Source organism: Embleya scabrispora DSM 41855, assembly GCF_000372745.1.
GTDB lineage: Bacteria > Actinomycetota > Actinomycetes > Streptomycetales > Streptomycetaceae > Embleya > Embleya scabrispora.
In genome coordinates this window covers 112,486-168,407 of sequence record NZ_KB889686.1, presented here as the reverse complement: position 1 = coordinate 168,407, position 55,922 = coordinate 112,486, and the positions used below count along the sequence as shown (strand labels likewise).

Annotated in this window: 52 protein-coding genes and 1 pseudogene (2 of these 53 only partly in view); 28 read left to right on the top strand and 25 right to left on the bottom strand. The window is 71.0% G+C overall.

The genetic code is table 11. The features are described from left to right. Positions 1 to 71: the end of an MFS transporter gene (locus tag A3IC_RS0132715; protein ID WP_020554299.1), read on the top strand. It extends 1,468 nt beyond the left edge of the window; 71 of the gene's 1,539 nt are visible here — the last part of the coding sequence; its start codon lies beyond the left edge, outside the window; the stop codon is at positions 69 to 71. A gap of 79 nt (positions 72 to 150) precedes the next feature. After that, positions 151 to 554: pseudogene (locus A3IC_RS57820) on the top strand (RidA family protein). Positions 555 to 721: 167 nt separating this feature from the next. Here the strand turns inward: A3IC_RS57820 and A3IC_RS0132705 are convergent. From A3IC_RS0132705 to A3IC_RS0132690, 4 genes are all read right to left on the bottom strand, one after another. Then, positions 722 to 1,867, bottom strand: a complete 1,146-nt coding sequence (locus A3IC_RS0132705; RefSeq protein WP_026219017.1) for an RNA polymerase sigma factor — start codon at positions 1,865 to 1,867, stop codon at positions 722 to 724. Between the two features lie 6 nt (positions 1,868 to 1,873). Further along, positions 1,874 to 2,281, bottom strand: a complete 408-nt coding sequence (locus A3IC_RS0132700; protein WP_026219016.1) for a YciI family protein — start codon at positions 2,279 to 2,281, stop codon at positions 1,874 to 1,876. A gap of 159 nt (positions 2,282 to 2,440) precedes the next feature. Continuing rightward, positions 2,441 to 2,977, bottom strand: a complete 537-nt coding sequence (locus tag A3IC_RS0132695) for a pyridoxamine 5'-phosphate oxidase family protein (RefSeq protein WP_020554296.1) — start codon at positions 2,975 to 2,977, stop codon at positions 2,441 to 2,443. A 381-nt stretch (positions 2,978 to 3,358) separates the two neighbouring features. Continuing rightward, complete coding sequence (locus A3IC_RS0132690; protein WP_026219014.1) at positions 3,359 to 3,895, bottom strand: YbhB/YbcL family Raf kinase inhibitor-like protein; 537 nt, start codon at positions 3,893 to 3,895, stop codon at positions 3,359 to 3,361. A gap of 144 nt (positions 3,896 to 4,039) precedes the next feature. Here A3IC_RS0132690 and A3IC_RS0132685 point away from each other — a divergent pair, with 144 nt between their 5' ends. Next, entirely contained in the window at positions 4,040 to 4,720 is a 681-nt protein-coding gene (locus A3IC_RS0132685; RefSeq protein WP_020554294.1) for a GntR family transcriptional regulator, read from the top strand. A 402-nt stretch (positions 4,721 to 5,122) separates the two neighbouring features. Beyond that, a complete protein-coding gene (rox, locus tag A3IC_RS0132680) occupies positions 5,123 to 6,571 on the top strand; it encodes a rifampin monooxygenase (protein ID WP_020554293.1) in 1,449 nt (482 codons plus the stop codon). Between the two features lie 148 nt (positions 6,572 to 6,719). On the opposite strand, the gene A3IC_RS65560 is transcribed toward rox, so the two are convergent. After that, positions 6,720 to 6,923, bottom strand: a complete 204-nt coding sequence (locus tag A3IC_RS65560; protein ID WP_020554292.1) for a hypothetical protein — start codon at positions 6,921 to 6,923, stop codon at positions 6,720 to 6,722. A 1,706-nt stretch (positions 6,924 to 8,629) separates the two neighbouring features. Here A3IC_RS65560 and A3IC_RS69055 point away from each other — a divergent pair. The 3 genes from A3IC_RS69055 to A3IC_RS0132660 all read left to right on the top strand — a co-directional run bounded on the left by A3IC_RS69055 (position 8,630) and on the right by A3IC_RS0132660 (position 12,758). Beyond that, a complete protein-coding gene (locus A3IC_RS69055; RefSeq protein WP_020554291.1) occupies positions 8,630 to 8,776 on the top strand; it encodes a hypothetical protein in 147 nt (48 codons plus the stop codon). Between the two features lie 1,844 nt (positions 8,777 to 10,620). After that, positions 10,621 to 11,448 carry a ParA family protein gene (locus A3IC_RS57815; RefSeq protein ID WP_079026817.1) on the top strand — a complete coding sequence of 276 codons (828 nt, stop codon included), beginning with the start codon at positions 10,621 to 10,623 and terminating at the stop codon, positions 11,446 to 11,448. After that, positions 11,448 to 12,758, top strand: coding sequence for a hypothetical protein (locus A3IC_RS0132660; protein WP_026219013.1), 1,311 nt, complete (start codon positions 11,448 to 11,450; stop codon positions 12,756 to 12,758). The genes A3IC_RS57815 and A3IC_RS0132660 overlap by 1 nt, the downstream gene beginning before the upstream one ends. Before the next feature lie 318 nt (positions 12,759 to 13,076). Here A3IC_RS0132660 and A3IC_RS0132655 read toward each other — a convergent pair whose 3' ends face one another. From A3IC_RS0132655 to A3IC_RS69050, 3 genes are all read right to left on the bottom strand, one after another. Then, the gene (locus A3IC_RS0132655) at positions 13,077 to 15,023 is read right to left on the bottom strand and encodes a hypothetical protein (protein WP_158696189.1); all 1,947 of its coding nucleotides are present in this window, start codon (positions 15,021 to 15,023) and stop codon (positions 13,077 to 13,079) included. Between the two features lie 387 nt (positions 15,024 to 15,410). Beyond that, positions 15,411 to 15,878 carry a hypothetical protein gene (locus A3IC_RS0132650; RefSeq protein WP_020554288.1) on the bottom strand — a complete coding sequence of 156 codons (468 nt, stop codon included), beginning with the start codon at positions 15,876 to 15,878 and terminating at the stop codon, positions 15,411 to 15,413. Positions 15,879 to 15,893: 15 nt separating this feature from the next. Further along, complete coding sequence (locus A3IC_RS69050; RefSeq protein ID WP_158696188.1) at positions 15,894 to 16,034, bottom strand: hypothetical protein; 141 nt, start codon at positions 16,032 to 16,034, stop codon at positions 15,894 to 15,896. An 834-nt stretch (positions 16,035 to 16,868) separates the two neighbouring features. Between A3IC_RS69050 and A3IC_RS0132645 the strand changes: the two genes are divergently transcribed. After that, positions 16,869 to 17,582 (top strand): HAD family hydrolase, encoded by a 714-nt coding sequence (locus tag A3IC_RS0132645; protein ID WP_040877544.1) that lies wholly within the window; start codon positions 16,869 to 16,871, stop codon positions 17,580 to 17,582. 80 nt (positions 17,583 to 17,662) lie between these two features. On the opposite strand, the gene dnaN is transcribed toward A3IC_RS0132645, so the two are convergent. Both dnaN and A3IC_RS0132635 read right to left on the bottom strand, forming a co-directional pair. Then, positions 17,663 to 18,841, bottom strand: coding sequence for a DNA polymerase III subunit beta (gene dnaN, locus A3IC_RS0132640; protein WP_020554286.1), 1,179 nt, complete (start codon positions 18,839 to 18,841; stop codon positions 17,663 to 17,665). 937 nt (positions 18,842 to 19,778) lie between these two features. After that, entirely contained in the window at positions 19,779 to 21,101 is a 1,323-nt protein-coding gene (locus tag A3IC_RS0132635) for an amidohydrolase family protein (RefSeq protein WP_020554284.1), read from the bottom strand. Positions 21,102 to 21,230: 129 nt separating this feature from the next. Between A3IC_RS0132635 and A3IC_RS57805 the strand changes: the two genes are divergently transcribed. Next, positions 21,231 to 21,764, top strand: a complete 534-nt coding sequence (locus A3IC_RS57805; protein WP_020554283.1) for a MarR family winged helix-turn-helix transcriptional regulator — start codon at positions 21,231 to 21,233, stop codon at positions 21,762 to 21,764. Here A3IC_RS57805 and A3IC_RS0132625 read toward each other — a convergent pair whose 3' ends face one another. From A3IC_RS0132625 to A3IC_RS0132615, 3 genes are all read right to left on the bottom strand, one after another. Then, positions 21,765 to 22,841 (bottom strand): DUF4328 domain-containing protein, encoded by a 1,077-nt coding sequence (locus A3IC_RS0132625; RefSeq protein ID WP_020554282.1) that lies wholly within the window; start codon positions 22,839 to 22,841, stop codon positions 21,765 to 21,767. A 407-nt stretch (positions 22,842 to 23,248) separates the two neighbouring features. Next, a complete protein-coding gene (locus A3IC_RS0132620) occupies positions 23,249 to 23,965 on the bottom strand; it encodes a formylglycine-generating enzyme family protein (RefSeq protein ID WP_026219010.1) in 717 nt (238 codons plus the stop codon). A 95-nt stretch (positions 23,966 to 24,060) separates the two neighbouring features. Then, positions 24,061 to 24,831, bottom strand: a complete 771-nt coding sequence (locus tag A3IC_RS0132615; protein ID WP_020554280.1) for an MBL fold metallo-hydrolase — start codon at positions 24,829 to 24,831, stop codon at positions 24,061 to 24,063. Between the two features lie 105 nt (positions 24,832 to 24,936). Between A3IC_RS0132615 and A3IC_RS0132610 the strand changes: the two genes are divergently transcribed. Then, positions 24,937 to 25,563, top strand: a complete 627-nt coding sequence (locus A3IC_RS0132610; RefSeq protein WP_020554279.1) for an ABATE domain-containing protein — start codon at positions 24,937 to 24,939, stop codon at positions 25,561 to 25,563. 69 nt (positions 25,564 to 25,632) lie between these two features. Here A3IC_RS0132610 and A3IC_RS57800 read toward each other — a convergent pair whose 3' ends face one another. The 5 genes from A3IC_RS57800 to A3IC_RS0132585 all read right to left on the bottom strand — a co-directional run bounded on the left by A3IC_RS57800 (position 25,633) and on the right by A3IC_RS0132585 (position 29,581). Further along, a complete protein-coding gene (locus A3IC_RS57800; RefSeq protein ID WP_020554278.1) occupies positions 25,633 to 26,625 on the bottom strand; it encodes an ADP-ribosylglycohydrolase family protein in 993 nt (330 codons plus the stop codon). 151 nt (positions 26,626 to 26,776) lie between these two features. Next, positions 26,777 to 27,460 carry a haloacid dehalogenase-like hydrolase gene (locus tag A3IC_RS62945; RefSeq protein ID WP_079026815.1) on the bottom strand — a complete coding sequence of 228 codons (684 nt, stop codon included), beginning with the start codon at positions 27,458 to 27,460 and terminating at the stop codon, positions 26,777 to 26,779. Continuing rightward, a complete protein-coding gene (locus A3IC_RS72680; protein ID WP_205354740.1) occupies positions 27,457 to 27,855 on the bottom strand; it encodes an acyl-CoA dehydrogenase family protein in 399 nt (132 codons plus the stop codon). The genes A3IC_RS62945 and A3IC_RS72680 overlap by 4 nt, the downstream gene beginning before the upstream one ends. A 205-nt stretch (positions 27,856 to 28,060) precedes the next feature. Beyond that, positions 28,061 to 28,912: an alpha/beta hydrolase gene (locus A3IC_RS71520; RefSeq protein ID WP_020554275.1), complete on the bottom strand. Its 852-nt coding sequence runs from the start codon at positions 28,910 to 28,912 to the stop codon at positions 28,061 to 28,063. Between the two features lie 27 nt (positions 28,913 to 28,939). After that, positions 28,940 to 29,581: an NAD(P)-dependent oxidoreductase gene (locus A3IC_RS0132585; protein WP_020554274.1), complete on the bottom strand. Its 642-nt coding sequence runs from the start codon at positions 29,579 to 29,581 to the stop codon at positions 28,940 to 28,942. A gap of 170 nt (positions 29,582 to 29,751) precedes the next feature. On the opposite strand from A3IC_RS0132585, the gene A3IC_RS0132580 reads away from it, so the two are divergent. Further along, positions 29,752 to 30,249, top strand: coding sequence for a MarR family winged helix-turn-helix transcriptional regulator (locus A3IC_RS0132580; protein ID WP_020554273.1), 498 nt, complete (start codon positions 29,752 to 29,754; stop codon positions 30,247 to 30,249). Positions 30,250 to 30,412: 163 nt separating this feature from the next. Then, positions 30,413 to 30,937 carry an SRPBCC family protein gene (locus tag A3IC_RS0132575; RefSeq protein ID WP_020554272.1) on the top strand — a complete coding sequence of 175 codons (525 nt, stop codon included), beginning with the start codon at positions 30,413 to 30,415 and terminating at the stop codon, positions 30,935 to 30,937. A gap of 691 nt (positions 30,938 to 31,628) precedes the next feature. Here the strand turns inward: A3IC_RS0132575 and A3IC_RS65545 are convergent. Continuing rightward, positions 31,629 to 31,883, bottom strand: a complete 255-nt coding sequence (locus tag A3IC_RS65545) for an NAD(P)-binding domain-containing protein (RefSeq protein ID WP_245599740.1) — start codon at positions 31,881 to 31,883, stop codon at positions 31,629 to 31,631. A gap of 404 nt (positions 31,884 to 32,287) precedes the next feature. On the opposite strand from A3IC_RS65545, the gene A3IC_RS0132565 reads away from it, so the two are divergent. The 7 genes from A3IC_RS0132565 (at position 32,288) to A3IC_RS0132535 (ending at position 40,898) form a co-directional block, all read left to right on the top strand. After that, positions 32,288 to 33,481: an ROK family transcriptional regulator gene (locus tag A3IC_RS0132565; protein ID WP_020554270.1), complete on the top strand. Its 1,194-nt coding sequence runs from the start codon at positions 32,288 to 32,290 to the stop codon at positions 33,479 to 33,481. 292 nt (positions 33,482 to 33,773) lie between these two features. Next, positions 33,774 to 35,270, top strand: coding sequence for an APC family permease (locus A3IC_RS0132560; protein WP_079026814.1), 1,497 nt, complete (start codon positions 33,774 to 33,776; stop codon positions 35,268 to 35,270). Positions 35,271 to 35,421: 151 nt separating this feature from the next. Beyond that, the gene (locus A3IC_RS0132555) at positions 35,422 to 36,663 is read left to right on the top strand and encodes an alanine racemase (protein ID WP_020554268.1); all 1,242 of its coding nucleotides are present in this window, start codon (positions 35,422 to 35,424) and stop codon (positions 36,661 to 36,663) included. 108 nt (positions 36,664 to 36,771) lie between these two features. Beyond that, positions 36,772 to 37,755, top strand: coding sequence for an ROK family protein (locus A3IC_RS57790; RefSeq protein ID WP_158696187.1), 984 nt, complete (start codon positions 36,772 to 36,774; stop codon positions 37,753 to 37,755). A gap of 183 nt (positions 37,756 to 37,938) precedes the next feature. Then, on the top strand, positions 37,939 to 38,982 hold the full coding sequence (locus A3IC_RS0132545) for an SIS domain-containing protein (RefSeq protein ID WP_026219008.1): 1,044 nt from the start codon (positions 37,939 to 37,941) through the stop codon (positions 38,980 to 38,982). A 110-nt stretch (positions 38,983 to 39,092) separates the two neighbouring features. Beyond that, positions 39,093 to 39,587, top strand: coding sequence for a metallophosphoesterase family protein (locus A3IC_RS0132540; RefSeq protein ID WP_020554265.1), 495 nt, complete (start codon positions 39,093 to 39,095; stop codon positions 39,585 to 39,587). A 72-nt stretch (positions 39,588 to 39,659) separates the two neighbouring features. Then, positions 39,660 to 40,898: a helix-turn-helix domain-containing protein gene (locus A3IC_RS0132535; protein WP_026219007.1), complete on the top strand. Its 1,239-nt coding sequence runs from the start codon at positions 39,660 to 39,662 to the stop codon at positions 40,896 to 40,898. Between the two features lie 210 nt (positions 40,899 to 41,108). Here A3IC_RS0132535 and A3IC_RS0132530 read toward each other — a convergent pair whose 3' ends face one another. Next, the gene (locus tag A3IC_RS0132530) at positions 41,109 to 41,468 is read right to left on the bottom strand and encodes a winged helix-turn-helix transcriptional regulator (RefSeq protein WP_020554263.1); all 360 of its coding nucleotides are present in this window, start codon (positions 41,466 to 41,468) and stop codon (positions 41,109 to 41,111) included. A gap of 100 nt (positions 41,469 to 41,568) precedes the next feature. On the opposite strand from A3IC_RS0132530, the gene A3IC_RS0132525 reads away from it, so the two are divergent. Together A3IC_RS0132525 and A3IC_RS0132520 are read left to right on the top strand one after the other, a co-directional pair. After that, the gene (locus A3IC_RS0132525; protein ID WP_020554262.1) at positions 41,569 to 42,123 is read left to right on the top strand and encodes a carboxymuconolactone decarboxylase family protein; all 555 of its coding nucleotides are present in this window, start codon (positions 41,569 to 41,571) and stop codon (positions 42,121 to 42,123) included. Positions 42,124 to 42,237: 114 nt separating this feature from the next. Continuing rightward, a complete protein-coding gene (locus tag A3IC_RS0132520) occupies positions 42,238 to 42,846 on the top strand; it encodes a TetR/AcrR family transcriptional regulator (protein ID WP_020554261.1) in 609 nt (202 codons plus the stop codon). A 39-nt stretch (positions 42,847 to 42,885) separates the two neighbouring features. On the opposite strand, the gene A3IC_RS57785 is transcribed toward A3IC_RS0132520, so the two are convergent. Further along, entirely contained in the window at positions 42,886 to 43,314 is a 429-nt protein-coding gene (locus A3IC_RS57785; protein ID WP_040877501.1) for an antibiotic biosynthesis monooxygenase family protein, read from the bottom strand. 701 nt (positions 43,315 to 44,015) lie between these two features. Between A3IC_RS57785 and A3IC_RS0132505 the strand changes: the two genes are divergently transcribed. Both A3IC_RS0132505 and A3IC_RS0132500 read left to right on the top strand, forming a co-directional pair. Then, the gene (locus A3IC_RS0132505) at positions 44,016 to 44,546 is read left to right on the top strand and encodes an MFS transporter (protein WP_020554258.1); all 531 of its coding nucleotides are present in this window, start codon (positions 44,016 to 44,018) and stop codon (positions 44,544 to 44,546) included. Positions 44,547 to 44,651: 105 nt separating this feature from the next. Continuing rightward, positions 44,652 to 45,155, top strand: coding sequence for a methylglyoxal synthase (locus tag A3IC_RS0132500; RefSeq protein WP_079026812.1), 504 nt, complete (start codon positions 44,652 to 44,654; stop codon positions 45,153 to 45,155). 36 nt (positions 45,156 to 45,191) lie between these two features. On the opposite strand, the gene A3IC_RS0132495 is transcribed toward A3IC_RS0132500, so the two are convergent. Both A3IC_RS0132495 and A3IC_RS0132490 read right to left on the bottom strand, forming a co-directional pair. Continuing rightward, a complete protein-coding gene (locus A3IC_RS0132495; protein WP_020554256.1) occupies positions 45,192 to 45,410 on the bottom strand; it encodes a response regulator transcription factor in 219 nt (72 codons plus the stop codon). A 252-nt stretch (positions 45,411 to 45,662) separates the two neighbouring features. After that, positions 45,663 to 46,748 (bottom strand): polyprenyl synthetase family protein, encoded by a 1,086-nt coding sequence (locus tag A3IC_RS0132490; RefSeq protein ID WP_020554255.1) that lies wholly within the window; start codon positions 46,746 to 46,748, stop codon positions 45,663 to 45,665. Between the two features lie 799 nt (positions 46,749 to 47,547). Between A3IC_RS0132490 and A3IC_RS0132485 the strand changes: the two genes are divergently transcribed. Together A3IC_RS0132485 and A3IC_RS0132480 are read left to right on the top strand one after the other, a co-directional pair. Then, positions 47,548 to 48,486 carry a flagellar basal body-associated FliL family protein gene (locus tag A3IC_RS0132485; protein WP_158696186.1) on the top strand — a complete coding sequence of 313 codons (939 nt, stop codon included), beginning with the start codon at positions 47,548 to 47,550 and terminating at the stop codon, positions 48,484 to 48,486. 121 nt (positions 48,487 to 48,607) lie between these two features. Beyond that, positions 48,608 to 50,056: a hypothetical protein gene (locus tag A3IC_RS0132480; protein ID WP_020554253.1), complete on the top strand. Its 1,449-nt coding sequence runs from the start codon at positions 48,608 to 48,610 to the stop codon at positions 50,054 to 50,056. 61 nt (positions 50,057 to 50,117) lie between these two features. Here the strand turns inward: A3IC_RS0132480 and A3IC_RS0132475 are convergent, their stop codons facing one another. Further along, the gene (locus A3IC_RS0132475; RefSeq protein WP_020554252.1) at positions 50,118 to 51,443 is read right to left on the bottom strand and encodes a hypothetical protein; all 1,326 of its coding nucleotides are present in this window, start codon (positions 51,441 to 51,443) and stop codon (positions 50,118 to 50,120) included. A 98-nt stretch (positions 51,444 to 51,541) separates the two neighbouring features. Between A3IC_RS0132475 and A3IC_RS62940 the strand changes: the two genes are divergently transcribed. Together A3IC_RS62940 and A3IC_RS0132465 are read left to right on the top strand one after the other, a co-directional pair. Beyond that, entirely contained in the window at positions 51,542 to 53,044 is a 1,503-nt protein-coding gene (locus tag A3IC_RS62940) for a serine/threonine-protein kinase (protein WP_281174553.1), read from the top strand. Between the two features lie 101 nt (positions 53,045 to 53,145). After that, entirely contained in the window at positions 53,146 to 53,709 is a 564-nt protein-coding gene (locus A3IC_RS0132465) for a helix-turn-helix domain-containing protein (protein ID WP_026219004.1), read from the top strand. Positions 53,710 to 53,740: 31 nt separating this feature from the next. Here A3IC_RS0132465 and A3IC_RS62935 read toward each other — a convergent pair whose 3' ends face one another. Further along, a complete protein-coding gene (locus tag A3IC_RS62935; protein ID WP_020554250.1) occupies positions 53,741 to 54,898 on the bottom strand; it encodes an AraC family transcriptional regulator in 1,158 nt (385 codons plus the stop codon). A gap of 356 nt (positions 54,899 to 55,254) precedes the next feature. Here A3IC_RS62935 and A3IC_RS57770 point away from each other — a divergent pair, with 356 nt between their 5' ends. After that, positions 55,255 to 55,922, top strand: the 5' portion of a protein-coding gene (locus A3IC_RS57770) for an XRE family transcriptional regulator (protein WP_158696185.1). 145 nt of this gene lie beyond the right edge of the window; 668 of the gene's 813 nt are visible here — the first part of the coding sequence; it begins with the start codon at positions 55,255 to 55,257; its stop codon lies off the right edge, out of view.

Below are 55,922 nucleotides of genomic sequence, written 5' to 3'. Positions count from 1 at the left end.
CCGCCTGGGCGATGACCACGCGCCGCCGCGCCCGAACCGAAACGGCGAGGGCGTCGAGCGACGTGCACTGACCCGGGCGACGCTCGGGTGTCCCGGGCAGGTCCCGGGACAGGACGGCAAGGGCCCCGGCTCGAACGGCGCGCGGCGATCATGAGCCGTTCCATCACCATCACCAACCCGGCCGACCTGCACGACCCGGTGGCGTTCGGCTACAGCCATGTCGTCGACGCCCCCCGCCCCGACCTGGTCTTCATCGCCGGCCAGTACGGCTCCGGCCCGACCGGCGCCGTCGACTCGTCGGACTTCGCAGCCCAGGTCGAACGCTCCTTCGCAATCTGGGCACCGCCCTCGCCGCAGCCGGCCTGGACTTCCCAGACGTGGCCCGCCTCGGCACATACATCGTGGATCACGACCACGCGAAGCTCGAAGCCCTCCTCGCGGTGATCACCCGCATCCGGGGCGACCAGCCGCCGGCCCAAACCCTCCTCGGCGTCGCCGCCCTGGCCCTCCCCGACATGCTCTTCGAGGTCGACGCGCTAGCGGTCCGCCCATAACCGCGCCCAACGAGTCCAATTGGACTCACCGGCCATCCTCACCCGCGTGGTCCGACACCCCTGGCCTCGGACCACGCGCCACACCCCGGCCCCGACCGGCGGGCCGAAGACGCGCTCCGAGTGTCATCGCGCCGGCGAATGCCCGCCTCGCGCCCGCAGCCCGTCGGTCAGTCGCGCAGCCGTGCGTTGAGCCGTGCGGCCTGTCGCATGAGGTGGTCGCGTTCGAGGAGGCTGGGCGCCGATCGGGCGGCTTCGGCGTACAGGCGTGCCGCGGTGACCGGGTCGCCGTCACGCTCGTGGAGGTACGCCGCGACGGCGGTGTAGCGGAGCAGGGCGGGGTCGAGGCCCGCCAGGGCGGCCAGGCCGGCCCGCGGGCCGTCGGCCTCACCGACCGCGACGGCCCGGTTGAGGCGGGCCACCGGACTGTCGGTGAGGCGCACCAGTTCGTCGTACCACTCGACGATCTGCACCCAGTCGGTCTCCTCGGCCGTTCGGGCATCGGCGTGGAGCGCGGCGATGGCGGCCTGGGCCTGGAACTCGCCCAGGCGGTCGCGGGCGAGTGCGGCTTGGAGCACATCGACCCCCTCGGCGATCAGCCGGGTGTTCCACAGGCTGCGGTCCTGCTCCGCAAGTGGCACGAGGCTCCCGTCGCGGGCGGTCCGTGCCGCGTGCCGGGCATGGTGGAGCAGCATGAGTGCGAGCAGGCCCGCGACCTCCTCGTGGTGGGTCTTGGTCGCCAGTTGGCGAGTGAGCCGGATCGCCTCGGCGGCCAGGTCGACGTCGCCGGAGTAGCCCTCGTTGAAGACCAGGTACAGCACGCGCAACACCGTGGCGATATCACCGGGTTGGTTGAACCGGACGCCCGAGACGGTCCGCTTGGCCCGGCTGATCCGCTGGGCCATGGTCGCTTCCGGCACGAGGTACGCCTGCGCGATCTGCCGCGTGGTCAGGCCGCCGACCGCGCGCAGGGTGAGCGCGACGGCCGAGGCAGGTGTCAGGGACGGGTGGGCACACAGGAAGTACAGCTGGAGCGTGTCGTCCACCACCTCGGCCGGACCGGCCACGGGCTCGCCCTCGACGCGTACCTCGCGGTTCCGGCGGGACTTGTCGGCACGGGCGGCGTCGAGGAACTTGCGCCAGGCCACGGTGACCAGCCAGCCCCTCGGGTCCTGCGGCAAGTCCTCCGGCCACACGCGCACGGCCTCGATCAGGGCGTCCTGCACGGCATCCTCGGCCGCCGCGAAGTCGGCTCCGCGGCGGACGAGGGTCCCGATCACGGTGGGGGTGAGGGAGCGCAACAGGGCCTCGTCCACCACGCGTCACTCCGTGATGGTCGAGCACGCGGCCAGGAACGGGCGTACCTCGAGCCACTCGTGGATCGGCTTCCCACCCGCACCCGGAGCCGCGGACAGTTCGCCGGCCAGCTCCAGCGCGCGCTCGTGGGTCTCGACGTCGATCACCATCCAGCCCGCGATCAGGTCCTTGGTCTCCGCGAACGGGCCGTCGGTGACCGGCGGCCGCCCCTCGCCGTCGTAGCGGACGAACGTCCCCTCCGGGGAGAGCGCCTGATGATCGACCAACTCGCCGGTGGCCTCCAGCCGAGCCGCGAAGTCCTCCATGTACTGCACGTGGGCCGAAAGCTCCTCCGGCGTCCACTGGTCCATCGCGACGTCGTTGACCGCTGCCGGCGCGCCTCGGTAGTGCTTGAGCAGCAGATACTTGGCCATCATGTTCTCCTTGGTGCGGTAGGGCCCGTGGGCCGTGTCACTCCGGGGACGAAGCCGCGGGCGGGTTCTCGACATCCCCCGCGGCATATCTTGGCGGACTTCGAAAACTCCGCGCGTTCCGCGGCGCCGATCCATTCGGGGCGAGCGACCATTCGGCGCTCAGGCGCGCCGGCGCTCCTCCCGCTGCCGGATCAGCTCCTCGACCGCGCTCGGCAGAGTCGTCTCGAAGTCGATCAACTTCGCCCACGTCGGGGTCACCACGATCCGAACCATGCCGTCGTAGAGAGAGCGCACCTCGGCCTCCCAGTGCACCCGTTGCTCGGGCGTCATCTCGTAGCTGCCGTTCATCCGGAGATACTCGTCCGGGATGCCGTCGACGACGTCCAGCTCGGCCCGTCCGCGGATGAGCAGGATCTTGGGCGGGTGCACCTCGGTGTCGATCGTCAGGGCAACCATGGGGTTCTTGCGCAGAGCCGGGAGCTTCGGGGCGTTCTTCGTGGTGCACATGACGATCTGCGAGCCGTTCCAGGTGAACGCGATCGGCACATTGCGGGGTGTGCCGTCCTTGGCGACGTAGGCCAGGCGGGTCAGGTCGCGGGCCAACAGTTCCCGGCTGATCGGGCGGTTCAGGATCTCGGTGATCTCGCTCGCTGGCACGGTTGCGTCGGTGCCCACGTGCTTCGTGCGCTCGCTCATGACGGTTCTCCTTCAACGCGCGGCCCGTCGTGGCCGCTGATGTCCCTGGGACGGAGCCGACGCCACGTTCTCGACATCGAAGGCGTGTCGATTTCAAAAGGCCCGTTTCCGGCCGTCCACCGCCGCGGGTACCCGCCCCACGCGACGAGAACCCGTTCACCCGCGCACACTCCGATCCGCTCACGGAGCGGTGCGGCCGGGGCCGAGGCGGCTGTTCACCTGGAACAGCACACCTCGGCCCCGCACTCGGCTCGCGTGAAGTCGTGCCGTCGGGCTCGCCTCACATCTCGGACCCACCGCGGATGAGTGCCTCATATGTCGGACCCGCCGCGCACGGCTCGCCTGACGTGTCGGGCTCGCCTCACATGAAGCACCCGGGTCTCACTCGCCGGCCCACGGCACGAGGAGGGCTCGGGCGAGCGTGTGCTGGAGGGTGAGGAAGCCCAGGGCGGCCGGGGTCGACTCCGGGGTGACGCCGAGGGCGGTCACGGACGGTACGTCGAGTGCGGTGACAGCGATGTAGTAGCGGTGCCTGCCGGTTCCCGGCGGCGGCGCGGCGCCGACGTAGGCGGTCGCACGCACATCGTTCGACACGTGGAAGGCACCGACCGGCAGTCCGCCGCTGTCGGGCGTGCCGGCGCCGGCGTCGAGGGACGTCACGTCGGCGGCGATGTCGGCCACCGCCCAGTGCCAAAAGCCGGACGGGGTCGGGGCATCGGGGTCGTACATCGTGACGACGAAGCTGCGGGTGGCGGCCGGGAAGCCGGTCCACGAAAGCTGCGGGGAACGGTCCTCGGCTCCGGCGGCACCACTCATGGCGGCGAACTGCGCGGGCGCCAGCGGCGCCCCGTCGGTGACGTCCGCGCTTGTGACCACGAACTCGGGCACGGCGGGCAGGGGATCGTACGGGCTGGTCATCGGGTTCATCGGGTTCATCGGGTTCCCATCTCGCATCGAGTCGGACGGCCTCGGGTGTTGGCCTCGGACGCTCGTCCTGACTTTCAATAGCTAACCATACTTTTAAAAGTTCTGTCATCTGTCGAATGTTGTAGGATCCGTCCCGTGGCGAGAGAAGCCGGGCAACAGACCCGCAGCGACGCGGTACACGACCGCATCCGGGCCGACATCCTGGGCGGCCGGCTACGACCCGGCCAACGACTGAAGTTCCCCGAACTCAGCGAGCGCTACAAGGTGAGCACCGGCGCCGTACGCGAGGCCCTGCTCAAACTCGTCGCCAAGAACCTGGTCGCCTCCGAGGCCCATCACGGATTCCGCGTCACCGACGTGACCCCCCGCGGCCTCGCCGACCTGACCGACGTCCGCACCGAGATCGAATCCCTCACCCTCGGCCGCGCCATCGACCAGGGCGACCTCGCCTGGCAGGCCCGAGTACTCGCCGCCCACCACACCTTCGAACAGACCCCACGCGGCAACGGCGACCAACCCGACCGGGACTGGCTGATCGCCCACGCCGACTTCCACACCGCACTCCTGGCCGGCTGCGCCAACCCCCGGCTCCGCGACCTCGCCGCCTCCCTGCGCGAAGAGGCCGAACTGTACCGACGCTGGAGCCGACCCACACCCGAAGACGCCCACCACTGGACCGACCAAGCCGTCGACAAGGCACACCGCGACCTGCTCGACGCGGTCATGACCCGCGACAGCCAACAGGCCGACACCATCCTGCGCCGCATGATCAGCGGCACCGCAGGCATGATCCTGGACACCGAACCACACGAGTAGAGCCCAACCGGCCCCGGACACGGACGCGTTGATCGAATTTCCGCGGGAGACCTCGGCGGAAGACCTCGTACCGCGTCGCCGGCGCACAGGCGGCAAAGACAAAGGCAAGGAGAATACCCACCCCTTGCCTGTCTCAACATATAGCGCACCAGGGGCCTTGCGGCAAGGCCCCGGTCGTGCCGCAGAATGCTCGACCAAGGCCAGGACCTGCGGAATGACAGCTTCGCCGGACTCATGCGTGGTTGACGACGTACGAGTTGCGCGGTGAACGTCGAACCGCCGGCGGGACTCTCGCGGTGCGGTTGCAGGGATTCGGCGCGCAAGTGCGGTCGTCGGGTGTGTCCTGCCGCCGACCGCGCGAAGCGGCCGGCCGAAATCCAATCTCGTTGAATGGGCGTTTTGATGATTGACGTAATCGTGGTCGGCGGCGGACCGACCGGCTTGATGCTGGCCGCCGAGTTGCGACTGGCCGGGGTGCACGTGGTCGTACTGGAGAAGTTGACCGAGCCGACAAGGCAGTCCCGCGGGCGCGGCCTGCACACGCGCAGCGTCGAGATCATGGACCAGCGCGGCCTGCTGGACCGGTTCCTCGCGGCCGGTGAGAAGTTCCAGGTCGGCGGCCTCTTCGGCGGCATCATCAAGCCGTGGCCGGACCGGTTGGACACGGCACACCCGTACGGCCTCGCCATCTCGCAGCCGGCCACCGAGCGGCTGCTCAACGAACATGCCCTCGAACTCGGTGTCGAGTTCCGGCGCGGCTGCGAAGTGGTCGGACTGAGCCAGGACGAGGACGCGGTGACCGTCGAGTCGGCCGACGGCACGCGGCTGCGCTCGCGCTATCTCGTCGGCTGCGACGGCGCCCGCAGTGTGGTCCGCAAGGGGATCGGCGTCGGTTTCCCGGGCGAGCCCGCCACGGTCGAGACGCTGCTGGGCGACATGGAGGTGACCGAGGATCCGGCGAGGATCGAAGCCATCGTCGCGGAAGTACAGAAGACCCACCTGCGGTTCGGCGTCATCCCCGAAGGGGACGGGGTGTACCGCATCATCGTGCCCGCCGACGGCGTAGCCGAGGACCGTGCGACCGCGCCCACCCTTGAGGAGTTCAAGCAGCAGCTACGGGCGTTCGCAGGCACCGACTTCGGCGTGCACTCGCCGCGCTGGCTGTCCCGGTTCGGCGACGCCACCCGGCAGGCCGAGCGCTACCGAGTCGGCCGGGTGCTGCTGGCCGGCGACGCGGCGCACATCCACCCGCCGACCGGCGGGCAGGGGCTCAACCTCGGCGTGCAGGACGCGTTCAACCTCGGCTGGAAGCTGGCCGCCGCGGTCAACGGCTGGGCACCGGAAGGGCTGCTGGACAGTTACCACGCCGAACGGCACCCGGTGGGCTCCAGTGTGCTGGACAACACCCGCGCGCAGATCACGCTGCTGGGGACCGATCCGGGCGCGACCGCGCTGCGGGAGCTGTTCTCGAAGCTGATGGACTTCGAGGAGGTGAACCGGTATGTGACCGGGATCATCACCGCGGTCGGCGTCCGCTACGACTTCGGCGAGGGTCACGAACTGCTCGGCCGGCGGATGCGGGACGTGCAGCTCAAGCAGGGGCGTCTCTACGAACTGATGAGTGGTGGCCGCGGCCTGCTCCTCGATCGGACCGGCCGGCTTTCGGTGGCGGGCTGGGAAGACCGAGTCGACCACGTCGTCGTCGACGCCGGCGAGGAACTGGACGTACCTGCGGAACTGGGCCTATCCGCAGTCCTGTTGCGGCCGGACGGCCATGTGGCGTGGGCCGGTGAGGACCAGCAGGATTTGCTCGGCCGACTGCCCGAGTGGTTCGGCGCTCCCGTGGGCTGAACGCACCCTTGCGGTTCGAAGGGGCGAAGCCTGTCTCCGGCCGGCTCGGCCGGGCTTGGCGCGGCGCGGTTCGGCGCTGTTCGGCGCTGTGCCGTGCCTCCGCCGAGCGCCGCGCCCTGGTTCGCCGTCCCCGTTGTTCCGTCCGCTGTCACTGCCGGGCGGATGGCCGCCCGGCGAGTAGCACCGCGCAGGCCCCGACGGTCAGCAGCCCACCGGCGAGAAAGGCGGCCCGAACGTCGGCGAGCGGCAGGATAAGTCCCCCGAGCGCCGCGCCCGCCGCGATTCCGGCGTTGTAGGCACCGGAGTTCGCCGCGAGTGCGATACCCGTGCGGCCCGGTGCACAACGCAGCATCTGGCGAGCCCCACAGCCGCCGGCATGGCGATGGGTACCTCCCAGCCGCTGCGAAGCCCCAGCCAGGTGCCGCGCTCGTTGTGTCCAGTCCGGTCGCGGCCCTGGCGACGTCCTACTGGCTGCTTCTCGTGGCGCGGTTGCTGACCGCGCTCGCCCAGGCGCTGTTCTGGGCTGTGATGGGACGAGTGGCCTCAAAGCAATCAAGCGTGGCCTTCGTGCAGTCGCAGACGGGCGAAGAACGACGCTCTGAGGCCAACTCAAGCGGCTACCCGACCACAACAGTCCGCCTCGCATGCCGATAGCACCTCTACGGGGGTGCTCTGACCTGCGACGACGCCGTGTACGCCGTTCTGCGGGGCGAAAAGTGGAAGACGTATGGGATCACACCGGCCGGGGGCTGATACCGGCTTACCTGGGAATTCCGGTATATGCGCAGGTCAGATGGGGTCTCTCGATGGCCGATGGGCAATTCCCGGATCGATCTTGCCGAATCGTCACGCCGGGCACGCCCGGCAACGAAACCGAGGGCCGCTTCGAGGACAGTGCGGCCGGTCGGCCGGGCGCGTTGACCAGGCGCGTTGACCGAGTGAAGTCTCGCGGCTGATCCGTCTGCGAGAGCCCTTCGATTCGATGCCGAGCTCGGCCCGGGCACCGGAAGCGAGTCCCGCAGGCGGGCCTGGAAGGAGTTCCTTGTTCGAGAACGGGCAGGCCGAGGATCTCGGGTCATGCCGAGTGAACGGTAGTCGCGCGACGACGGACTTCCGCAAGCCTGGGCTTCCGTCCATGTCGAGGACTCCTCCTGCCCACTTACGCCCAGGGAGAGGTGTCGATGTCGGGCACTCCCTCTCTCGCGGCCGGCCCTCATGGATGCCTGAGCTTCGCAGGACTCCGCTCCGTCGGTCGGCAGCGGGGTGGCGGCGTTCGGTCGAAAGCCCTACCGGACGGCAGCGGGGGAGTGGGCCGGAGTGTGCGCGGCGGCAACCGAGGTTGGCCGGCGAGCCGAAGGATCGGGGGGCAGCGTAAGGAAGGACGGCAGTCCTTCGATGTGCCCGAGTGAAGAGACCGAAGCGCACGCGGAGGAGATCCGCACCGTGTGGGCGGCAGGCATGGCTACAGACGCGGATCGGCTTCATCGCCGCCGAACCGGGCACCTCTCAGATGACCGCCTTGCGGTCGACTTCGAGGCCGATCGTCATCCACGAGACGACTCCTCGTGCTGACATCAGGGATGTCTGGCCCTGTGCCGGGCCGAGAGCGCACAGGGCTTGCGACGGCGCCTGCGGCGCCCTTGTGACGTGACGAGCGCTCCCGCACGGGGCCATTGTTCGCGACCGGACCACTTTCGCATCGAACGCGGACTGTCATAGGGGAGCCGCTCGAATGACAGGGTGACGTGGAAGGATCGATGCTTGAGTTCAGAGTGCTCGGAACTGCCCGATGCATCAGCGATGATGGCAATCGATACGCAGAGCCGCAGGTGATTCACGCGAGGACGATCCGGCTGTGCTCTTGGACTGGATTCGCAAGCCGCAGGAGAGTCACGGCCGGGCAAGCAGCCGGCGGAGATCTCTGAGGTCCGACGCTATGGTGCGGGAGGCGGAACAGCAGTCCAGCTCCATCGATCGACGAAGGCAGCCCGGCAAAAACATGGGCTCTGACCTGCTTGTTTCACAAGTTCACAACTCATGCAACGCAAGATAAAACGCATGTTGGAGCGGCTGATGTCCATAGAACTGTGCTCGAACATGTTGCGCAAGGTAGGCGTTGATCTGCACGTCGAGATGCATGGCCATATGATGCGCGAACAGTTCGGCAAGCTGGCACAGAGAGTGCATGGCACGTTGCAACACTAAAACGGCGTCTGTGCGGGCGGGTGTGCGGGCGGATGTTGCGGCGTGTGGATGTACATGCGGAACTGCGGGCGTGCGGACGGACGGAGCGATCGTCGGGCAGACGTGCGGGTGGGCGAATCACTGGGCGTGCGGACGGGTTGATCGAACGAGCGATGTTGATGCGGGTATTGCTTCGGGCGTCACGATGTGCGGCCGTACGGGTGGGCGTCACAGTGGCTGGACGGCTGGATCAGTGCTCGGATGGGTCGGTGGGTGGCCGGATGGATCTATGACTCTGCGGATCGAGCGGTGGATGGGCGCACGGCTGTGCGTACGGATGGATCGCTCGGTCTCGGGGTGGGCGGGCATGCCTTCGGGTGGGCGGGTGCACGGCTGTATGTATGGGCGGAGCGAACGATGGATCGGCGGGTGGACAGCCGTGTGCCTGGATGGATGAGCGTGTGTTTGGGCGAATGGGCGTGCGGATGGGTGACCGGGTGTTCGTCTGGGTCTTGCGATGTACGGCCGTCCGGGCGGCTGGGTCAGTGGGTCGGCGGATCACTGGATGGCCATACGGATATGCGGGCGGGCGGAACCAACAACGGATCGATGGGTCTCCGGCCGGATGTGCCTTCGGGCGTTCGGGCGCACAGATGGGCGTTCGGACGGACGGATCGGCGGAGCAGCGGCCGGATGGCGGAAACGCTCTGCGGACGGAGCGCTCTGCCTGGGTATCGGCGGGCGTGCGGCCGGAACGGTGGGCGGTCGGGTCGAACAACGGGTGGCCGGCCGACCGGGTGTTTCTGCGGGTTGATCGGTCGACCCACGGGCCGCGCACCGGGCGGCCGAATCTGCGGTCGGACCTACGTACGGCCCGGTCCCACCTTCTTGCGAGCAACCGAACCACGGCTCGCGGGATGACCGGCGCGACGTTCGGCCGGCACGACAGCGCGCTCGAACCACGGCACTCGCGAGCGACCGGCGGCCCCGACGACCCACGGGCGGGTCGGCCTGCGCATCGGCGTGCGGCCGACACGCACAAGCTCACGACGCACGGAACCCCGGCCGGGACGGTCTCGCTGCGGCGCTGTGGCGGCCTGGACGGGCGGAGCGCGCAGCCGGACAGGGGAGCGACCACTGGGTGGCCCTCACGGACAACGGAGCGATCCGTCGATCACCCGGCGGGCGCATGGCACAGCGGCGCCTTCCCCAGCGGCCGGGGGCGGGACGGAAACGATCCGCGATCGCGGGACCGGTTCCGCCGGCCCGGCCCGTTCCACTCCCAGTGTCCGCGAACGCGCCCGGCCTGCCTCCGTCGAGGACCGGATGAAGCTACTCGAAGCCGCGGCGGCCCGTGCGTGCCGCTCGCGTGCCCGTCGAGAAGTCGTGGTTGCCCGGCGGTGGTGCGGAGGGGTGATGTTGCCGGCCCATCCGGGGTGTCCTCGGAGGCTCGGCCGGGAGCGGCCATTGGCGTCCGTGTCTCGATATGTCGAACCGGTGCCCTATAAATCGAGAGTTCCGGCGGCAATTCATGCGCCAAAAGAGTCTGTTGGGGGCGCTGATTCGGCCGACCAAACGGGTTAACCGGGACATACGGGTGGGTTTTTCGAGTGTCACAGTGAATTTTGAGAATCCACTGCTAACCTGACAGACAAAACTTAGGCCGGACCCCTCAAGGACGTCTTGAAGGTTCTGCCCGCTAGATCCTGGTTCGTTGCGCTTTCGGGCTTCCGACGGAAGTATCGAGCAGCTACCCCGGAGGTGCGTCGTCTTCCCTGTCAGGTGCAGCGGACGGCTCTGACAGGCCACCGGTGGAAACCCGGCTCCCGCAGGCGGTCGGTCGCTCTACTTCGAGAGGACGCACGATGGGTGCAGTAGTGGCGGTGGCCAGCCAGAAAGGGGGTCCCGGGAAGACGACGACGACCGTGAACCTCGCGAGCGCTCTGGCGATCAACGGCTTTCACGCCCTCGTGGTCGACCTGGAGCCCCAGGCGCAGGCCGGCGTCGCACTCGGTGTGGTCCCGCAGCCCCAGCGCTCGGTCGGCTTCGCCCTCTACGCGCAGCTGAACGGCATGACGCCCGACGTGCCGGAGATGATCTTCGACCGCAGCGAGTTGCTCAAGTCCTTCGAGACCACCGGCAGCCTCAGCCTCTTCGGCTCGGTGCAGAGCACGATGGTCGACGCCGAGCGCAAGATCGCCGGGATGGACTTCTCCACCACCGGGATCCTGCGGCGCATCCTCGAACCCATCCGGCGGACCCCGACGATCATCCTGATCGACACCCCGCCCAGCGTCAGCGCGCTGTCCGCGGTGGCCCTCGCCGCCGCCGACTTCGTGGTCGCGGTGTGCGAACCGCTGTACGCGACCGTCCAGGGCGCCGCGGTGATCAAGGGCCTGACCGCCGCCACCTCCGAGCGCACCCTGGGCGAGTGCGAGCCGCGCTTCATCGGCACGGTCATCAACAAGGCCAATGCCCCGTCCCGCCGCACCAGCGAGGACGACCAGGTCGAGCAGCGTCTCGCCGATTACGGCCTCGACCCCTTCCAGACGCAGATCCGCCGGGACAGCCGGATCTCGCAGGCGTACGAAATCGGGCGCCCCGTCTGCATAGAGCAACCGAACATCGCCGCGAGCGTTGCCTACACCGAGCTGGCCATCGAACTGTTCGACCGTGTGAAGCAGGCAGCCTGATGACAGACGAGAAGCCCGTGCCCAAGTCCAGGGCCAAAGCGCGAAAGGCCCCTGCCGTCCAGTCGTCGGTCCTGGCTGCCGCGCTCCAGGACGCCATGAACGGCAGCTTCCTCAACTCGGGCACCGACTCGACGGCGGCGCTTCTGGCACAGATGGGCGGCGGCAGCGGATCCGGCGGTACGACCTCGGGACCGCCGTTCAAGAACGCGGCGCCGACCGTACCGGCTCCGGCCCCGGAGCCCGAGCCGGTCCACGCGGCGGCCGCACCCGTGGTCGAGGAGGCCGCCCTCCCGGCGGCCCCGCGCGTGGAGGCAGCGCAGGCCCCCGAAGCCGTCTCCCAGCCTGCCCGGGAACCGGTTCCGGCTCCGTCCCCGCAACCCACCGCGGCGCTCGTGCCGGAAGCGACCGCTCAGGCGACCCCGGAGCCGGCGACTCAGGCCCGGGTACCGCAGCCCGAGCCGACGACCCACGTCGAGCCGACCCGGGAGCCGGCAGTCACCACGCCGCCCACCCCGGAGCCTCTCCCCGAGGCGGCTCGCCCGGAGCCGACACCCGATGCGGCCCCGACGGCACCCGCCGTCACCGCCGCATCGACGCCCCGACCCACGCCGGACCCCGAGCCCGAACCCGAGCCCGAACCCGCAAAGGCCCGAACCCCGGAGCCGGAGCCGATCCAGGCTCCGGTCGCCGAACCAACTCCCCGCGCCCCCGAGCCGGTTCGAGCCCCTCCGGCTCCGCCCGCCAAGGCGTCCGCACCCGCGAAGGCCCCGGCGTCCCGCGCACCGCGGCGCGGTGCCGCCGCGCCGGCACCGGCCGCACCGACCCCGGTCGGCACCGGCTCCGCCGAGGAGCGGTCGGCGCACGCCTCGCTGCTGGAGAGCTTTCTCGACGCCCGGATAAACTCCAAGGGCTGGGAGACCTGGGGATTCCGGCTCCTGCCCGACGTCAAGGCGCGCCTGGGCAAGCGGCTCACCGCCGACAAGCGTTCGTCGCAGAACCGGCGGCTGGCGCTCGGCCACTACCTCAACGCCGCATTGCTCGAACTCCCCGAGGACAACGACGAGCAGATCGAAATGATCCGCTCGTTCCTGCGTGCCAGGGGCGGTATCACCGACCCGAGTCAGTCCTCCAGCTATCGGGTGAGCCCGGCCGTGTACGACCTCGCGCGCGACCTGGACACCGAACTCACCGCGACCGAGAAGCGCGGTCTGGTCGTATACCTGTTCTCGGCCGCCGTCGAACTGTTCCTCGAACGCCTCGACGCCGAGGGCGCCCTCGGCCGCCCCGAGATCTTCTCGCCCCAGCAGTGACCCGCCGTCGGCGGGCGCGGAGGACACCCAGTCCCCCGTGCCCGCCGACGGCACCCTCATGTCGGCTGCCGGCACCTCTCCTGTAGGGCAACTCCCGCGGCCGGCCGCCGAGAACGCCGACCGGGGCCGCCGGATCCGGCGTACGCCGGCGACGGCAACACGGCGGCAGGTCACGTTTCGGCCGCCGAGCCGGACAGCACATCACCGGTCTCCGAACCACAGACCCACCCGACTCCGAGCGCCGCGCCGCTGAGCGGTCCCCTGACGGCGCATCGATCCGGCAGCCACCGAACCACCCCTCCGCCGTCGCCGAGACGCTCAGAACGCCGCCTGAAGGGTTCGAGACGCTCCTGCCGCGGCGGCCGACTCCCGGTCCTCTCGGCAGTCGGCGCAGACCCCGTCCTCGCGCAGGCCGCGGACCGCTCGGTCGCAGTCTTCGCAGGTCCCGATCGGCGCCGGAGCCACCGTCGGCCGGACCTCCGCGACCGCCGCGACCGACGACGACGTCTGCCGGGCCCGGTGCGCGGCCCGCCGTTCGGCGCCGAAGCGCTCGTCCGCCTCGGCCCGCCGATCCTGGTCCTGCCGGGCGCAGTTGCGGCACGCGAACGGGTCCCCGGCCACGCCGGCCCCGGGAGCGGCCGTGGGCAGCCACAGGCGGCCGTCCTCGCAGTTCGGGTCCTCGCACCCACGCCGGGCCAGTCCCCGGCCGCCCAGCCAGCCCACAGGGCTCCTGACGGCCTCGTCCTGGGTCCGCCAGCGGTCCGCCAGCCGGGCGAAGACCCGATCCGCGTCGCCGACTTCGGCCACGGCCCGGTCGACCAGACGAGCGGCCACGACCCGCTGCCCGGTGCTCATCCTGGCCACCAGCGGCGCGATCCCGACGAACGCCCTCGCCGCCGTCGCGGAGATGGTGGTCCGATGGTCGGGCGTCGGCACGGGGCGAATCCGACGGGGTTCCGCCGCAGGCGTCCCCTGCGCAGGTGTCGCCGTCGAAGCCGTTTGCGGGCTCTTCGCGTGCTCGTGCCCGTCTACCACGTAGGACGCCCTCCGGGCGGAACCCCCCTGGAAATCCGCGTTCACCTGTAGGTCAATCGGAGTGTCTTCCTTATACGTGACGGAGGTCCCAACCCCCTGCGGACCCGACGTCCATTGACCCTCCGCACCTAGGCTCCGACCTGCCGAAACGCCGTTCCGGGCGGGCTCGGACGAGCCTTCGAGACCCGTGTTCGAGACGGCCTCGGCAGGTGTCGCGGAGGTCACGCCCGACTCCCCCGCGACCACTGCGCGAGTCGTCTCCGGGACCTCGTTGTCGGCCCGCTCGCCGGCATGCGCGGACGCACGATCACACGTGACGACACACGCTCCGTCGGTCGTCCGGTCGGCCGCGCGCCCGGTTGTCTCCTCACGTGTCACGTGATGCGTCTCACCGGCCCCGACCTCGGTTCCGACCGAGGCTTCCTCTTCGGTCCCGCTCTCGGCGTCCCGCGCGGCCGCCTCGTGGTGACCCTCGTCAAGCCCGTGACCACCGGGATCTTCGAAACCCCCGGGAAATTCCGCATCGAAAATGTCGACGGACTCGGCCGCCTCGGTGTCCGCACCCGCGGCAGCGGCCGGCTCGTGGTCGCTCGGGTTTTCGAAGGGCCGGAGCGGTACCAGCATGTTGCGGCCCTGCCACCCCTCGCGGCGGCCCACCTCCACCCAGCCCCAGCGCTCCAGGTCGGAGACCACGCCGCGGGCGGCGCGAACGCTCACCGGCTCGCCGATCCGGCGGCCGGACTGGTGTCGCAGCACGTCGGCGAGTTCGGCGTAGGTCAGGTGGTGGCCGCGGGCCCGGGCGTAGCAGATGACCGCATACGCCCGAGCATGCCGGTGCGGGACCGCGCCCAGGAGGGCGACGGGCACCATCACCCACGGCTCGCCCTTCTCCGGCGTGCGCAGCCGGCGGACCGCCGAAGTCCCGGTCCCGGAAGGCTTGGTGCGGCGGACGACGGTGAGTTCCTCGCCCGCGGTGAGCTGCTTCTGCGCGGCGTACAGCGACGACGGGGCCTTGAGGGCGACCCTGCCGTCGGGCTGGGTCACCGAGCGCACGGTCAGGCCCAGGTAGCGGGCGATGGTGGTGAGGTCGGCGATGCAACCGGGCTGGTTGGGGCCGGCCGCCAGGTGGCCGACCTTGGCGGCGAAGACGAAGGCCAGGTCGCTGTACGCCTCGCCGGTCACCACCCGCAGCGGGACCTTGACCGAGGCCCGGCGGACCGAGTCCGGCATGGTCGGATCGACGCCTCGGGCGCCGCCGACGCGAACTCGCGCGGCGCGCAAGGCGGCACGGACCCGAGCCTGCATCGTGAATCCAGAGGATTCGGGCACACTTGAAGAGGGCAAGGACCTGGCTGAGGACAGCACTGGGCCTGCCTCGGGGATCGCAGGTATGATCTGCTCCTGAAGCTGGTGAAGAGAAAGAGGTAGGGGTGACCCGACCGTTCGGCGCGTGGAAGTACCGGAACGGCTGGGTCTCACTGTTCGGTTGTGTAAGCGGCCGACAGGCCTCCTTTCTCCGACGGCGCCCCTAGGGGCGCTGAGCTGCGAGCGAGTGGACTAGGGCTGGACTCCTAGGCCACTCGCTCTGCTTTTGCGGCCGTGCTCTCCGAGCGGCGGTCAGGCGGCACCGTGGCGTCGTCCGACCTGCTCCTGTTCGGCGGCGAGGGCCCGCAGAGCCTGCTGGGCCCACGCGCCGAGCGTGAGGTACTGGTAAGGCGTGTTCTCTTCGACGAACCGCAGCGCGAGCGCGGCGTGTTCGCTCGGTCGAACGGCCAGGTCGGCTCCCGAGGGATGCACGTAGAGGCCGGTCATCGGGTCGACATCGGCGAGATCGCCCACTCGTGAGTGCTCGATGGCCAGGTGCTCCCACAGGCGAAGACGTTGTGGCGTGTTGCGCGCATAGTTCTCGCCCGGCCAGCTGATCCTTCGCAATGCCTCGAAGGTGAGCAGGGGCAGTACGTCGCTGGGCGAGAGCACCGTCGGGTGCAGCACGTTTCGGTCCCGTGCCTCGTAGCCCACCTTGCTGGGCAGACCCGCGATGGCCGCGAGCCTCGCCACGGTCCAACGCTCCCGGGAAGTGGCCATGACCGTCCTTTCGTGTCAACGATCGAACCCTATCGCTATCTGCGGCAAATAACTTCCTGTCAGGAGAGTCGGCGTGTCGCCCATCGCGATGGGGTCGTCACGAGAACGGCGCAAAAGCCCAGAAAACAAGGCATTGCCGTTGTGTTCGATCTGCATGTTGGAAGATCCACCCGCACATCCATCCCCTGTCACGCATGAATACCCAGGCGCCGAGCGAGCGCTCCGTTGCCTGATCCAGTGCTTGAGCGAGCGTCGGATCCACCGTTCGGACCATCGTTCGGCCGTCCGCTCCAGCGTGCCGACGCGCCGTCGTGAGACCCGCCGCGAGACCTATCGGCGGCTCCATCGCACGGGCCGTCGTTTCGCCCGTCGCTCCGACCGGCCGCCCACGTCTCCGTGCATCCGTCGTCCGTACCGCACAGCCGCCCACACACCCGCACAGACAGCCATGCGTCTTGACGAACGCGTTGGGATCCAAAAAGCCATGCACATGCATGGACATCACGACGCACAGTTCAACGGACACTTCGCCATGCGGATTGCCGCACAGCCCGCCATGCAAGTTGCAGGTCAATGGCTATTTGAGGAGGGCGCACGGATGGCTCCGAGCCCGCTCGAAGCGTGCGCCGAATCGGCGTCGCGATCTCGCCGCAGCCGGGCCTGCTCGGTCGTGAACGGCGACGAACGGCAACGAGTAGGTGGGGTCGCGCGCGCCTTGGATCGAGTCGATCGGTGCGGCATAGGAGAGGAAATCACCGGTAAAAACACATGGATTCGTCTTCAGGCGAGATGTACCGGCCCTGCGGAGAGGTCGAGCGACCTCGGGGGGTCGGGCGCGGAGGGGCCGGGGGGAGGGGAGGGAAGATGCGATGATCGCGCTGTGTGATCTTGACAACACGCTCGGTGTACCCCGGCGTCGGCTCGGAAAGGGTCGAATGCGATGCTCGTCGCAGCCGCCGCGCAGGGTGGTTGTCGATGATCGGAGAGTTCATGACGACTGATGGAGCCGGTCCCCGGCTGGTGTTGTGGGACATCGATCACACGCTGATCGACGGTGGAACGGTGGCTCGACGGGCGTACGCGGCGGCATTTCGTCGGGTCTCCGGGCGTTCGCCGGTCCATCCCTGGCAGTTCGACGGACGTACCGAGTTGGCCATGGCGAGTGAGGTGCTGCGCGCGCACGGACTGCCGCCCGAGGGTGGCATGCTCGACGCCTTCCTGGACATGATCATCACCGAACTGCGAGACCGTGAGGCCGAGTTGGCCGCGGAGGGTCGGGTCCTCACCGGTGCTTCCGAGGCGCTCGGCGCTCTGGGGGAGATACCCGGGGTGTGCCAGTCGGTGCTGACCGGCAACCCGTACGCGCTCGCCGTGTTGAAGATGCAGGTCTTCGGCCTCGCCGACCACGTGGACTTTCGGGTCGGTGCGTACGGCGACGACGCCTACGAGCGGGTCGACCTGCCGGCCCGTGCCTTCGCACGTGCCGAAAAGCACCTCGGCCGGCGGCACATCGGCGCGGACACCGTGATCGTGGGCGACACCCCGCGCGACGTCGCCGCCGCTCGGGCCGTGGGGGCGTGGTCCGTCGCGGTGGCGACCGGGACGACGAGCGCGGCGGCGTTGGCGGCGGCGGGCGCCGACGTGGTCCTGGCGGACCTGGCCGATACGGACGCGGTACTCGGTGCGGTGCTGGGTTCGGCGTGACGAGCAGGCGTGCGGGTGGAATCGGCCGCCGTGACTCGCCTGGGCACTCGGCTTTCGCCGGTTCGCGCGGCCGGGGCTGATCAGGCGCCGCGCATCGGCATCAGGAGGTAGTGATAATCCGGGGCGTCGAGGTCGCCCGGCCCCAAGGCTCCGGATGTTCCGGATGTAAGGGATGCGTCGGGTACGCCGGGTGTGCCGTCCGTGAGGATGGTCGGCTTCGTCGGTGTGCTGAACATCAGGCGTGCGGTCGGGGTGCGGAGCGCGGCCAGGCCGTCCAGGAGGTGGGCCGGGTTGAAGGCGACCCTGGTCGGCTCGCCGGTCAGCGCGACCGGGAGCGTCGCGCCCGCCTCGGCCTCGTCGGTGCTGCCCGCCTCGACTCGCAGCGACTCCCGCCCGAAGGACAACCGGACCGGGGCGTTGCGGCCGACCACCGGCGACACCCGTCGCAGGGCCTCGATCAACGCCGCGGCCTCGATCGTCGCGACGGCGGTGGTCTCGTTGTCGAACAGCCAGTCGTAGCGCGGGAACTCGTGGTCGAGTAGCCGCGTCGTGGCGTGCCGCCCGTTTCCGGCAAGGCCGAGCAGGCCGCGGCGGCCCGGCTCCGGTCCGAGCGCGAGGCGCAGGTCTGTGTCGATTCCCGAGTGTTTCGTCAGGTCGGCCAGCATCCTGGCCGGCACCAGGGCCGTTCGCGCCGGATCCTCGGTGACGGGCTGCCAGGGCAACCGTCGCACCGCGAGCCGATAACGATCGGTGGCGGCCAAGACCAGTGTGTCGTGCGTCAGGTGCAGTCGGATCGCGGTGAGCACGGGCAGGCTCTCGTCCCGGGCGGCGGCGATCGCGACCTGCGCGACGGCTTCGGCGAACGCGCTCGCACTCACGGTGCCCGCCGTCTCCGGGAGCAGCGGTGTGGTGGGGTAGTCGGCGAGAGCCGGCAGCGGCAGCGCGAAGTAGGCCCCCGCGCAGGTCACCCGGGCCCGGGCCGGATCCACGGTGAGGTCGACCGGCTGATCGCGCGGGAGTGCGCGGGCGATGTCGGCGAGCAGTCGGCCCGGAACCAGGATCTCGCCGATTCGGGCAACCTCGGCGGCAACCTCGATGCCGGCCGATACCTCGTAGTTGTAGGCGGAGATGGCCAAGGTGCCGTCGGCCGCCTTGAGCCGGAACGCGGCGAGAGCGGGGACGACCGGTCGGGCGGGCAGCGCGCGAACCGCCCAGCCGATGCCCTCGACGAGGCGGTCGCGGGATATCCGTACCTTCACAGGGGCCCTTTCCGAGAACTCGACGAGGGGGTGGGGAGGGGTGTGTGTCGCTTGGTGATCGAATCCTTGTTCGAATGCCGGGGGAGTGAGACTAACGGGGCGCTCGGACAGATTGCGTACGTGACGACAGCCCGCGTTCGAAGCGACAGTCCCGATGCCGTGTCAGCCGAGGTCGGGCTCGGCTTTTGCCGGCGAGCATCGGTCGGGCGGACGGGGCAGAGGGGCAGGGGGCGCGTCATCCGGTGGGGCCGTTACGAACGGCGACCGAGGATCGGCGACCGGGGAACAGAGGCCAGGGGACCCGCCCGGCCGTCGGACACGGCTGTGGCGGAGGTCGGCGGCATGCCGCCGACCTCCGCCACGTGTCCTGTGTTCGGCCTCGGTTTCGGTGTGGGCGGGGTTACCTCGTCGTGTGGTACACGTACGCCGCCAGGACGCCGATGGCCGCGAGTGAGAGCAACCGGGACTTTACACGCTGACCGCGTGTGAGCGGGGCGCTCGGCGGTGCGTACATCGGACCGCCGCCACCACCCCCCTGGCCGCCGGTCCCGCCGCAGCTCGGGCACGGCACCATCGCCTGCATCCGCCCGGATCCGCCGCATCCCGAACAGGACCAATTGCTGTCCGAGCCCATGCCGTTCTGGCCGGATCCGCCGCATCCGTTGCAGATCTGGTCCATCGGGACCCAGCTCTGTCCCGAACAACCCCCGCAGTTCCCCACCCTGTTCCTCCCGTCACGATCCCCCCGCACCCTGGGTTCAGAGCCTGCATGACCACCCCTTGCGGGTCAACGGACGTCAAGGCGGAGATCGGTGAACCGTGCGGACACGCGAGGTGCCGCGGATGTGCCGGGGTCGTGCCGCGTGGTTTCCCGGCGGCGCCTCCTCGTTCGGTCGGGGCCGGTCGAAGCCGGCGGTGTCCGTCCGGGCCCGGAGCGTCAGGGCGTGTCCGCCAGGTGTTCGGCGGACTTCCGGGCGTCGGCGATGGCGCCGGCCAGGTGCGGGTGGGTGAGTCGGCCCGCACGCTTGACGGGGCGGCCGGCCACCAGGACGGTGTCGACGTTGCCCGCGTGGGCGGATGCCACCACGGCCCCCGCGATGTCGTGTACGGCGCCGACCAGGTTGACCGCGTCCGCACGCAGCAGGATCAGGTCGGCCTGCTTACCCACGGCCAGTGATCCGATCCGATCGGCCAGGCCCAGTGCGGCGGCTCCGCCGATGGTCGCCATGCACAGCATGTCGGCCGCGAACAACCGTGGCCCGTCCGCGAGTTGACTGGTAAGCAGGGCGGCCCGGAGCAGCGAGAACATGTCGCCCGGCCCGCTGGTGACCACGTCGACGCCGAGCCCGGTGACCAGTCCCGCGGCGCGGGCGCGGTTGATCATCGGTGCGCCGTGTCCCATCTGGGCCTCGATGTGCGGCGCGATCGAGAGGGTGCCGCCGGAGTCGGCGATCATCGCGAGTTCGTCGTCCGGCAGCGAGTTGCCGTGGATGAAGAGTGTGCGCGCGTTCAACAGGCCGCGGTCGCGCAGGGCTTCGATGGGGCGGTGGGCGACCGGGCCGCTGCCGACATGTACGGCCAGCGGGATGTCGAGGTCGGCGGCCAGGCGCCAGTCCTGCTCGACCAGATCGATCGGGGTGTACGAGGGGCCGCCCGGGGCGAGCGCGAGGGTGACCAGGTCGTCGTCGCCGGGGAACAGGCGTTCACGCAGGTCGCGGAGGACGCGGGCGTCGCGGGCGGCGGGGTCGAACGGTGGGTGGCCGTAGCCGAACACGGCCCGGATGCCCGCTGCGCGCAGTCCGTGGACCGCCGCGTCGCCGTGTTCGGCGCGGTGCTGGACGTGGGAGAAGTCCTGCACGGTGGTGATGCCCGCGTCCAGGCATTCCAGCGCACCGACCAGGTTGCCGGCGTACACGTCCTCGGGGCGCATCGCGGGGGAGAGCCGGCCGAGCACCCGGCCGAGGTAGTCGCCGAGGTCGCTGTCGACGGCCACCGCGCGCAACACCGACTGCCAGACATGGCGATGGGTGTCGACGAATCCGGGCAGCACGATCCGGTCGCGGGCGTCGAGGACTTCGGCCCCCGCCGCGGGCAGCGCCGGACCGACGGCGACGATCACGCCGTGCTCGATCAGGACATCGGTGTCGGGCCGGGCACTGACGTGCGGGTCGGTGTCGACAACGGTGCCGCCGCGAAGGAGCAGTCGGGTGGGGGCGGGCGCGACGGAAGGGTTCGTCGCGGGAGTGGGCCGGGCGGACATCTGGGCCTCCGAAAGGAATCGCGCGGGTTCGGTCGTCGTCGCCGCACCCGTCGTGGTGCGGCGCGCCGAACGGAGCTTCACTTGAAAGCTTTTTAAAAAGCTATCAGGTGTGTGTAATACGCTGTCAAGATGACCGCACCACAGGACCGCGCGAGCGCACTCGTCAGCGCGTGGCAGGCCGAACTGCCCGACGTGCTGGACGCGACGACGGAACTGAGCAAGCGGATCATGTTGCTCGCCGCCGACCTGGACGAGGCCACCCGCCGCGAGCTGCCCGAATTCGGCCTCACCCCGGCCCAGTTCGGCGTACTGGTCGCCCTGCGTCGGGCCGGCGCGCCCTATCGGCTCAAGCCCACCGAACTCAGTCGCGCGTTGCTGCTGTCCTCGGGCGGTACCAGCAACGTCACCAATCACCTGGTCGCCGAGGGCCTCGCCGAGCGCCTTCCGGACCAGGGCGACGGTCGGGGCACGCTGATCAGCCTGACCCCGCGCGGGGTACAGGTCGCGGAGGACGCGGTCCGTGCCAACGCCGCCGCCCACGCCGAGATCTGGCGCGGCGCGCCGGCGGCGGCGATCGAGGCGGCGACTCTCGCGCTACGCGAGATCGCCGCCGCGACCGAGGTGCCCCGATCGACGCGGCGATCGGCGCGCGGGAGCGGTTGATCAGAAGGGCGCCGGCGGGTGCTGCGGCCGGGGCGGGGGTTGACGGGGGGCCGGGGGCGGCAGTCGACCCTCGGTTGTCCGCCCCTGATCGGGCTGCGCGGGGTGGGGCTGCGGCGTCGGGTACGTCGCGGGCGCGGGCTGGATCGAAGGCGCCGCGTGCATGGGGTACGGGTGGTGCATCGGGTGCACCAGGGCCATCGGGTGCATCGGCGCCATCGGGTGCATGCCCGGTGCCGGGTAGAAGGCGCGCTCGTACTCGGACTGGAAGGTGGTGATCCTGGCCACGACCGCGATGGCCAGGCCGGCGGCGGCGATCAGCAGCAGAAAGGCCCAGCCCGCCGCGGTATCGGCGGTGCGGTAGGACTCGTGGTAGGCGACCCAGGAGTCGCTGCCGATCCGGTCGTCGCCGCCGTCCGTCTTCCGGCCGATCACGCCGAAGACGATCACGATGTTCGCGGCGACGTAGGTCAGCCACCAGGACCACAGCAGCGGATGCCGGCCCGGGGTGAAGCCGCCGCGCAGGGGTGCGCGGGGGTCGCTGGCCTTCCAGATGTCGTGTGCCATCAGCGGCGGGAACCACAGATTGACCACCGGGCAGAACCAGCCGCCGATCGCCCAGCTGCTGGAGAGGTGTTGCGCGGACGGCGGGAACACCTCGACGTTGCACCGGGCTCGGTGGAACCAGATGACGAACACGACCATGACCGCGACGATGGCCAGACTCGACAACCCCCACCACAGGCCGATGGATCGGTTCGCCGCGTCGGGGTCGGCGGACAGCCAACCGCCGTGCAGGGTTTCGTCGACCATGGCGGCCCGTTGGAACAGCGCGATCGCCGCGAGCAGGGACAACACGGCGGTGACGCCGAGCAGGACGTACAGCGCGGTGGCCAGGCCGCGCAGGGACCGGAAGACCGGTGCGTACCAGCCTGCCGGCGGTGTCGGGGCCGGGCCGAAGTGGGCGAAGCGCAGGTCCAGGGACGATGTCGCGTCGGCGGGCGGGGCGTATTCCTGGTGGCCGCAGTTGGTACAGCGGTCGGGCAGTGTCGATTGGCCGCCGCAGCTTGGGCACAACACGAGTTGGGATCATCCCCCGTCGATCGTCGCCGATGGTCGATACCGGCCAGGCGGGTCGATGGGGTGGCGAGGTCACGGTGGGCGGCCGGCCTCGTGTACCCCACATGGCGTAACCGGCATCATGCCGTGCGTATCTCCCGACGTCACGGGTGAGGCGAGTACGAATACGCACGGTGACCGCAAATCAGGGGCCGGGTCCGGGGCCCGGGATCCGGGTCGGGCGAACTCGGCCGTGCTGTCGGGCAGTCGCTGGTTTCCACCGCGGCCGAGCCGCCACGAGCATCGACCGGATGTACCGGCGGCGGGACGTGCCGGATCGGCCCGGCGCGCTCGGTCGCGGCGAGGTGTACAGGGATGACGCGGCGAACGAGGGCGTGGCCGCGCGGGTCGGCACGGGTGGCTCCGGGTCAGGATGTGCCGGAGCGGGCGATGCGGAAACCGACGTCGTCGACTCGGTAGGTCGGGTGGCTGCGGCGGCGGGCGGAGGCTCGGCAACTCCAGTGTTCGTCGAACCAGCCACCGCCGCGCAGCACGCGGTAACTGCCGTAGACCTCGGCGTCATAGACGTCCCAGCACCAGTCCCACACATTGCCGAGCATGTCGTACAGGCCCCACGTGTTGGGTCGCTTGCCGCCCACCTCGTGGACGTGCTCGTCCGAGTTCGCGCGATACCAGGCGATGTCGTCCAGCGGTCCGTAGTGCGCTCCCGTCGTGCCGGCCCGGCACGCGTGTTCCCACTCGGCCTCGGTCGGCAGCCGGTACCCGTCGGCGGACGTGTCCCACACGATGCGCTCGCCGTCGTCCTGGTGCCCGTCGCCCTTCCCGTTGCCGGGGTCGGCGCCGGGGTCGATGCCGTACGCGGGAGTGAACCCGTCGCGTCGCGACAGGGCGTTGCAAAAGCGCACCGCGTCCCACCAGGAAACACTCTCGGCCGGCAACCGGTCACCGTGCGGGCCGCTCGGCCGCAGACCGGTGATCTCCGCGTACAACTCCCGGGTGACCGGGAATGCCGCCAGTCGGTAGGGCGCGAGTTCGACCGACCAACTGCGCTGCGTCCGCCGGTCGGACAGCGTCACGCGCCCGGCCGGAATGGCGACCATTGCGTATCCCGTGCTCGCTTCCATGATCACGGGATCCTATGACGCCGGCCGGCCGGCCGGGCCGCGGCTGCGGGGCGGACGGGCGCCCGGCCGCCCCGGTCGGCCCGGCCCGCCGTCGGTCAGCTCAGTTCCAGGCGGTGGATCAGGCCGGCTGCGGTGAATGCGTCGACGAGGGCGTTGCGGCCCTCGGTGAAGTGGCCCCAGCTGTCGAAGTGGACCGGGACGATGCGGCGCGCGCCGAGGATTGCGGCGGCTTCGGCGGCCTGGGCGCTGTCGAGGGTAAGGAGCGCGCCGTCGAAGAGGGGGGTGCGGGCCGCGCCGGCGAACAGGACGGCGGTGTCGACCGGGCCGATGCGCGCGGCGATCTTCTCGACCACGGCCAGGGAGGCGTTGTCGCCGCTGACGTAGATCGTGGGCAGGTCGGAGGCGGTCAGTACGAAGCCGACGACCTCGCCCGTGATCGGTTCGCAGCCCTCGGGGCCGTGTTGTGCGGGAGTGGCCGTCACGGTGACGGTGCCGCCGTCCGGACGGGGGAGGTCCACCGTCTCCCAGGGGGCCAGACCCCTGGCGGTACCGCCGAGCCGGCCCGCGCCGCCGGTGGTGGTCAGGACCAGCGGGACGCCGGCGAGCAGTGCCCGACCCGAGTGGTCGAGGTTGTCCGGGTGTTCGTCGTGCGAGAGCAGGACCACGTCGATGGGGCCGAGGTCGGCCGGGTCGATGGTCGAGGGAGCGGTCTTGGTCAGGAAGCGGTCGGCACCGATGGGGTAGTCGCCGGGCTCGTCGAAGGCGGGGTCGGTGAGGAACTTGAGGCCGCCGAACTCGATCAGGGCGGAGGGGCCGCCGAATACGCGGATGTCGATCCGCTCGTTGGTCGCGCTGCTGCCGGTCACTGCACACCTCACGGATAATGGTTGTGTTTGCCGTGAGAAACGCTAGCCGATTCTCACGGAGAACGGCAAGGCTTTACGTGAGAGCCATGAATTAACATGAGAGCCATGAAGGAGAACGTGGCGGGCGCGCCTGCTCACCCCGCGCCTGTCGGCCCACCGCCCGCGCCGGGAGCGGACCGATACCTCGCCCTCGATCTGGCCAACAGCGATCTCGCGCTGCCCGGCGGTCAGGAGCTGGACCTGCTGGGGACACCCGTGTCCGCGAAGGCATGGCTTGTCGAGCGCGACCTCGCGCCGCCGGACAGCCGGCTGTACAACGTGTGCGCGGGTCGACTGCGCGCCCTTCGCGACGTCGTGCGAACACTGCTCTCGTCGCGGATCGCCGATCTCCCGGCGCCGGCCGCATCGGTTCAGGCCATCAACGACGCGCTCACCAGCGCCCCCTCGGCCGCACTCCTCTACTGGGACGAGGCCCGAGGCCCGTATCGCGCCCAGGCACACCCCATCGACCAGATCGTCAACCACGCCATCGCGATCCTCGCCGCGGACGCCGCCGACCTGATCACCGGCCCGGACGCCGAACGCCTGGCGCCCTGCGGCGCCACCCCCTGTCGACGCTTCCTCATCCGCACCCACGCCTCACGCCAATGGTGCTCGACCCGGTGCGGCGACCGCGTTCGCGCGGCCCGTGCCTACGCACGCCGAACACAGCCGAGGACGCAATCGGACTGAGGACGCGTGCCGTTCCCGAGCGCGTGTCGATGAGCGGCGGTGGAAAGGGCGATCAGGGCCCGGCGCAGGTCAGTCGAGGGTGGCCGGGGCAGCCGGGTGCGTCGTGCGGGTGCGGAGCCGGTCGGTCAGATGCACGAGGTCGGGTGTGCGCAGGACCTCGCCGTTCGAGCCGGGGAGCGGGACGTGCAGGCGCTCGGTCCAGCGAGTGGGGATGGCGGCCGGCCCGTACCGGGCGCCGGCCAGGGCACCGGTCACCGCCGCGACGGTGTCGGTGTCGCCGCCGAGGTCGATCGCCGCGCGGACGGCTTCTTCGTATGAGGACGTGGTGCGCAGCGACCAGACCGCCGAGCCGAGGCAGGGCCAGACGGCCCCGTTGAACTCGGTCGCGTCGGTGGGGTGCCACGTCGGGTCCAGGACGGCGGCGTAGCGCTCGCGGTGCTCGGGGTGAACCTCCGCGAGCGTCTCCACAAGCGCGGCCGAGGGATCGTCGCCGACCAGGGCCACCCGCAGCAACTCGTGGAAGATCGCGGTGCCTTCCCACGCGGCGCGGTCGCCGTGGGTGAGCGCGGCGATCCGCCGGGCGGCGGCCATGGTGGCCGTGCGGCCCTCGGACGCGAAGTACACGGCGGGGGTGGTGGCCCGCATCAACGACCCGTTGCCGGCCGCGCGCCCGGTGGTCCGGAAGTGCACGCCGGCCGCGAGGTCCCAGGGCAAGCCGTTGGTGAGTACGTCCTCGGTCTGCAGGCCGATGTCCTTGGGCTCGGAACGGGCCCAGCGCTGGAAGCGGGCGAACATGTCGGGTAGGTCCAACCCGCCGCGCTCCACCAGCGAGTACGCCACGTGCACGGCCATCTGGGTATCGTCCGTCGCCTCGCCGGCGTCCCACCCGCCACCGCCGCACATCTCGTTCGCGTAGCGCTCCTCGGCGCGCGAACTCCCGGGCGGCGCCTCGGGAAACCGGGTACCGAAGTCCCCGGCCGCCCCGAACTCGAACGGCGCACCCAACGCGTCCCCGACGGCCGACCCGACGACGGCTCCGACGGCACGCTCGCTGATGTCCATACGGGCAGCGTAGAGGCGAGACCCGACCACGCACCGGCGAGGCACCGAACCGCGTTCGCACCGCACCCACATCCGCACGGGCCCGGAGGCGGTGGACGATGCGATCGGCCCGGCGCGCCGGCAGGTGCCGGCCACCGCGCGTGTCGGTCGGTCAACGGGAGCGCAGTACCTCGTAGTTCGGCCCCAGGTGGTGGTGGATTCGGGTGAGGTGGGTCGGCGTGGGGTCGATCAGGTGACGATGGGTGGCCTCGATCAGCAGGGGAAGGTCGACGGAACTGTCGGTGTAGGCGTGGGTGATGGGGTCGGTGATGCCGGCCGCGCGGATGAGGGTGACCTTGCGGGGGCCACGGCAGGCGGGGAGCGGTCGCATGCCGGTGCGGCTCGGGGTGAGGCGGGAGGCGATCACGTCCACCGAAGTGAGGCCGAGTGCACGGCAGATGGCGCCCGCCAGGGGATCGGCGCACGAGGTCGCGATCACGACACGGTCGCCGGCGGCGAGATGCGCCCGGGCCCGGGCGAGGGTGAGCGCGACCCGGTTGCTCTCGATCGTGCGCTCCGCCGCGAAGTCGACGGCCAGGGCCTGGAATCGGTCCGCGGACAGGCCGATGGTGGCGAGTCGGAGGACGAGGGCGAAGGCGTGACGGCGGGTCGCGTGGAAGGCGTACAGCGGGCCGATGACCGGTAGGCACAGCGCCACCGCCACCATGCGCCATCGGGCGCGGCGCAGCAGTACACGATTGAAGTGGCCGAACGAATCGCCTCGGACGAGGGTGCCGTCGAGGTCGAAGACGACGAGTGGACGGGGGCCGGGTGGGGTGCGGGTCAAAGGTGTCATGCGATCTTCCGCTTCCCCATGATCGGTTGCTTCGCGATGATCGTGCGCAGGATGTCGTTCGTGCCTTCGCCGATGCTCATCAGGACGGCGTCGCGGTAGAGGCGTTCGACCCCGAACTCCTCGGAGTAGCCGTGGCCGCCGTGGATGCGCATCGCTTCGAGGGAGTTCTTGATCGCCACCTCGGAGGCGAACATCTTGGCCCTGCCGGTTTCCAGGTCGACCCGTTCGCCGCTGTCCGCCCGTACCGCCGCCGGTCCTGATCGTCGTCGAAGGCGAAGTCCATGGTTGCGCTCCCGGGTCGAGGACGGCGTACGCGCACACCGAGGGACGGCGCAGGCGAACCGGTCACCGACGCGGCCGCCGGTGGCGGTGGCGACTGACGGGGTCCTACCCAGCGAAGGGGGTGGGATTCCCGCACCGAAAGCGAAATTCCGTCGGGCCGACCGTGGTCCCGGGCGCGGGACCCGGGGCCGCCTCCCGGGTGGGCCGGGGCTTGCCGGGCCTGCCGGGCCTGCCCGGCGGTGGGGGTGGTGCCGCGACGGCCGCGCCCGCGACGGCCGGCGCTCCGCCGGCCCGGCGCCCCCGCTCGACGCCGCCGGGTCACCTGGTCGGCGCCGCCTGGGCGGCGAGGAACTCGCCCGCCGGCGGCGCGAGCAGCCCCACGTTCGGCTTGTGGCTGAGCTTGGGGATCTCGATGTGTCGGGCGTCGGGCAGCGCGGCGGTCGCGGCGCCGGCGGCGGTGCGCAACAGCGCGTCGCTGCGGCCACCGGACAGCACCAACACCGGCATCTCCGCCCCGGCCCAGTCGGCCGGGTCGAGCGGCTCCCCGCGCATGTGCTCGGCCATCACCGCCCAGTCGTGCGCGGTGGAGGCGGCCACCGCGGTGAGCTTGGACCACATCGGGGTGAGGCGCATCAGGCCCACGAACGGAGCCGGGATGCCCATCCCCTTGGTCATGAAGTACCGCACGGTCTTGGCGTGTTGATCGGCGGCGATCAGCCGATGCAACGTCGCGGTCAGGTCCGCCGGCGGTACGTGGCGCGTGCGGTCGACGACGAAGGGCGGCTCGAAGGCCACCACCCGACTGATTCCGGGGATCTGCCCGGAGGCGGCGGCCCGCAGCGCCAACACCGCGCCGGACGACCAGCCGAACAACGCCGCCGAGCCACCTTCGGCGGCGACCAGCGCGGCCAGGTCGTCGATTTCGCGTGCCGCGTCGTAGTGGCCGGGGGTGTCACCACTGTCACCACGCCCGCGACGGTCGTAATTCACGGTGGTCAGCCCGTATGTGTCGGTCAGCGCCTTGGCCGGCTCCACCATCTTCGGGAACTTCCGGTAGCCGAAGGCGCCCCCGACGAGGACTACCGTCCCCCGGCTGTCGGCCGCCGGCTCGTGCCGGTCGTACACGATCGCGGTGCCGTCGGCGGACGTGACGGTGTGTGTCGTGCTCATGAATGGATGGGACCTCATCGGGCTCGCTCAGTACGCGACGGTGAAGCGGGCGCGGTGGTGTCGGGGTTGCTCCGCCTCGTCGATGAGGGCGACTGCGAGGTCCTCGACGGAGATGGCCGAGACGCCGTCGGCGTCGACGAGCAGTTCGTCGGTGCCGAGCCGGAAGGTACCGGTGCGGGTGCCGGGCTCCAGGTTGGCGGGCGGGCTCAGGTAGGTCCAGTCGACCTCGGCGTCGGTGCGGAAGACGTCGAGCTGGGCGTTGCAGGCCAGGGCGATGCCGCGCCACGCGGTCGGTACGAATCGCGGGTCGTCGACCGCCATGGTGTCGCTCGCGCCCGGCACGGTCAGGCTGCCCGCGCCACCGACGGCGAGCAGGCGTACCCCCGTCCCGGTGAGCCCGGACAACAGCGCCTCGGCGGTGTCGGCCAACGCCTGTTCGTTGCCGTGCGCCGGGCGGGTCGCGCTGATCACCAGGTCCTTGCCGGTACTCAGCGCGGCCACGTCCTCGACCCGTGCGGCGTCGCCGACCCGGGCCTCGGCCTCGGGGTGCAGTTCGGGAAAGCGGGCCGCGTCGCGGACCACGGCGGTGACCTCGTGACCCCGGGACAGGGCCTCGGAGACGACTCGGCTGCCGACGCTTCCGGCTGCTCCGAACACGGTGATACGCATGGTGGTGTGCCCCTTTCGGATGGGTCGATCGACGGGTGGACCCGTGGTCGATCGATGGTTCGACCGAGCCGTCGATCCCTTAGTGCTAAGAGAAATGTACCTCAACGCTAAGATAATTGGAAAGGGGAAGGCGATCCCGACCACCGCATCGACTCGGCTAACCTGACGCCGTGGCAGATCACGTCGACCTTGTGCTGGAGCAATGGGGTACGCAGCGCCCCGACCTGGACGCGTCGCCCATGGCGGTACTCGCCCGGCTGTCCCGCGCCGCGCGTCTGGTCGGTGCCGAACTGGCTCGGACCTTCGGCGAACACGGGCTCGACGCCTCGTCGTTCGACGTACTCGCCACACTGCGCCGGCACCCGTCCCCGCATCGGCTGAGCCCCACCGAGTTGATGCGGGCCTCCATGGTCACCTCGGGCGCCATCACCCAGCGCCTGGACCGCCTCGAGGCACGCGGCCTGGTGTCCCGCGGTACCAGTGCGTCGGACGGCCGCGGCGTACAGGTCGCACTCACCGACGAGGGTCGCGAGCTGATCGACCGAGTGTTGCCCGCGCACCTCGACACCGAACGCCGCGTGCTCGCCGCACTCGGCGTCAGGCAGCGGGCCGCCCTCGCCGACGGGCTCCGCACACTCCTGGAATCCCTGGGCGACAGCACGGATTGACGACGCGGTACGCCGGGCGACTTCGGGGCGTCGTGGGCGGGTGGGCGAGTGCACGCCGGCTGACCGGGCGGCCCGCCACGCCCGCGCGGTGCGCCCGGCCGACGCGCGCGGGCCGTACGCGGATCGCGAATGGAACGGTCCTCGAACGGATAGCAGCACGCACATGGTTCTTCACACGCGTTCCGTGCAGGTCGCAGCGTCCACCGACCGGGTGTACATGCTCTTGTCCGACACGGACAAGCTTCCCGAATACTTCCCTCCGGTGACCGCGGTCCGGGCCACCTCGGGCCGCGCGGTGGTGGTGACGGCCGGCGAGTCGGCGCATTCCGTCGCGGCTGAGGTCGACCTGGATCGGGACGGTCCCGGCACCCGGATCGAATGGGCCGTGCGCGGTACGTCCTACACCGGCATCGTGATCGTCCAGGACGGCCCGGGCGACGTGAACAGCATCGTCACCGTCGTGGTGAACGACGGCGAGGACCCGCTCGACTACGGCGCGATCGAGCGCGAGCGCCTCCACGACGCGAGCCAGTTCGGCGGCAAGAAGGGCAGCGAGGCATTGCACGTGGACGCGCTCATCCGCCACCGCTCGGCCGGTACGGAGGCCGACCTGGCCATCGGCGACATCCTCGAACGCGGCCTCGACCACCTCCGCGCCTATGTCGAGACCGGTCGACGGCAGGGCTGAATCCGACCCGTGCGCACCCCGAACGAACCGGCCCGGGCCGGCCGTCGCTCGGGCCCGCCCATGGTCCGGCGCGGCCGGGCCGGTTCGGTCGGATGGCCCATACTCCGTGACCAACGCCTTTGACGTGCAGGGTTGTTGGCCGCAGACCTCGACAACGGCGAGCCCGACACCACGTTGAGCTCGACGGCGCGGTACCGGGAGGCATGGCCGGTGGTCGACGGCTTGGTCCGGGCCGCGAACGGGACGACGGTCCTGGCCATCGGCGCGCACGACTCGTGGGTGGCCCGCGATTTCCCGCCTCGCCGCGGCCGGCACGGGCGCTGGGCGACCATCGGCACCGTATACCGGCTCCCGGAGGGCACCCCGCTGCCTGCCTCCTTCCGGATCGGCGGAGTCCGCGCCGCGTCGGATTTCCTGCTCGCCACGGACCAGGATTCACATCCGCGCGGACGAGCCCGACCCAAGCCGACCGACCACAGGCACGCCCTATACCCGAACGAACACCGACGGCGACCCAAACGGCTGAATCCCCCGTACCGAGCCACCCGCGACGGGGCGCCCACCCGGCCGAGTCCCTCCGCGACCGGCCCACTCGACCGAACACCCCTGATCGCGCCCCGGCCCGGGCCGGCGGCCCGCCCCAGAGTGTGGGATCCGGTTCCCGGGCCGCCGGTCGGCTCATTCCACCGATTCACCCTTCAGATCGGCGAGGAGGCGTCGGTGGCGACGCCGGCCGGCGCACGGCGATGATCACCAGCTCGGAGCGGCTCGCCACCTCCTGGTTGTCGGCGCACACATGGACGCCCTCGTAGCGCTCGCACAGTTCGGCGGCGGTGCGGGCCCCTCGGGGCGAGAAGACGTCCGGCGACGCACCGCCCCCGTCGCACAGGCCCTCGACGACGGCCCGGCCGATCTCGCCCACTCCGATGATGCCGATGCGCCTCATGGTGCTTTCCTCCGTGGTGTGTGGTGGTCGTGACCCGTGTTGGTGCGGGTCCGTGTGGTCGGGATGGTCGTCGTCCGCTCCTCACGCGGGGAGTCGAACGGAGCCGTCGTCACGTCGGCCGCGGCATTCTCCACAGCAGTGCGACCGCGACGAAGCCTGCCGGGGCGGGAATCGGTCCCGGCCCATCCCAGCGCCTGCGTGCCTTGACGGCCCGGGCCGTGGCGAGCCAGGCGAGGACGCCGAGCGCGGGTGTGCTCGCGATGCTCGGGGCCGGGGGCCGGGGGCCGGGGGCATTTTCCCTTGGTTGGTTCCCGGGGGCTTGGGGCTTGATGGGGTCTTGACACCTCTTTGTGGTGGGCCTAATTTGCTCTCACTCTGAAATATTTTCACTCTGAGAGGTGAACATGGCGGAGACGGCCGATGCCCGTTGGGCCAACCGCTCCAGCCTGCTGGCGGTGTTGTTGGCCGGTGGGCAGCACAGTCGGGCGGGTCTCACCCAGCAGACCGGGCTGAGCGCGGCCACCGTTTCGCGTGTGGTCGAGGGCTTGCTTGACGAGGGGTTGGTGCGGGAGGGCGCCGTTTTGCAGACCGGGCGGCGGGGGCGGCAGGGTGTGGTGATCGAGGTGGCCGCCGAGCGTGGAGTCGCGGTCGGCGTCGACCTCGGTGGCACCACCTGTCGGTTCCTGGCCACCGACCTGCTGGGCCACTCGCCGCGCTATCGCGAGGAGCCGACCCCGAGGCACCTGGCGGCCGACGATCTCGCGGACTGGCTCGCCGAGCGGGTTCGTGCGTTGTACGCCGACTCGGCCGCGCCCGATGTGCTGCGCGCGGGCGTGATAGGTCTGCCCGGGGCGGTCGCGGCCGACGGGTTGGGTGTGCGTGGCGCGACCAACCTTCCGCAGATCGAGGGCGAGCTGTTCACCCGCCGGGTGCGCCGCGCGCTGGACGGCACCGTCGCCTTCGGGAACGATGCCGATCTGGCTCTGGAAGGCGAGTTGCGGCACGGCGCCGCCCGTACCGCCGACACCGCCGTGATGTTCACCGTCGGTGCCGGCTTCGGCGCCGGTGTGGCCGTGGATCGGCATGTGCGGGGCGGACCGACCGGCCTCGTGGGCGAGTTCGGCTTCCTGCCGGTGGATTCCGAGGACCACACCGTGGAGGAACTGGTCGGCGCCGAGGGCCTGATGCGGGCCGCGCGCGATGCCGGTCTGGACGTGGACACCGCCGCCGACCTGTTCGTCGACTCTTCGCCGGCGGCGCGGGCCGTGATCGATCGGTTCGAGCGCGCGCTCGGTGTGGCGTTGATCGCGGTGACGATCGCGTACGAACCCGAACTGGTCGTCCTCGGCGGCCGGGTCTCGGCCTCGATCGACGCGGCGATGACCACTCGCCTGCGTGAACGGGTGCGCCGACGATTGCCCGCCTGCCCCGAGCTCGTGCACTCCGAACTGGCCGATCTCGCGGGCGCGCTGGGCGCGGTCTCGCGCGGACTGAGCGCACTGCGGGTCCGCTTCGACGTCGCGCCGGACGCGGCGGCGGCGGTCCGGGCCGACCTGGAACTGTCCGCACTGCTTTCGCCGGCGGGCACGACCCGCTGACGGACCACTCGCCCACCACAGGGCGGAGCCGACGCGGCGAACCGACGACGTGAGGCCACGGCCCCCACGACACGCAACCACCTGCCGCCGCTCCACGCACGACACCCATCCCACCCATCCCACCCATTACATCCACGCAACCTCGAAGCGCCCCCACACCGGCCGGCGCCACCAGCACCTCCCCAGCCGACCGCCCCTTCGCTCCCGTAACGCAGATCGCGCCGCCGCACCAAGTGGCCCGCGCACCCTCAGGGGTCCGTCCCACCCCACCGAACCGCCTGGAGTACCACCGATGTCGACCCCACAGCCGTCGAGAGGCGGGTCCCTCCGCCGGAACACGTTGTCCGTGTTCGGTGCCGTCGCCATGTGTATGGCCTTCATGGGCCCCGCCACCAGCGTCGCGTTCAACACGCCGCCCGCCGCGGCGGGAGCCGGGTACGCGCTGCCGCTCGCCATCGTGCTTGCCATGGTGGCCAGCCTCCTGGTCGCCAACACGATCGCCGCGTTCGCCCGCAAGCTGCCGGCGGCCGGCTTCGCCTACACCTACAACAGCCACGGCTTCGGCAAGTCCGGCGGCTTCCTCTCCGGGTGGCTGCTCCTGCTCACCTACGGCATGGTCGGGCCGATGTTGTTCGCCGCGCTCGGGGGATACAGCCACGACTTCCTGGACAGCCAGTTCGACGTCCGGGTGCCGTGGCAGGTGATGTCGCTGGCGTTCGCCGCCGTGGTGTGGGGTGTCAACTCGCTCGGCGTGTCCAGTTCGGCCAAGACCGCGTTGATCTTCCTCGTCCTGGAGGTCGGCGTACTGCTCGGCCTGGCCGGGGTGATCCTCGGCGACGGCGGCGACTCGGGCCTGTCGGTGGCGCCGTTCGATCCGGCCAATTCGATCGACGGCTTCAGCGGCCTGGGCACCGGCATGTTGTGGGGCATCCTGATGTTCATCGGCTTCGAGTCGGTGGCCACCCTGGGTGAGGAGGCGCGCGGCGCCAAACGCAGCATCCCGCTCGCGCTGTTCACCGCGGTCGCGGTGATCGGCACCTTCTATGTGCTGATGGCGTACTCGACCTCGATCGGCTTCGGCTCCGCGCACGGTTCCCAACTGGCCGAGGACGCCGCGCCGTTGACCACCCTGGTGGACCGCTACTGGGGTGTCACCTGGATCCTCGCGCTGACCGTGATCGTCAGCCAGTTCGCCAACGTGGTCTCCGGCTCGAACGCGGCCGTGCGGGTGCTGTTCTCGATGGGCCGCGAAGGTGTGCTCCCGCGCTTCCTGGGCCGGACCAACGAACGCCACGTGCCGCAATCGGCGATCACCGCCTATCTGGGCTTCTCGCTCGTCTTCGCGCTGGTGCTGGGCAGCGGCTTCGGCGGCGATCTGGGTCCGCTGGGCGTGTACGGGTTCGCGGGCACCATCCTCGGGCTCGGGATGGTGATCATCTACATCCTGATGAGCGTCGCGGTGATCCGGTTCTACCTGCGCGAGCACCGGGGCGAGTTCTCCACGCTGCGCCACGGGATCCTGCCCGGGGCGACCGTGTTGCTGATGCTGCTGCCGATATACGGCCAGCTGTGGCCGGTGCCCGATCATCCGAACAACCTCGTGCCGTACGTGATCGTCGGCTGGATGCTGCTGGGCACCGCGTATCTGGTCTGGGCGCACCGCTCGCGTCCGCAGGTGCTGGCCGCGATGGGTCGCGTGTTCGAGGACGAACCGGATACGGGCGCGGCCGGCGCGTCGGCCGCGGAGCCGGGGGAGGGGGCGATATCCGTGCCGGTCGGCCGGACCTGATCCGCGCGGGCAACGCCCGACGGCCCCACGCCCCACGCCGACGCCCCATGCCCGACGACCCCCGGCCTTCGCCCGCCCGCGTGCCCCCCGCATCCCGTCCGCGCGTCCCGCCCCCCTCGCCCCGTCCGCTCGTCTCAAGGAGAGCCTCGCGATGTTCCTCGATCGACTCCTCGCCCACAACCGCCCGCTGATCGGGGCCGTCGTGACGGCTCATCAGGAGGGTCGCCTGCTCGCCAACACGTACGTGGCGGACCTGGACACGGTGGCGCGCAACGCGGCCACGATCGCCGAGGCCGCGCGCTCGCGCGGGCTGTCCACGTACGTGATGGCCAAGCAGTACGGGCGCAATCCCGACGTCACGCGCACCGCGATCGAGGCGGGGCTCGGCCCGGTGGTCGCGGTGGACACCGCGTGCGTGTCGGCCGCGGTCCGGCACGGCCTGCCGGTCGGGCACGTCGGGCACCTGGTGCAGCCGCATCGGGGCAGCGAGGACTTCGTGGTCGGCGCCGACCCCGAGGTGGTCACCGTGTTCTCGGTGGACGCGGCCCGGCGGATCGGGGCGGCGGCGGTACGGCGCGGCGGCGCGCCCGTGTCGGTGCTGCTTCGCGTGCACGGCGACGGGGACCGGTTCTACTTCGGCCACGGCGGCGGGTTCCCGGCCGCCGACGTGGTGGCCGCGGCACGCGAGGTCGACGCGGTGGAGGGTGTGGCGGTGCACGGCGTGACCACGTTTCCGTGCCTGCTCGCCGATCCCGAGCAGCGGCGGATCGTGGCCACGCCCAACCTGGCCACGGTCGTCGCGGCGGCCGAGCGGTTGCGGGCGGCCGGGTTCGACATCCGTCAGGTGAACGCGCCCGGGACCACGTCGGCGCGTTCGCTGACGATCGCCGCCGACGCGGGGGCCACGCATGTCGAGCCGGGCAACGCGATCCACGGGACGACTCCGCTGCACGTGTTCTCCGAGGAGGCGCCGGAGCGGCCGGCGATCGTGTACGTGACCGAGGTGTCGCACGTGGACGGCGACGACGCGTACGCGTTCGCCGCCGGGCACTACGTCGACAAGGTCCTGGGCGAGTTCCCGCTCACCGCGCTGGTGGGCCGGGACGCGGCTACCGCGGTCGAGCGGGTGGCGCGGGTGGACACCGCTCCGGACGGGGCGATCCACTACTACACGGTGCTTCGGGACGCGCGCCGGCTGGGGATCCGGCCGGGCGACACGGTGGTGATGTGCTTCCGGCCGCAGGCGTTCGTGACACGTGGGCGGACGCGGTCGGTGGCCGGGTTGCACGGGGCAGGGTCGCCCCGGGCCGGGTTGCACGAGGCCGAGGCGGGTGCGGTGGTGTGGGGCGAGCGGTACGACGCGGAGGCGCGGGTGGTGGGCGATCCGTCCTGACCGGGCCGCTGCGACGGCCACTGTTTCCGTTGCCCCTTACTCGTTGCCCGTGCCCGTGCCCGTTGCCCGTGCCATGTGCGATTGCCCGACTCGAGGATTGTGACGATCGTGTTCGACTCCGCTGACCTGGTCGACCCACCGCTGCCGCGCGACTCCCTCGGGATAGTCGCGCTCGACATCGGCGGCACCAAGACGGCCATGGCCGCCCTCGACGCGACCGGTACGGTGCTCGCCGAGCGTCGGGTGGCCACCCGCGAGCCGGGCGAGGACATGGCGCACGCGCTGGATCGGCTGCTGCGGCTGGCCCGGGAGCAGGTCGCGGCGGTGACCCGGGACGGGCGGCGCGAGATCGTGGCGGTGGGCCTGGTCTGTCCCGGCACGGTGACCTCGGCCGGGGTGGAGCTGTCGCCGAACCTGCCCGGAATCGAGAACGTGGACGTGCTCGGCCTGGCGCGCGAGGCGTTCGGGTCGGTGCCGGTGGTGGTGGCCAACGACGTCAAGGCGGCGGGGTTGGCCGAGTTGCGCTCGGGCGCGCTGGTTGCCGCCGATCCGGGGCTGTTCGTCAACCTGGGTACGGGAGTTGCCGCCGCGCTCACGGTCGGCGGCCGGGTCGTGGGCGGCGCGCGGGGGGTGGCCGGCGAGATCGGCTACTCGCTGGTGCCGGGTCGGCCGGAGGAGCCGGACCTGGAATCGTTGATCGGCGGCGGCCCGCTCATGACCCGTACGCAGTCCCTGTACGCACTCGCCGGCAATGGCCTGCCGCCGGACGCGGCGGCGATCCTGACCTCCACCGACCCGCGCCTGCGCGCCATCGCCGAGCATGCCCTCGATGTGTTGGCGGGCCACGTCCTCAACCTGTATCTGGCGCTGGATCCGACGCGGATCGCCGTGGGTGGCGGGCTGATGGCCGTGTCCGAGCGGGTGCTCGACGTGCTGCGGGGTTTCCTGGCGAAGCACACTCCGGGCACGGCCGATCCGGGCGATGTGATCGTGGCGGCGCGCTACATCCACGACGGGGCGCTGCGGGGCGCTGCCGCGCTGGCGTGGGACGTGGCTGGGGGTGAGCGGCCGGGGTGGGCGTTGGTGACGTGACGGCGCTGGTCCGCTCCGCGGGCGGGGCGGGTTGTTCCGCGCTCCGAGGCCATGGTTCACGGCCACGGCCACGGCCACGGCCACGGCCACGGCCACCGCCCGGGGCCCACGGCTGCGGTCGGGTTTCGGTGTCGCGGTTTGGTTTTCGGTCCTTGTTGTTCGAAATCGATCGATGGGATGAACATGACGAACACGGCTTCTCCCGCCCTTCCCGCCCCCGGCGCCGTGATGGCCGCCGAGATGGCCGAACAGCCCGATGTGTTGCGGCGGTTGGTGGCTCGACTGCCGGAACTGGCGGCGGCCATTCGGGACGCGTTGCCGGTGCCGTTGCACGGGTCGGTATTGATTGCGCGTGGGTCCTCGGACAACGCGGCGGCGTTCGGGCGCTACCTGTACGAGTTGGCGTCCGGGCGGCCGGCCGGGCTGGCCGCGCCCAGCCTGGTGACCAGGTACGACGCGCACACCGACTACACCGGCTACCTGGTCACCGCGTTGAGCCAGTCGGGTCGTACGCCCGAGATCGTTACGGCGGTGCGGGCCGCGCGCGAGCGGGGCGCCCGGGTGGTGGCGGTCACCAACGAGGCGGACAGCGTGCTTGCGGCGGAGGCGCATGTGCTTGCCGCGACGGACGCGGGTACGGAGATCGCGGTTCCGGCCACGAAGACGGTCACCGCGCAGCTTGTGGCCATGGTCGGGATCGCGCTTGCGCTCGGTCCGTTGCCGCCGACCGTCGCGGATCTCGCGGATCTGGCCGGTCTCCCGGAGGCGGTGAGTCGGGTACTGGCCGGTGCCGACGCGTGTGAGGCGTTGGCCGCGGACTGGGCGCACCACGATCGCCTGGTGGTGGCGGGACGTGGGCTCGGGGGTGCGGTGGCGTTGGAGGGCGCGCTCAAGATTCGGGAGACGTCGGGGGTGTTCGCCGAGGGCATCTCGGTCGCCGATCTGCTGCACGGGCCGATCGCCGCACTGGGCGATCGGGTACCGGTGTTGCTGATCGACCTGGGCGGCCCGACCGCACCGGACATCGCCGCCCTTCGCGCGCGCCTGGTCGCCGACGGTATACCGCACGCGACGGTGGCGCCCGAACTGGGCGACCTGCGTACGGAATCCGCCCGCGCGATCGCCACCACCGTGCATCTGCAAAATCTCGCCCGTACCTTCGCCCTGCACCGCGGCGCCAATCCGGACGCCCCGATCGGCCTGGCCAAGGTCACTCCGACCACCTGATCGTTCGAGCGCCTCGCTCGGGTCGTGGCCGGTGGGTCGACGCCGGCCACGACAGGGTTCACCCGGCCCGGTGTCGCCCGGGGCGGTGGTTGGGCTCGTACGGTGGAGGTATGCGCATTCTGCTCACGTCCGATACGCATCTGCCCCGGCGGGCCAAGGTGCTTCCCGAGCGGTTGCTCGCCGAGTTGGCGGCGGTCGATGTGGTGATTCACGCGGGTGATTGGGTCGACGCCGCCGCGCTGGACCTGTTCGAGGCCCGGTCGCGGCGGTTGGTCGGGGTGTACGGCAACAACGACGGGCCGGATCTGCGAAGCCGGTTGCCGGAGGTGGCCCGGGTCGAGTTGGGCGGGGTGCGGTTCGCCGTCGTGCACGAGACGGGTCCGGCGGAGGGTCGGGAACGGCGGTGTGCGGCGCGGTATCCCGACGTGGATGTGCTGGTGTTCGGGCACAGCCACATCCCATGGGACACCGTGGCCGCCTCCGGCCTGCGCTTGCTCAACCCGGGCTCGCCGACCGACCGACGCCGACAGCCGCATCACACGTACATGACGCTGACCGCCGACGCGGGCGAGGTCACCGACGTGGCCCTGCACGACCTGGATTGATGCGCGACAGTTGCTGCCTTGCCGCGCCGGCTCGGGTGCAGTGCGCGAGTGGACCAACAGATGGTGGGGACCATGACGGCAACACTCGGTGAGAACGTCAGGAGGTACCGGCGCCGCGCCGGGTACAGCCAGGAGCAACTGGCCGAGGCGGCCGAGCTGTCGCTGGGGACGATCCGCAAGGTCGAGCAGGGCGGCACGCTGCGGATGGAGTCGCTGCATGCGATTGCCCGCGCCCTGGGTGTGCGGACCTCGGCGCTACTGGCTGCGGATGCACCGGAACCCGTGCGTTCGGATGATCCCAACCGGCTCCATCTGATCGAGCTTCGCAAGGCCCTGACGCCTCCGGTGGGCCTGAGTGCGCGCCTGCCCGAGCCGGGGGAGGAGCCGAGTCTTCCGGCACTGCGTCGGACCGTCCTGGATGGGGCGAAGCTCTACCACGCCGACCGATATCAAAGCGTCGCACTGCTCCTGCCCGACCTACTGCGGGGTACCGATCGAGCCGTCGAGTACTACGCCGAAGGTGAGGAACGTGCGAGCGCACTCGTCACGCGTGCGGAGGCATACCAGGTGGCCGGGCGCTTCCTGACGCAGACACGGCACTACGACTTGGCCTATCAGGCCCTGGCAGGTGCGATTGCGGATGCGCGGGCGGCCGAGGACACGCTGAGCGCGGCTTCGGGAGTCGTCGGGTTGTGCTGGTTGCTGCTTCGTCAGGGGCGTCTGGACGATGCGGAGACGTTGGCGATGACGACCGCCGAGGCGATCGAACCGAAGATGTCCACGGCCACGCCGGAACAACTCGCCGTATGGGGCTGGTTGGCGCTGCGTGGAGCGGCGGGCGCGGTGCGCAACAACCGTCCGCGGGAGGCACAGGCCCACTTGCGGATGGCGACCGCGGCAGCCGCGGCGGTGGGCGTCGAACGCACCGACTACCACCGTCATGGGATCACCTTCGGGCCGGTCACGGTGGCCATGAAGTCGGTGGAGGACGCGATGATCTCCGGGGATTCCAGAACCGCCCTGCGGCGCGCGGAGGAGGGCCCACTGAGTGCCAAGGGCCGGCGCAAGGCCGGGCAGCCCAGCGGTGACAATTGGAACCGGCATCGGCTCGACGTCGGCTACGCATATGTGAACCTGGGCGATCACCAGAGCGGCATGGACGAACTGAAGCAGGTCCGCGCGGTGTCCCCCGAGTGGCTACGGCATCAGGCGATGGCGCGAGATGTCATGCGCGGCATTCTGCACAAGCGGAAGCGAACCTTGACCGCCGACATGCGCGAGATGGCGACCTATCTGGACGTAGCCGGCTGAGTACCACGCGTCGTCGTAGTTGCCGCCCATCAAGGTGGGAAGTACCACCAGGTGTGCGTGGTGGTCCATTTCATCCGGAGCGCACGGTATCCGGTGGCTGGGTGCACCGCTCCGGCGCCCACGTGTGACGGTCGGGGCGGGCCGATGTCGACGTGGGCGAGGCGGGTCGCCGCACCACGCGGGGGTGACCGGCCCTGGTGGTGGGGGTGTTCAGTCCTTCTCCAATTCGCTTGCCCAGGCGATCGACCATGCCAGGAGGGGGTCGAGGGCCTCGACGAGGTGGGCGCCGAGGGGGGTGAGTTCGTAGCGGCCGGTCGGGTCCTGGATGGCGATTCGGGCCTCGACCAGGTCGCGTAGGCGGGTGTTGAGGACGCTGGAGGACATGTCGTCGCAGCGGCGTTGCAGGGCCCGGAAGCCTGCCGGCTCGCGGCTCAGTTCCCAGATCAGGCGCAGGATCCAGCGCCGGCCGAGCAGGTCGAGCGCGGCCATCGGCGCGCGTCCGGTGGTCGAGCCCCGGACCGGGCCGCCCGGAAGGGGGATGCCGCGTTCGTCGTCGGTGTCGCTGCCCACGGGCGTTGCCCTTCTCTTGCGCTTCGCTTTCAGAAGCAGCATAGTGCTTCTGAAAGCGAAGCAGCCGATCGGCCCTACCGGCCAGTGCAGGAGTGCGTCCATGTCGCGGATCACGCCGTTGTCGCCGCCCTACGCCGCCGAGACCGAGGCGGCGTTGGCCCGTTGGATGGGACCGGCGCGCGAGCGTGAGCCGCTCGCGCTGTTCCGGGTGCTGGAGCACCATCCGGAACTGGCGTCGCGCATGCGTGTGCTCGGCTCCGGGCTGCTGGTGCACGGCACGCTGCCGGCCGTGGAACGGGAGACGGTGGTGCAGCGGGTATGCGCGCGGGCCGGTTGCTCGTACGAATGGGGCGTACACGCCGAGGTGTTCGGCGGGCGGGTCGGCCTGAGCCCGCGCCGGCTCCGGGCCACCGTGTACGACGACGCGGGTGCGTGGACCGAACGGCAGGCGATTCTGGTGCGGGTGGTCGACGAACTGCACGACGGCGCCGACCTCACCGACGAGGCGTGGGCCGACCTGCGTGTGCGGTTCGGGGACCGGGAGATCGTGGAGATCCTGGTCCTGGCGGGGTGGTACCGCACGATCGCCTACGTGGCCAACGCGCTTCGCCTGCCGGCGGAGGAGTGGGCGGCGCCGTATCCGGTGCGGGCCTGACCGTCGAGGGCCCGGCGTCCGGGGTGCGCTGTTCGCCGGCGAGACATCCGTGCCTCAGTGACGTGCTCGGTCCGAGTCCGCCAGGTTTCATAACGATCGCTATACAATGGCAGCATGTCCGGTACCCCAGGCCGCCCGCGCGGCTTCGATCGCGAGGCCGCGCTGGACCGCGTGGTGCTCGAGTTCTGGCAACACGGCTACGAGGCGACCTCGGTGGCCTCGCTGACGGCCGCGATGGGCATCAAGCCGCCCAGCCTGTACGCGGCGTTCGGCGACAAGCGCAAGCTCTTCAGCGAGGCCATTCGGCGCTACGGGGTCACCTACGGTGCGGTCGCCGGTGACGTGATCACCGCGGCGCCGGACGCGCGCCGGGCGATGGAGAGTTTGCTGTACGCGCTGGCCGCCGCGTACACCGAGCCCGGTCACCCGCCGGGCTGCATGGTGATCACCGCGGCAGTCAACTGCACGTCGGCGTCCGAGGAGGTCAAGGCCGAACTGCGTGCGATTCGCGAGGCGTCCAAGGCGGTGATGCGCGCGCGGATCGTCGCCGACACGACCACCGGCCGGCTGCCCGCGGACACCGATGCCGACGGTCTCGCCACCTACTACGCGGCGGTGGTCCAGGGCATGTCCACCCAGGCAGTCGACGGCGTCGACCGCGCGACCCTGGAACGCGTCGCCGCGCTCGCCATGCGCTGCTGGCCGCAGGGTACGGCGACGTAGCCCGCGCCTACTCGTCGTGGCGGGCGGGAGGTTCGGTGTTCAGGAGTTCGTATTGCCGTCGCGCTCGGTCGAGTTCCCGCGCTCCTGGTCGGCCAGGTGTGCACGGGCGTCCGGCCAGGTGATCGGCAGGCTCTCGGCCGCCACTTCCCAGAAGGTGAAGGTCGACGTGCGCATGGTCGGGCGCAGCGCCCCCATGATGCCGCGGTGCGGTTCGGTCCGCACGAAGGTGTCCAGTGCCTCGCGGCTCTCCCACGCGGACAGCGTGTAGAAGACGCGCTTCAGCGGTTGGGCGATCAGCGAGGCGCCCACCGCCCCCGGCGCGGACTTCACCTGACGCCAGGCGGCCAGTGATTTGAGGAAGAACTTCGGTACGTCCTTGGCCGAGTGAACCTCGAACCGGGAGGCCATCACGAGCACCCGAGTCCCGGGTATGGCCGGGTTCGGGGTGGTCCAGGGGAGCGTGGGCACCGTAGGGCTCGCTTTCGGAAAGTCGATCATGAGGACGCGGGCAAGACCGAGAGCGTACGCGCTCCCACGCGTCCCGCCCACCGCACTCGCGGACCGATCGCGGACCCGCGCGGGCGAACCGGTGTCGCACCTGGAGCGTGCCCGCGTCCCACGCCACCTGTGGGTCCAGGTCGTTGAACAGGCCGCGGGCGCCGCTCTCGACCAGCCGCCGGGCGCGGAAGAGGATGTCCCCCTCCAGAAACGTCAGGATCCGCAGCCGGTACGGCGCGAGCGCCAACTCCCAGTACGCCTCGATCGTTTCGGCCAACCGGCGCAACTCGCGCTCGGGGTCGGCGCGCAGGGCGGCGATCCGCTCCGGCGCGACCTCCGAGGTGGTGCGCAGCAGTTCGCGTGGGGTGGCGCGCAGCGTGGCCGGCTCGACGTCCAGCGAGGTCGTGGGGTGGTCGGCGGCGGGCACAGGAAGCCTGCGAGGGCCCGGGTCGGTACCGGGACCAGCTCGGTCAGCGGCGTCAGGTCCACCTTCGCGGCGGCCAGGCGCGGGCGGACCTGATCCGTCCAGGCACGGTGCATGCCCTGTTCGTCCGCGCCCTTGAGGACCCGCACGCTCGCGATCACCTCCCACAGCGGGGAGACCACGAAGCGGGTGCGGGCCACGTCCTCCGGGGTGAATTCGATCTCGACATCACACCTGCGCCGATAAGATGGCGAGCGCGAACATCGCGGGCCGCAGCGCGGGCGGTTTCCTGGTCCAACTGGTCGCGGCCCCGGTCGCGTTGGTGTGCACCGTGGCCGGCTACCTCGCGTCCGGCCTCGGGCTCGCCCGGATCCGCGCGGACGGGGCGCCGGCCGCGACCGGCGGCACCGAAGCCCGGCTTCGGGCCGAGATGGCCGAGGGACTGCGCCACGTGGGCCGGCGTCGCGAGCTGCGCGCCCTCGCCTGCACGGCGGCGCTGACCAACTTCGGATCGCAACTGGTCAACGTGCTGCTGCCGGTCGTGTTCGTCCGGGAACTGCACCTGCCCGCAGGCGCGTTGGGCCTCTACCTGGCGCTCGGTGGACTCGGTGTCCTGGTCGGCGCGCGCTGCGCCCGACCGATCTCGACCCGACTCGGCTCGCTGGGCTTCCTCCCGGTCTTCTGCTCGCCGGTGCGCACGCTGCGCGTCCTTCCCGAGGGGCCGACCCTGCCGGTGGCCGCCGCGCTTCGCGCCGAGGCACCGGCCGCCAAGGGGTAGCCGAGCCGACCGGGTGCGCCGAGCCGGCGACATGATCCATTCGTCTTCTTGTGGCTGTCATGTCTCGGCCACACCGGCGCAACACGCGGCGGCCAGACTGGGGGCATGTCGAAGCTCAGCACACCGGAGACGCCTGTGACCCAAACGAACGACCTGCTCGATCCGAACCCCCGGCACGAACGCGAGCGAGGCATCGCGCTCGTGGCGCACGACCGGTGCAAGCCGGAGATGCTCTCCTGGGCCAGGACCCACCGCGAGACCCTGGCCCGGCACCGCCTGTACGCGACCGGCACCACCGGTGGCATCCTCGCCGACGAACTCGACCTGGAGATCGTCCGCTTCCGCAGCGGTCCGCTCGGCGGCGACCAACAGATCGGGTCGCGGATCGCCGAGGGGGACGTGGACCTGCTGGTGTTCTTCTGGGATCCGCTGAGCCCGCAACCGCACGAGCCCGACGTGCGCGCGTTGTTGCGACTCGCGGTCCTGGCGGACATTCCGGTGGCCTGCAACCGGGCGACTGCCGACTTCGTGATCACCTCGCCGCTGCTGGCGATGGCGGACGACCCGGACCGCACCGGTTCGCCGATGTTCGCACCACTGGCGGCATAGCGCGCTTCCATCCCCCGCCGGGCCGTGGATCCGCGCTCAGGGCCGGGACAGGCCCGTGCGGTAGGCGTAGCGCACCGCGTCGGCTCGATTGCGGACGTTGATCTTGGCGAAGGCGTTGTTGATATGCGTCTTCACGGTCGCCTCGCCGATGGACAGTGCGGCGGCGATGCCCGCGTTCTTCAGACCGGCCGCGATCAGTGTCAGCACCTCCACCTCACGATCGGTGAGCCGATCGGGATGCGCGCTACCGGTCATGGCCGCCTTCGGAGGCGTTGTCGATTCGGACCCGTCCCTCACGTCGGTCGTCCTTTCGAGCCTTGCCGCACCCATCGCGGTGATACGGGCAGTGTCCGGTTGATTTTGTGCTTTCGGATCGGTCCGTACCCGCTCGCGCCGGACAACCCACCGGGAGCGAGACGGTCCTGATCGCGATCGGCGACGTGGTGGTGTGCGGGCCTTCGTCGGCGCGTCGGCGTGTGCCGACGAAGGCGGGCACGTCGGGTATGGTCAGCCGGCCGCGGGCGGGGTGGGTTCCCGGCGGGACCAGTGCGTGAGCACCTCGGTGTACGGGTTGGCGGGAAGCCGGGAGATCGCGTCCCGGGCACCGCGTTCGTAGCCGTCGGCCAGGGCTCGTGCCTCGGCGCCGGCGCCGGTGGTCTCGACCAGCGAACGCATCCGGGCGAGCGCGGTCTCCGGATTGCCCTCGTGCAGGAGGGCGCGCCGGATCGCGGCGCGCTGTTCGACGCTGCCGCGTTCGTGGGCAAGCAGCACCGGCAGGGTCGGGCGGTGGTTGCTCACGTCACTGTCGGCGGGCTTGCCCATCGTGGCGGCGGATGCCTCGTCGTACGGGAGCAGGTCGTCGCGGATCTGGAAGGCCAGGCCGACGTGTCGCCCGAACGCGCCGAGCGCCTCCACCGCCGCGTCGGTCCCACCGCCGAGGATCGCGCCCACCCGGCAGGACGCGGACAGCAGCGCGCCGGTCTTGCGGCCGGCCATCGAGAGGTAGTCCTCGACCGGGCAGTCCAGATCGCCGGCGAAGCCGAGTTCGTCGAACACGCCCTGACACATCGCGTATCCGCCCTCGGCCTGCGCCGCCATCGCGCGGGCGATGCGCTCGCCCGGCACGCCGTGGCGCGCGCACTCGGCGAGCGCGCCGAACCAGGCGAAGTACAGGGCGCTGCCCGCGATGATGGCCCGCTCGGGGCCATAGGCGACGTGTACCGCGGGCCGGCCGCGCCGCTCCTCGTCGGCGTCGACGATGTCGTCGTGCACCAGGCTGCCGGTGTGCACGCACTCCATGCCGACGGCGGCCGGCAGCGCGTGCTCGACCTCGCCGCCGACCGCGAGCGCGGCGTACATCACCAGCGCGGGTCGCAGCAGCTTGCCGGTCGGCAGCAACGCGTACCGGTGCACCGCGTCCATGCCGTCGGCGCCCTGCGGCCAGCGGCGGGCGAACTCGGCGGCCAGGACGGTGGGTACGTCCACGATCGGCCGATCGGAGAACTCGTACGGGGTGGGCGCGACGATCGTGTGCGCCCGCCCGGTCGATCGACGTTTATGGGCCGTCGAGGAAACCTGCGGTGTCTCGGTCACAGCGTGCGAACCCCCTGTATCGCCCCCGGAGCGCGGCCCCCGGTGCGCCGAAGCGGCTGGGGGCGACGCATGACGCGGACGCTCGCCGGCGCCCGGATCAACCCAACAGACCCCGGCGGTTCGCCGACAGCCGGGTACGGAAGCATCGCTCCGGCGTGCGCTCACCCGAACGGGAATCCGCGCTTCCACTCCCCACCATCGCGTGGTTTCGCGTCGGGGCGCACGGCTGCGGGCCGCGTCCACGGGTCCGGTGTACTCGGCGCCGGCGGTCGGCGGCGGCCGTCCGGGCCGTCCGCCGACTCCTCACGGTCGAGGTCCCCGAGCGCGGCCTGGGCCTGTTGCGACGCCCACGTGCCGCGAATCGCGGCGCCGCGGGTCCGGCTGGGGTCCTCGCCCGCGCCCGTCCGGTCCGGTCCGCGATCTCGTCGAGCAGCCCCGCACCGTGCGCCGCGGGGATCGCCGCCGGATCCTCGGCCGATTCGCGCGCCTGCTTCCGCGTGATCGGTCCTATCGGTCGCGTGGGCCGGTTCCTAGACTCCGCATGGGTTCCGTTGTTCGGTTCGCCGTGACCGTGGGACGCCGATGCCGACCCCACTCGCCGCCCGCGCGTCGCGGAACGGCCGCGACCCGAGGTGATCGGGCCATCCGGCACCCGGACACCGACGACCGCGACGGTGTGCCGCCGCGGTCGAGGCGCATCCCGACGCCGGGCGATGTGTGGTCGCTTCCGAGGTGGACCGGATCCGGTGGTGATGGGCATCGCGTTACGCAGGATCGATGGGGGACGGGGTCGAAGGCGATGAGCGCAGGTCGCATGCGGTGGGAGGACGCGGGGGACGCGGGCGACGGCGGCGCCCGCCCGCGACCGGCGTTGACCCGACCACGCTGGTGGCCGGCCGACGCCGAGCTCGACGCGCCGGGCCCGGCCGCGCCGGCGTACGCACCGACCGAGCCGCGGTTCGCGGGCCCGCCGACTGTGACCGCAGGGGCGTTCGCCCAGGCGGACGTGCCACCGCCGATTCCGTTCGCACCGGGTTTCCAGGCGGACGGACCGCCGCCGACGGCGCTCCCGACGGGTACGGCGGGCGAGGCCGCGGGACAACCCCCTTGGTTCTGGTCGGCATCGGGAGTCTCCGAGACAGGAGCGGAACCGGCGGTCGGTGGGGACTGGTCGGCGACTTCGGGTGAACCGAACGCCTACGACTGGCAGTCCGAGCGGCCGAAGCCGCAGTCCCGGGTGCGTCTCGTGGTCGCCGGGGTGCTCCTGGTCACCGGCATCACCGTCGCTGCGGTCCTGCTCACCGGCGGGGACGAGGACACCGCCGCCGACGCCCCGCCGTCCTCGGCGCCGCCGGCGACCGCGAGTGTGATCGCTCCCGAACAATTGGCCGCGTATCAACCCCAGCAGGTGACCAGACGTTCCGCCGACGGACGCATCCAGGTGTCGTGGCAGGCGCCGACCCGGACCGACGGGATCGCCGGATACATGGCGATCGCGCAAAGTCCGGCCGGCGCCTACCAGAAGACCGAGTTGCCCGGCGCGGGTGAGACGAGCGTCGTCTTCACCGGCCCGCCGGTGAGCGCCGATTCGTGTGTGGTCGTGGTGACCCTGATCACCGGAACACCCTCGATGAAGTTGGCGCCCGGCAAGCCGGTGTGCGGACCGCCGGTGATCGCGACGTCCGTCCCCGGGACGCCCGGAACCAGCGCGCGGCCGTCCGCTTCGGGCCGCCCCTAGGCAGGCCCGACACCCGGCGGCCGGTTTTTCCGACCCGTTCCGTCCCGAACCGCTTCGACTCCCCTCCGCATCGGTTCCACCGACGAGAACCAATGTCCTCAGCTCGACCGAAGGAGCGCACGTGCCCGACGAATTCGTGGTGCCGGCGTGGCCCGTCGTCTCGATCGAGTTGTCGATCGACGACACGGTTCACGTCGACGGGGAGCTGATCCCGGTTCCGCCCGATGCGCTCCCGCGCGCGGTCGCGCTGGAGAAGGCGGCGGCGACGGCGCGAGCCCTGGGCCGCCCGGTGCGCGCCGAGGCGAGGGAGCCGGACGGCACGATCTTCCCGCTCATCGTCGCGCCGGATGGCAGGGCCAGTGCCTCCGACAGCGCGTTTCCTCCTCCCTCGAAGCGGCGCTCGCTCCCGGGCCGACGCAAGCGCACCCCGCGCCCGGACGTCGTCGAGCGGAGCCGGGACGCTCGGGAACGCTCGGAACGACCGTCGGCCGCCGACGGGTCGACGGGGACTCGGAGCCGGCTCCCGACCGGCGCGGTGGATCCGAGGGCGCGAGCAACGCCCGAGGGGCCGCACGGCGAGGCGCCTTCCGGGCCCTCTGGCGAGTCGGCGGACAGGCAGCCACCGAACCTGCCGACCGACGGCGCCTTCGGTGAGCCGCCGTTCGACCCCGGGCAGCAGGTCGAGCGGGCATCGACGCGGCAGGCGCCGGCCGGTCCGGAAGTCGAACCGGCCGCGCAGCCGCCCTCGTTCGAAGCGACGCCGACCGCGCTCGACCGGGCGGAACCGGCCCCCACCTGGCATCCGTCGCAACCGCCGGCTGCCCGGGTGCCCGCCGACGAGGAACCCCTGGCCTTTCCCGACCCGCCCGCGCGCACGGTGCCCGAGCCGGCGGAGCCGCCGGCTTCCACCCACCTGCCGACTCCGACTCCGACTCCGACTCCGCCCGAGCCGACCGCTCCGCCTCAGCCGACTGCTTCGCCTGAGCCGACTGCCCCGCCTCAGCCGACTGCCCCGCCTGAGCCGACCCCTCCGCCTCAGCCGACTGCCCCGCCTGAGCCGACCCCTCCGCCTCAGCCGACCGCCCCGCCCGAGCCGAGTCCGCCCCCCGTCCTGGTCGAGCCGACCGAGGAACAGGAGCGGATCCTTGTGGAGATCGCCCGCGCCGTGCGGTCGGGTGCGGACGACCAGGCACTGGCCATGGCCGCATCCCTGGACGCGTCGGTCGGCCACGGCGATGACGAGTACGCGCTGCCGCCCGCGCGCGAGGTGCATGCCTATGTGGCCCTGCTGACCGGTCGACCGGCTCTCGCGGTCGAGTTGTACGCCGACGCGGCCCTGGCTCGGGGCGCCCACCCACAGGACGCGGCCCGGATGATCGAGAACGCGCACCACTGCTGGTTGCGTGTCGAGGAGGTGGAGGCCGCACACGACCTCGGCTCGGTCGTCCTGCGCGCCTACTCGATGATCCCCCCACCGACCCAGGACGCGAGGCCGCGCAGGAGCGCCTACGATCCCTGCGCGCCCGGCTGGCCGAGTCGTAGCGGAGCAGCCGGCGGCCCGCACGAGTAGCGGGCCGCCGGCGTCCGGAGGCGGCCGGTCCGAACCGGCCGGCGAAGGAGGCGGGGCCGGTTCAGTCGCAGGGGGTTTCGGGACCACGCCGACGAATCACCCAGGTCGCCAGTCCGGCGCCGAGCAGCAGGGCGAGCGGAAGCCCCAGCCATACGGCGGGACCACCGAAGGCCGCACTCGCGCCGGCCGAGTCCTGGTTGCCGCCGGTCGGTTGGGCCGCGGAGCCCGGCGTCGGACCCCCGCTCGTCGCGACCCTGCCCGGCGAAGCGGTCGACCGGGGGGTCGTCGCGGACACCGACGGGTCCGGTGCGTATGTGGGCCCGGGTTCCCTGGTACCGCCGACGGACACGTCGATCGCGAGCGAGCGCTGTTCGCCCTCGCCCTGTACCGCCACCGCGAGGTAGTACCACCCCGGCAGCATGTCGGCGACCTCCTGTTGCCGGTCGCTGCGGTTGAGGTAGCGCACGGGCCGCGTGGCGAACGGGTCCGAACGTCCGGCGAAAATGTGCTCGGTGTCGGACACGGACCCCGACTCCTGGGCCAGTTCCTCACGCACGGGGTTGTACAGCCGGACCTCCGTCGGGGCGTAACCCCGCCCGCCGCCCACCCGCGCCTGGACGGCCAGGCTCTGACCCCAGTCCAGGCGGACGCGGTAGAAGGCCCATTCCCCGAACGCGATGTCGTCGGTGAAGTGGCCGGAGCCGGGCAGCGTGCCGGCGTCGGTGAACGAACCGCCGCCGAGCACCGGTACGGGGGAACCGCCCGGCTCGGTATAGCGCGCGATCACGGATTCGGCCGGGCCCGTGTCCGAAACGGCCGGTTCCAGGAAGATACGCAGTTCCAGTGGGACCGGCGGTCCGGTGCCCCGGCGGGTCGCCGAGAACACCTGTCGGCCCGGCTTGGTGCAACTGTTGTTGCGGCCCGTCGCGGTCGCTCCCCAATTCAGCGACGCCGTAACGACCTTGAGCACCGACTGGGACAGCCCGGTGTCCGTCTTGCACGAGGTGCTGCGCTCGTCGATCTGTTTCAAATCGAGCGCCTCCAGGCCCTTCACCGTGCTGACGGTCGTCCCCGACACGTACACCGTGTACCCCAAAGGCACGTCCACGGCGTAGTACTTGACCTCCTTGTCGGCCATCCGGTCCACGTAGTCGCCGGGGGCCAGTGACACCGCGCGGGCGCCGTCGGGCGCGCCGGAAACGGGAGTTCCGCTGGGGGTATAGGTGCGTGGCCCGTGCCGGCCCGGCCACTCGGATGCCGATTCCGCCGACGGCCGGTCCCGCGCCGGGCCGTTCGCGGCGGCGTACGCGTGCGGGAGCACGCCGGGCAGCGAGACCACGCCCAGGACGAGCGCTGCCGCACAGGCCGGGAAGGCTCGCAGTTTCATGCCCGGGAATGTAGATCAGGGTTGCACTTGCAAACAATAGGTTACCGAGGAGTAATGGCCCCCGGGGAGCGTCCGAACCCCTGCGCTAGGGTGACGACGTGCCCACACCGCTAGCCGGCCGTTTCACCCTCGTCGATCCCGTCGGAACCGGTATGTCCGGCACCGTATGGCGGGCGTTCGACCATCGGTTGGGTGGTTACTGCGCCGCCAAACTGGTGCGTCCGGTCGACGCGGGGTTGCTGCTGCGGGTGGTGCGCGAGCAGGGATTCAGGCTGGAGCACCCGCACGTTTCGTCGCCCTACACCTGGGTCGCCGACGGCGACGTGCTGATCGCGATGGAGTTGTTCGAGGGCGGGTCGCTGGCCTCGCTGATCCGTGATCACGGCGCCCTGCCGCCGGCGTACGCCGGGGCGATTCTCGGCCAACTCCTGGACGCCCTGGAGCATGTGCACGCGGTCGGCCTCGTGCACCGCGACGTCAAGCCGGCGAACGTCCTGCTGGAGGTGACCGGGCAGGATCGACCCCGTTGTCTGCTGGGCGACTTCGGCCTGGCCCTGCCTCGCGAAGGCCCCAGGCTCACCGAAATCGGTCATGTGGTGGGTACTTGGGGCTACCTGCCGCCGGAGGCGTCGACCGGCGCACCGCCGGACGTGCGACGGGATCTGTACGCGCTGGGCATCCTGGCGTGGCAACTGCTCACCGGGAGCGAGAATCCACCCGACGGGCCGCCGGACTTCCCCGTCGACGGCGGCGCGTTGTGGGACCTGGTGCGCACGCTGACCGAGCCCGAGCCCGACGCGCGACCGGAGCACGCCGCGCAGGCGTCGGCCCGGCTTCGGGAGATCGCCCCCGGCTTGGGGCCGGTGACGCCGGCGTCGACCGAGGACGGCGAGCCGATCGAGGTCTTCGACGTGCTGGGCCCGGTGCCGGAGGGCGCCCCGGACGGCCCGGTGCTGCGCGAGGTGTCGCGCACCTCGGACACGTGGCAGGAGGGTCGCAGGCCGAGCCCGCGCGGAGTACCCTCCGCCGCCCGGGTCACCGCGCCGGCGCCGGCGTCGGCCGAACCCCCGTCCGTACCGCCGACCCCGCCGGAGCCGCCCCTCGCGCCGTCGACTCCGATCGCTCCCCCCGAGTCCGGGCCGCCGTCGATCTCGCTGTGGTTGCGTGCGGCGGAGCGAAACGCCGCCGACCCGATTCCCGCGTCGTCCATCCCCTTCGCCTCGGCCGAAAATCGCGGTGCGCCGCGGCGGGTGGGACGCCGGGGCAGGTGGGCGATCGTCGGCGCCGTGCTGGCCGTCGCCGCGATGACGACCGCCGTGATCACCGCGGGCGGGGGTGGGGACGATCCGGTCGGCCCCGGTTCGACCACCACGCCGAGCGCGCCCGCTCCCTCGCGTACGCATGGTGGCGGGTCCGTCGGCGGGGCGACGGACCCGCCCGCGTCCCGGGTGTCCACGTCGGTACCGGAGGAGGTCGCGCCCGGCGGCGCGTGCAATTGGTACGAAGTATCGGCGGAGGCGCCCGTATCGGACGGTAAACGGGTGCGTTGCGCCTACCGGGAGGATGGGACGTATCGCTGGATACCGATCCCGGCGCCCTGAGTCCGCCGGCGGGTCGGTGTCGGGCCCGACCCGCCCGGCCACCTTCGATTCGCCGAGGGATTGCAATTGCAAACGTGCGGTTCGCAGTGCATGATGCCACGGTGGCCAAGTCGCAGGAGGACCAGGAAGCCGTCGCGCGCAATCAGGCGCGACAGATGGAGTGGTACGGCGAGCCGTTGAGCGATCGTTTCCGGCGGCTGTTGACCCGGCTGGGCACCTCGCAGCTGGAACTGTCGGCGATGCTGGGCCTGTCCGCGCCGATGCTCTCGCAGCTGATGTCCGGCCAGCGGGCCAAGATCGGCAATCCGGCGGTGCTGGCTCGGCTCCAGGAGGTGGAGGCGCTCGTCGCCTCGCCCGACTTCGACCGCCTGACCATCGCCGACCGCGAGGCCGCGTTGGAGCGCGTCCGCTCGCATCAGCCCAGCACCCGCACGGCCCTGCGACTGAACGGACCCGAGGTGCTGACCGGGCCGCGTGCGGACCCGGCCGCGGCGGTGCACGCGGTGTTGCGCGCGGTTGCCTCGGCCGCCGAGATCGAGTCGGCGGCCGAACTGCTCGCGAATCGGTACCCGGGCCTGGCCGAGGTGCTGCGCGTGTACGGCAACGGACGCACGTCGGACGCTCGCGAGCACTTCCAGGCCACGGTGGGCCCGCCGACGCTGTAGGCCACCGCCACCCGCGGGCCCGGTACGCCGGTCAGACCGCGGCGCGGGAGACCACCGGTCCCGCCGTGCCGTGGCGCAGGGTGTGCGAGGGCAATTGCCCGTATGTCTCGCGGTACATCGACCCGAAACGGCCCAGGTGTCCGAAGCCCCACCGGAGCGCGACATCGGTGACGGTGTCGCGGGAGCGCCCCTCGGCCACGTTCAGCAGATCGGCGTGCGCACCCGCCAACCGCACTCGACGGAGATGGCCCACGGGTGTCACGCCCAGGTGGACGCGGAACTTCTCCTGAAGCGTGCGCACACTCATTCCGGCTGCCGCCGCGATGGCGCCGACCGAGATGGGTTCACCGGCGTGCTCGGCGCAGTACGCCAGTGCCCGGCGCAGACCGTTCGGTTCGCTCGACCCCGTCTCGGGACCCGGGCCGGCGCCGTGGGCCGGCGCGCAGGAGAGCAAACCGTGTACGAGGACCTGTTCGAAGTGCCGTGCGGCCGACCGCGAGCCGGCCAGGTGACCGCTCGCGTCGACCATCGCGCTGAAGTCGCGGGCCAGCGACAGCCATTGCCGTACACCGAGGTCGGTGTTGTCCAGGTACGGACCGAGCGCGGGGGCCTTTCGGCGATCCCCGGCGGCGTCGCGGTCGATCGCCCGGTCCAGTACCTCGCCCGGAATACGGACGATCACCACGGAGGTGTCGGGTTCCCAACTCAGTCGGGCCGGCCGGCCGGGGTTCAGCACGCAGGGCGAAAGTGCGCTTTCCACGTCGTCGATGACGACCCGGCCCCAGCCGCGGTGCCGGATGGGGATCAGGTGATCCGCGGTGGTGCCGTCGAAGTACATGTCGGCGCGGGCGCCGTAGGCGAGTTCGAGGATGGAGATCTCGCCCTCGTGCAGTATCCGGAAGGTCGCCTTGATCCGCCCACCGGGCACGTGCAGCCGGTGCGGACCCAACCGCGAGGCCACCGCCGCGTGCACGGCCGCCGCGTCGGTCCCCTGGTAGAGCACGCGTCGATGCGCGGTGGTCTCGACCGAGGGAGCGCGGTCGACCGCGGTGCCGGTGGGCCGCTGCCCGACCAGGACGGGGCGGAAGGGGGTTGCTGCGGACATGATCTCCCGGCTCTTCGCATCGATGGAAGGATTCACGAGGGCTTGCCGGCGGATCGCGCGGTCGGCCGATATGTTCTTGGCCATCCCTTTTATCCACATCGTAAATACGCCTGCTCGATCGCTTCGACATCGGGTGTCACGGACCGCGTTCGAATGAACGCTCTTTTGTAGAGTGTCGGTGGATAGGACGCACCGCATAAGGTCGAGGACGTTACCCGACGCTGATAAATTCGCCGGTAACTACGCGGGCCGCGCCGGGTCGGCCCCGTGACGGGGAGTTCGATATGCCGAAAATCGATGACCGCAAGCCCTTTCCTACTGAATTGTTGGCCACGCCGGCCATGATTCGAGCCTGTGCGGAGCGCGACCTGGGGGCCATATTCCGGCTCGCCCAGGACGATCTCGGATTTACACTGAGTAAATTGGCCCGGCTGTGCGAGATGACCCCCAGCAGGGTGGGTGATTACGTCAAGGGAAGGGCTCAGGTGCGTCAGCAGCACGTCATCGAGCGTGTTTCCCACGGGTTGCGGATTCCCGGCGAAATGTTGGGCCTGGCCCCCCAGCCGTGGGAGGAGAACCGCGCCGCGGAGACCACCGGTGCGGCGGTGGATCCGGTCCGAGCCGTCGCGGTCGATCACGGGGAGGCGGTGCCGTGGGACGAGCCGGGGGACTCGGCACTCCCGTTCGGGGACGCGGTCGAACTCTCGCTGAAGGTGGACATCGAGGTCGGTCCCGAGGGAGACGTGCGGTTGACCTATCGCCAGGTGGTGCTCAATCTCACCGGACGGCCGCTCACCCGCATGGTCCGGGAGATGTGGTTCGAGCGCACCCGGGGTCGATTGACCATCACGCCCACCGACGCGTGCGATCGGCAGATCGCCATTCAGCGGCTGTACGACACCACCGGCCTGAGCAAGTTCGCCTGCCAGATCTCGCCACCGGTGCCGCCGGGGGAGACTACGGTCATCGAATACGTGTGTGAGGGAGGGATGTTCGTGGATTCGACGTACTGGCGTCAGGCCATCGCGCGGCCTACGCGAGACTTCTCCCTGAGCGTGACCCAGCACGGGGTCACCGAGTTCCGCGGGTGCGGTGCGATCGAGCAACA

What these genes read in the sequence shown, in the direction of transcription:
- A3IC_RS71520 (WP_020554275.1), bottom strand. Translation starts at nt 28,912, where the DNA reads ATGAGCACGACACACACCGTCACGTCCGCCGACGGCACCGCGATCGTG.
- A3IC_RS0132695 (WP_020554296.1), bottom strand. Translation starts at nt 2,977, where the DNA reads ATGAGCGAGCGCACGAAGCACGTGGGCACCGACGCAACCGTGCCAGCG.
- A3IC_RS0132645 (WP_040877544.1), top strand. Translation starts at nt 16,869, where the DNA reads ATGACGACTGATGGAGCCGGTCCCCGGCTGGTGTTGTGGGACATCGAT.
- A3IC_RS0132690 (WP_026219014.1), bottom strand. Translation starts at nt 3,895, where the DNA reads ATGACCAGCCCGTACGATCCCCTGCCCGCCGTGCCCGAGTTCGTGGTC.
- A3IC_RS0132540 (WP_020554265.1), top strand. Translation starts at nt 39,093, where the DNA reads ATGCGCATTCTGCTCACGTCCGATACGCATCTGCCCCGGCGGGCCAAG.
- A3IC_RS0132485 (WP_158696186.1), top strand. Translation starts at nt 47,548, where the DNA reads ATGAGCGCAGGTCGCATGCGGTGGGAGGACGCGGGGGACGCGGGCGAC.
- A3IC_RS62935 (WP_020554250.1), bottom strand. Translation starts at nt 54,898, where the DNA reads ATGGCCAAGAACATATCGGCCGACCGCGCGATCCGCCGGCAAGCCCTC.
- A3IC_RS0132495 (WP_020554256.1), bottom strand. Translation starts at nt 45,410, where the DNA reads ATGACCGGTAGCGCGCATCCCGATCGGCTCACCGATCGTGAGGTGGAG.
- A3IC_RS69055 (WP_020554291.1), top strand. Translation starts at nt 8,630, where the DNA reads ATGTTGGAGCGGCTGATGTCCATAGAACTGTGCTCGAACATGTTGCGC.
- A3IC_RS0132635 (WP_020554284.1), bottom strand. Translation starts at nt 21,101, where the DNA reads ATGTCCGCCCGGCCCACTCCCGCGACGAACCCTTCCGTCGCGCCCGCC.
- A3IC_RS0132660 (WP_026219013.1), top strand. Translation starts at nt 11,448, where the DNA reads ATGACAGACGAGAAGCCCGTGCCCAAGTCCAGGGCCAAAGCGCGAAAG.
- A3IC_RS0132650 (WP_020554288.1), bottom strand. Translation starts at nt 15,878, where the DNA reads ATGGCCACTTCCCGGGAGCGTTGGACCGTGGCGAGGCTCGCGGCCATC.
- A3IC_RS0132655 (WP_158696189.1), bottom strand. Translation starts at nt 15,023, where the DNA reads ATGCCGGACTCGGTCCGCCGGGCCTCGGTCAAGGTCCCGCTGCGGGTG.
- A3IC_RS0132555 (WP_020554268.1), top strand. Translation starts at nt 35,422, where the DNA reads ATGTTCCTCGATCGACTCCTCGCCCACAACCGCCCGCTGATCGGGGCC.
- A3IC_RS0132700 (WP_026219016.1), bottom strand. Translation starts at nt 2,281, where the DNA reads ATGGCCAAGTATCTGCTGCTCAAGCACTACCGAGGCGCGCCGGCAGCG.
- A3IC_RS0132610 (WP_020554279.1), top strand. Translation starts at nt 24,937, where the DNA reads ATGAAGGAGAACGTGGCGGGCGCGCCTGCTCACCCCGCGCCTGTCGGC.
- A3IC_RS0132535 (WP_026219007.1), top strand. Translation starts at nt 39,660, where the DNA reads ATGACGGCAACACTCGGTGAGAACGTCAGGAGGTACCGGCGCCGCGCC.
- A3IC_RS0132620 (WP_026219010.1), bottom strand. Translation starts at nt 23,965, where the DNA reads ATGGAAGCGAGCACGGGATACGCAATGGTCGCCATTCCGGCCGGGCGC.
- A3IC_RS0132525 (WP_020554262.1), top strand. Translation starts at nt 41,569, where the DNA reads ATGTCGCGGATCACGCCGTTGTCGCCGCCCTACGCCGCCGAGACCGAG.
- A3IC_RS69050 (WP_158696188.1), bottom strand. Translation starts at nt 16,034, where the DNA reads ATGCAGATCGAACACAACGGCAATGCCTTGTTTTCTGGGCTTTTGCGC.
- A3IC_RS0132585 (WP_020554274.1), bottom strand. Translation starts at nt 29,581, where the DNA reads ATGCGTATCACCGTGTTCGGAGCAGCCGGAAGCGTCGGCAGCCGAGTC.
- A3IC_RS0132520 (WP_020554261.1), top strand. Translation starts at nt 42,238, where the DNA reads ATGTCCGGTACCCCAGGCCGCCCGCGCGGCTTCGATCGCGAGGCCGCG.
- A3IC_RS65560 (WP_020554292.1), bottom strand. Translation starts at nt 6,923, where the DNA reads ATGCTGCGTTGTGCACCGGGCCGCACGGGTATCGCACTCGCGGCGAAC.
- A3IC_RS0132545 (WP_026219008.1), top strand. Translation starts at nt 37,939, where the DNA reads ATGACGAACACGGCTTCTCCCGCCCTTCCCGCCCCCGGCGCCGTGATG.
- A3IC_RS65545 (WP_245599740.1), bottom strand. Translation starts at nt 31,883, where the DNA reads ATGAGGCGCATCGGCATCATCGGAGTGGGCGAGATCGGCCGGGCCGTC.
- A3IC_RS62945 (WP_079026815.1), bottom strand. Translation starts at nt 27,460, where the DNA reads ATGACACCTTTGACCCGCACCCCACCCGGCCCCCGTCCACTCGTCGTC.
- A3IC_RS57815 (WP_079026817.1), top strand. Translation starts at nt 10,621, where the DNA reads ATGGGTGCAGTAGTGGCGGTGGCCAGCCAGAAAGGGGGTCCCGGGAAG.
- A3IC_RS0132475 (WP_020554252.1), bottom strand. Translation starts at nt 51,443, where the DNA reads ATGAAACTGCGAGCCTTCCCGGCCTGTGCGGCAGCGCTCGTCCTGGGC.
- A3IC_RS0132500 (WP_079026812.1), top strand. Translation starts at nt 44,652, where the DNA reads ATGTCGAAGCTCAGCACACCGGAGACGCCTGTGACCCAAACGAACGAC.
- A3IC_RS0132565 (WP_020554270.1), top strand. Translation starts at nt 32,288, where the DNA reads ATGGCGGAGACGGCCGATGCCCGTTGGGCCAACCGCTCCAGCCTGCTG.
- A3IC_RS0132560 (WP_079026814.1), top strand. Translation starts at nt 33,774, where the DNA reads ATGTCGACCCCACAGCCGTCGAGAGGCGGGTCCCTCCGCCGGAACACG.
- A3IC_RS0132575 (WP_020554272.1), top strand. Translation starts at nt 30,413, where the DNA reads ATGGTTCTTCACACGCGTTCCGTGCAGGTCGCAGCGTCCACCGACCGG.
- A3IC_RS0132505 (WP_020554258.1), top strand. Translation starts at nt 44,016, where the DNA reads ATGGCGAGCGCGAACATCGCGGGCCGCAGCGCGGGCGGTTTCCTGGTC.
- rox (WP_020554293.1), top strand. Translation starts at nt 5,123, where the DNA reads ATGATTGACGTAATCGTGGTCGGCGGCGGACCGACCGGCTTGATGCTG.
- A3IC_RS57805 (WP_020554283.1), top strand. Translation starts at nt 21,231, where the DNA reads ATGACCGCACCACAGGACCGCGCGAGCGCACTCGTCAGCGCGTGGCAG.
- A3IC_RS57800 (WP_020554278.1), bottom strand. Translation starts at nt 26,625, where the DNA reads ATGGACATCAGCGAGCGTGCCGTCGGAGCCGTCGTCGGGTCGGCCGTC.